The sequence below is a fragment of the Marinobacter sp. ES-1 genome (genome assembly GCF_000475255.1).
GTDB lineage: Bacteria > Pseudomonadota > Gammaproteobacteria > Pseudomonadales > Oleiphilaceae > Marinobacter > Marinobacter vinifirmus.
Genome location: NZ_AXBV01000070.1, coordinates 1 through 57,375, shown reverse-complemented (window position 1 = coordinate 57,375; position 57,375 = coordinate 1). Strand labels below are relative to the sequence as shown.

Genomic DNA, 57,375 nt, shown 5'->3' with positions numbered 1-57,375 from the left:
CGGCGCGGCGGGCGGGACTGGCTGGCTGGCTGGCCTTGAAGGCGCCGGCGCACGGCCGACCGGGGCATTCTTCATGCCCGGCAACACGCCTTCGGAAATCAGTGTCTGGTTACATTTCTGGTAGAACTGCTCCAGCTTGTCTGCCAGCAAGCGCTCGAACAGTTTCAGGACAACCAGCTTGGCCCGGATATCGATATCCAGGTCTGAACAGGCTTCAGCGATACCGCCGCAAATAACCTCGGCGCTCAGGGGAATCTGGTCATCGGCCAGCTCCAGCTCGGGAACCAGGTGCCGTACCCGGGCCGCAAGCATGCGAACCTGCTCCTGGTGGCGGTTACGCAGGCGATTGGTCAGGCTTTCAACGGCTACCTGCTCTTCAAGCTCAGAGTGTTCTACCAGGCTCAGGGTCTCCTGGTTAACCTCTTCCAGGGAGCCGCCGGAACGCACCGGCTTGAACCGGCCCAGCTCGTTAAAGGCCTGGCTGACGTACTGCAATACGGAAAGCGACATTGCCCGGCGGCGCAGCCGGAGCTCCCGCATGGCATCAAAATAGGCGGACTGATCTTTGTTGGAACCGGCACGATCGGCCAGGGAGAACAGGCTGTCGTCCGCCTGCTCGAAAAAGCTGGCGAGTACGGATTTCAGTTCTTGACCCGCAGTGTCACGCAACCTGACCAATGCAGCAGGCAACGTAAACCGGCCCGCCGGCCTGTGGCCAGCTAATCGGACAACCTTGCTATCGTGCGCCATGGACTTGCTCCGGGATCGAATCTGCGTGACAAACTTATATTACTCCGCAGCTCTATGATACGGCCAGTTGCCGTCACCTTGTGTCAGTTTTTGTCACCATTTGTTTCCGACACAAGACGTTGAAATTCATGGTGGCATTTTGTGAATTGCCGGGGTAGCAGTAGAATTGCCCCGCAGCCGTTAATTCCACCCCACTGACCAGCGGAAAAACACCATGATTGCCCCCGAACTGCTCCGACAGGCCCGTATTGAATCCGTAGCCCACAGCCTCCGGGAAGACATCGGGGACGGCGACATCACCGCCATGCTGATTCCGGCAGACAAAACCGCCCGCGGCCGGGTCATCACCCGCGAGAACGCCAGACTGGCCGGTGTGGAGTGGGTCAACGAAGTCTTCCGGCAGGTAGACCCCGGCGTAGAGCTGGAGTGGCTGTTCAGCGACGGCGACGATGTGCCGGCCGATGCTGTACTGTTTCGCATGCAGGGCCCTGCCCGCTCGCTACTGACGGCTGAGCGGTCTGCCCTGAACTGGCTGCAGACACTCTCTGCCGTCGCCACCCAGTGCGCCGGCTACGCGGCCAGGGTTGCCCATACCAAGGTACGCTTGCTGGATACCCGAAAGACCCTGCCCGGCCTGCGGCTGGCGCAAAAATACGCGGTGACCTGTGGCGACTGTGACAACCACCGGATCGGCCTGTGGGACGCTTTCCTGATCAAGGAAAACCACATCGCGGCCTGTGGCTCTATCGCCCGGGCTGTTGCTGAAGCACACCGCATTGCGCCAGGCAAACCGGTTGAGGTGGAAACCGAGAATATGGACGAGCTCACCCAGGCCCTCGACGCCGGTGCCGACATCATCATGCTGGACGAGTTTTCACTGGAGGATATGGTTGAGGCAGTCAAGCTGACGGCAGGCCGCGCCAGGCTGGAAGCGTCCGGCGGCATTAACGAGCAAACCCTGGTGCCAATTGCCGAGACCGGAGTGGACTACATTTCGATCGGTGCCCTGACCAAAGACGTCAAGGCCATCGATCTGTCGATGCGGCTGGAATAACCCGGCCCGTTACCCGTGCTCAGGACCGGGTCAGCAACCGGTCCATTTCTTCCAGCGCCTTCACCAGGCCCTGCCCGGATTCCGGACGCCCCCGGAAATGCTCTTCCGCCATGGGCGCAATCCCGGAAGCAGACGGCAGCGGATGATTGTGCTCAACCAGCACTTTCATGCGCTCCAGAAACACAAACTGCAGCCACTGCGGAAACTCCATGGTATCCAGGCAAAATGGCTGGGTGCTCTGAAACGCCTCTTGTGGTGGCGGCTCGGCCTGCCAGACTCCCAGCTGCCGGAGTTCGATCTCTATCTGCAGCAGTCCGTCAGTCAGCAGGTCGAGGTGTTGGTTTTCGTCACTCATGGGTTCTGATCAATCCTGAAGCGGTTCCAGCTCCACCGACTCCCCGTGCAGCACCCTGTAGAGGTCTTCGAACTGACGGGTCAGGCCGTGTTTCGGAGCCATATGAATGAGTGGCTGCCGGCTCTGGTGGGATTCTTTCATCTTCACCGAGCTGGAAAGCCTCACCGGCAATACCGGCAAACCTTCCTCCAGCAGCTCTTTAACCAGCTGTCGCGGCAAGCTGGCCCGGGGCTGGAACTGGTTGGCAATGATACCTTCAACCACCAGTTCTTCGTTATGATCTTCCTGCAACTCCCGGATTTCGTTGAGAATGTTATAAAGCGCCTGGCGGGAGAAATCGTCGCAATCAAACGGAATCAGGCAACGCTGGGCCGCAATCAGCGCCGAACGGGTATAGAAATTCAGGGCCGGGGCTGTGTCGATGTAGATTTCATCGAACGACTCGCTGAGTTTTTTCAGATACTCCCGCAACTTGTAGATCTTGTGCTTGGCTTCAAGCTTGCGCTCGAGAAAATCCAGTTCCGGACTGGACGGCAGCACAAACAGGTTATCAAACGGCGTGGCATGCACAAACTCGTCCGGGCGCCGGTTGAACATGCTGAACGCCACGGTTTGCTCCATCAGGTCTGCCACGGTATCCCGCAGTTCAGATGCAGGCTTGCCGAGCAGGTAGTGGCTGGAGTTGCCCTGTGGGTCCAGGTCTACCACCAGCGTGCGCTTGCCCCGGGCCGCACTGATGGCCGCCAGGTTACAGGTGATGCTTGACTTGCCCACACCACCTTTCTGATTGAATACAACCCGTCTCATGTCGTCTCTCCAGTAAACACTTGTAGTTATTGGTTGTGACTACCAGCCCATTACGGTTTTAACAAAGGGGATGGTGAGCCGGCGCTGGGCCTGCAGCGAGTTCTCATCGAGCGAATCCAGGATGGCCAGCAGCTCGCCCAGCCTTCGTGGTGCCCGGCGCATGATAAAGCCGGCGACTTCGTCGGTCATCACCATGCCTCGCTGTTCCGCCCGGGCCATCAGGATGCGCATGCGGTCTTCATCCCGGTACACGCCCAGCTGCACCAGCAGGCCGTGGGCCAGCCGGGAACCGAGATCGGCCAGGCCAAAGGGCAACGAGGCGGGCACTTCCGACATCGACACCACCAACAAACCACGCCGATCCAGGATCCGGTTATACAGATGGAACACTGCCTCTTCCCAGCGAGGATCGCCCGCCAGCTTGTCCAGGTCATCCAGACAGACTACATGACGGGTCTCCAACCCGGATAATGCATCCGGGCCAAATGGCAACAACTCTTCGATGCTGATACACACAGCACTCTGGCCAAGCTGCTCTACCCTGTGGCAGACCGCCTCTAACAGATGGCTTTTGCCGGTATCGGAATCGCCACAGATCACCATCACCGGCAGGTCGTGGTTTTGCTCACACAGGGTTTCCAGCCTGCGGGCGGCATCGCGGTTACGGTCGCCGTGGAAATTGTCAAAGCGGGCATCGTCACGCAGCCGGACACCTAGGGCCATCTGGGAGGCAGTAGTCATGATCGCTTCATCCTTAAGGCCCGCAAACTCCATACAATCACATAGTGGCATCCGCTGAATATGGCAGAACCCGCCACCAGCCAGACCCCCGCATCAATCACCCAGGGCTGCATCGGCCAGCCCGCCAGCAGGATGATAATGGCCAGGGCCACCAGGATCTGCACCAGCGTGTTGATTTTGCCGGGCACACTCGGCGCCATTTCGAACCGGCCAATGCCGTAATGAAACGCCAATGCCCCGCCAACAATCGCAATATCCCGCGCCAGAACCAGCACAAACAACCACACCGGCAGGATACCGGTGATGGTAAGCATCAGGTAGGTGGTGATCAGTAGCGCCTTGTCGGCCAGGGGGTCAGCGATAGCGCCTACCCGGGTGCGCCAGTTGAAATAGCGGGCAAGAAAGCCATCAACGCCATCGCTGATGGCGGCCACGAGGAAAATCAGCAATGACAACCGGTAGTTGCCATCCAGCAGCGCGCCTGCAAACGGAATGATCAACACCATCCGCATGAAAGTCAGGGCATTGGGAATCCAGCGCCACTGTGTTGATTTCACCCGGCTGCCTCCGTCAATTTATCAGCCGTCTTCACCACTGCTGACAACCGGGGACGGCTGCCAGCGATAGTTAAGCACCTGATAGAGGGATTCAAAGGCCTGTTCGGCATCCTGCTCATCGGCGGGCTGCGTCTGTTCGGACTCACCTTCAACCGGTACAAAGCGCGGATCAAGCGCAATGTACTCTTTCAGCTGCTCCAGCTCGCCGGTAAACGCAATCCGCGCGGTCAGCCGTTCGCCGCGAATGCGGGCAGCGCTCACCGAGACTACCGGTGTCAGGCCTTCAAGCACCTTGTTGATCCGCCCGTAGTCCGCCAGTGTGGATACTCCGTCGAACACCACATCCACCTTGGGCGAGTCCCCGATTTCACCGGCTGAAACCGCGTAGCGGCTGGCGTACTGTTCGGCCCAGTAATCGACCACGGCCTGGGCCAGGTCATCCGGATTACCGGCAGATACCGAACGCTCGGCAGCGTCCATACCCATGCCGTCCACAACCCAGCCGGCGCGCCACTGGCCGCCGGAGCGGCTCACCCGGACCAGGGCAAGGACGTCATAGGAGACATCTTCAGATGCCTTCTGGATGCGCCCGATAAATTGCCCCCAAAGATCAGACAGCAAAGCCCGGTCACTACCCTGGTTCTCGGACGGAAATTCGATCGGCAAGCCCCGAACACCAGCCGCCTGCCGGAACGCCTCACGCCACTCGGCACCGGCGCCGGAGCGGGTCAGCAAACTGCGACTACCGCGATCCTCTACCGCCACCCAGGCCAGGGTCAGTGGGCGGTTAGCACCCCAGACCGGCGCGCCAATCGAGGCCAGGGCCCGGTTAACGCCAACTGCACCAAAACTCATCAGCAACCGTGACTGGCCAGCCTCGCTGCCAACCTGGTAGGCCTGCAGCAGGCTTTCCGCCTCGGACAACACCTGATCAATGCCTTCACGCTGCAATACATCCCGACTACCGGACACCCGCACCATTACCTGGCGCAGACCATCGGCATAGCCCTGCTGCAACGCGGCGGCAGAACCGCCCTGCACCGGAACGTCGGCGTTGTACAGCCCGGATACAGAGACTGCCGCGGCCGGAGTGGCCAGGGCCAGCAATGCAGACAACACTGGCCAAAGCAGCCAAGGCCTGGAATTTTTCCGTCGTGATTCAGTCATGTAACACCCTGCCGTTCCCATGAATGGCGCACAGGATACACCATCACCTTTGACTAGAGTAGCAAGCCCCTGTTGCAGGTTCGCAATATAAGGCAGGCAATTCCCGAGACTAAGCGGGAATTCCATTTGGAGCCCCCGTGCGCACCTGTTAAAATCCGCCGCTTGACCCACAGGCCAACGGTTAACATTCCATGAGCGAACAGAAGCCCTCCCTTACCTATCGTGACGCCGGCGTTGATATCGATGCCGGCAACGAACTGGTCAACCGCATCAAGAATACCGCAGCCAGGACCCGTCGTCCTGAGGTGCTCGGCGGTCTTGGCGGTTTTGGTGCGATGGTATCCATCCCGGCAGGTTACAAGGAGCCGGTACTGGTATCCGGCACCGATGGCGTGGGCACCAAGCTTCGCCTTGCCATGCAGCTGCAAAAGCACGACAGCATCGGTATCGACCTGGTGGCGATGTGCGTGAACGACCTGGTCGTTGGCGGTGCCGAGCCCCTGTTCTTCCTGGATTACTACGCCACCGGCAAGCTGAATGTCGACATTGCAGCCCAGGTAGTAGAAGGCATCGGTAAAGGCTGCGAGCTTTCCGGCTGTGCCCTGGTAGGCGGTGAAACTGCCGAAATGCCGGGCATGTACGAAGGCGACGACTACGACCTGGCCGGCTTCTGCGTAGGCGTGGCCGAGCGCAGCGACATCATCGACGGCAGCCGTGTACAGCCAGGCGATGTGCTGCTGGCCCTGGGCTCCTCCGGCCCGCATTCCAACGGCTACTCGCTGATCCGCAAGATCATCGAAGTCAGCAACGCGGACCTCAGCCAGCCCATGGGTGACAGCACCCTGGCCGATGCGCTGATGGCCCCGACCCGCATTTACGTGAAAAACCTGCTGCAACTGATCCGCGAAGTCGATGTGCGCGCACTGTGCCACATCACCGGTGGCGGCCTGCCGGAAAACATTCCCCGGGTACTGCCGGCGGGCACCGTTGCCGCCATCGATACCCGCAGCTGGGAACTGCCCCCGGTGTTCCAGTGGCTGCAGGACGCAGGCGGCGTGGCCGCTGAAGAAATGTACCGCACCTTCAACTGTGGTATTGGCATGATCGTGTGTGTACCGGCTGACCAGAAAGACCTGGCCATCGATACCCTCAATGCCATGGGCGAGAAGGTCTGGCAGGTTGGCGTTATGGAAGCCGCCGATGCCAGTGATGCCGAGCCGAAAGTGCGCTACGCACCGGAGCTGCTGAAGGCATGATGGCAGACCCAGCACCGCTACCAACCATTGTTGTTCTGGCTTCAGGCAGCGGCACCAACCTTCAGGCCCTGATAGACGCCAGCCGTGAACGGGATTTCCCCGGCGAAATCATCGCCGTTGGCTGCAACCGCCCCGGTGCCTTCGCGCTGGAGCGGGCAGCCCAGGCAAACATCAAAACCTTCGTGGTGGACCACAAGCAGTATGGCTCCCGCGAGGAGTTTGATGGCGCCCTGATGGCCGAGCTGCGCCGCCTGAACCCGGACGTGATCGTACTGGCCGGCTTCATGCGCATCCTGACCGCCGACTTTGTGCGGGCATTCCGGGGCCGGATGCTGAACATCCACCCTTCCCTGCTGCCAGCCTATACCGGCCTGAATACCCACCAGCGGGTGCTCGATGCCGGCGACAAGGTACACGGCGTATCCATTCACTTCGTTACCGAAGAACTCGATGGTGGCCCGGTAATCGCACAGGCCGAAGTCGCGGTTCAATCGGACGACGACGCAGAATCACTGGCCGAGCGGGTACAGCAGCAGGAACATGTGCTTTACCCCATTGTGGTGCGCTGGTTCTGCGAAGGCCGCATTCAGCTGACCGCCGACGGCGTCCAGTTTGACGGCAAACTTCTGCAACACCCCATGCGGCTGACAGCCAGCTGAACAGTTTGTCATCCTCCTGAGCACCGGGAACAGCTAGACTGTCGCAAGCATAGACAGAGAAAGAGGCAACCGGATGCAAAGAAACCCAGACGTCACCAGAACTTCCGCCCTGCTGGCCGGGCTTTTGTCCGGCCTGTTTGCGCTATCCGCCAGCGCTGCCGACGCCAGCCCTGAGCTTACCCCGTACGAAGCCAGCTACACCGCTTCCATGTCGAAGGGTGTCAGCCTGAACGGCGAAGGCGTGCGCACGCTGACCGACCAGGGCAACAACGTCTGGCTGTACCGCACAGACGTTGACTCCTTCATTGCCGATATCGACGAATCACTGATCTTCAAGTGGCAGGACGGCCAGGTCATTCCCCTGCGCTATCGCTACCGGTTGTCAGGATTTCTGATCAAAGATCGCGAACAAGCCATCGATTTCGACTGGCAGAAAGGTATGGCCAGGGGTTCTTATCGGGGCGAGTCGTTCAACGTCGAACTGAGGGAAGGCACCCTGGACCCGCTGGGCTACCAGCTGCAGCTGCACCAGGATCTGAAAGCAGGCAAACGGAACGTCACCTACCATGTACTCGACAAGGGTGACTACGATGAAGACCGGTTCTCGGTGATTGATGAAGACAGCCTGAGCGACCGAGGCCGCACCATGAACACCCTGAAAGCGGAAAAAGTTCGCGGCGAGAATGCCCGGCGCCAGACCCTGATGTGGTTTGATCCGGCCCAGGACTACTTGCTGGTCCGGCTGCTACAGGTAGAGCCGGACGGCAGCGAATACGAACTGAAGCTTAGAGACGCCCGGGTTCAGGACTGACCTGCCCGGCCGAACTCCTGCCATACCGCTTTGACCTCATCCGCGATGATACGCAGGCCTTCCGCGACCTGCGCATCATCCTGGGAGTAGGTAACCCGCAAGCATTCGTGACGATGCTTCCAGTCGTCATGCGGCAGGCCCGGGAAGAAATAGTGCCCGGACACCACCAGCACACCCCGCTCTTTCAGGCGCTGATACAGCTCCAGGCTGGAAATCGGCAAATCCGGAAACCATAGCCACAGGAACATGGCACCTTCCGGTTTGTGGATGTACCAACGGCAGCTGTCTTCGCCCATCGCGTCACGGAACGCTGCCACGGCCTTTTCCATTTTCGCCTTATAGAAGGGGCACACCACATCCCGGCTGAGGGACAGGATTTCGCCAGACCGAACCAGTGGCTCCGCCAGCATGGCGCCAAAGCTGCCAGTGGCCAGGTTCATGATGGCATTGATGCCGGACAACGCCTTGATGATGGGCTCTGCGGCAATCACGATACCGGTGCGGGCAGCCGGCAAGCCGAGCTTGGACAGGCTCAGGCACAGAATGATCTGCTCGTTCCAGGTGGGCTGCGCATCCACAAACAGCAGGCTCGGGAACGGCGTACCGTAGGCGCCATCGACAATCAGCGGAATATCCTGCTGCCGGGCCATTTCTTCGAGCCGGGCCAGCTCTTCATCGGTGATGACATTACCAGTGGGATTTGTGGGCCGGGAGACACAGATCGCACCGGTTTCACCCGTAACCTCCACCGCATCAAAATCCACCCGGTATTTGAATTCGTGGGCATCGGTAAATGAAATGTCCGGCTGCACGGCCCGGAACAAGTCTGCATCAATGCCCGCATCGGCATAGCCGATGTATTCCGGCGCCAGTGGCAGCAGGATGTGCTTGCGCTGGCCCTCGCCATATTCACCGCCAAACATGTTGAACAACATGAAGAAGGCGGCCTGGCTGCCGTTGGTCAGGGCGATGTTTTCCGGCTTCAGGCCCCAGTTGTATTCCTTGTTCAGCAACTCCGCCAGCGAGGCAATGAACTGCTTCTCACCCTGAGGGGGATCGTAGATACCCACCAGCCGGCGCACCTGCCCTTCGTCTGCCGCCATACCCGCCAGGATTTCCTGCACCCGCTCCTGAATCTCCGGGATGTGCCCGGGATTACCACCACCCATCATGATCATTCCCTCGCCGGAGGCCATGGCATTGCCAAGGTCATCCATCAGGGAAGTGATACCGGCGTCGGCGGTAAATTTACGACCAAAAGCAGAGAGTTTCATGGCAGTTATCCGTTCAACAGGCAATTCAACAGGTAGCTAACAAGTTTAATCTGAGCCGGAACGGCTCAGCTATCGAGGGAAATACCGAGATTGCTGACGCCGTCGTTGGCGGCCTCGGCCTTGAGTTCGGCAATGAAGTCTTCCCGGGGCGTGCGCTGGCGCTTGAGGGCGAGCACGGTGTCACGCTGGAACAGCTTGTCTTCTTTGAGCAGGGGATGGTGCTCGAACATGCGGATCAGTTCATCGTCATCCATGCCCTCACCTTCGGACATTTCGACGAAGTCCATCACGGTCTTGGTGGCCAGCTGCGATGCTTCGGTTGCCCGGTGCTTGTTGGGGTTCAGGCGGTTGAGCAGGGCCTGCTCCAGCAACTGGCAGAAGTCGAAGGCCGGGTATACGCCGTAGGCATCGTACTCGTCGACATTCGGGCTAAGGGTTTCAAGCTTGCTCAGCAGCTGGGGGATGGCCGCTTCGGAGGCGTCTTTTTGCAGCATGCCCCAGGCAAGGTCGAGCAGCTGGCGCATTTTACCGCCGCTTTTCATACCTACTGCGTCTGCAAACAGTGCGTAGTTAGGGAAGGCCCGTTCGGCCAGGGTCAGCAGGAAGGCGCATTCGCGCCAGCCCTGCAGTTGTGAGACGGCTTTAAGAAACTGGTTGGCGTTCATGTCCTGGGCAGGGTCACGCCGGTCTGGCCAAGGTACTTGCCGCCGCGGTCTTTGTAGCTGGTTTCACAGATTTCGTCGGATTCGAAGAACAGCATCTGGGCCACACCTTCGTTGGCGTAGATTTTCGCCGGCAGGTTGGTGGTGTTGGAGAACTCCAGGGTCACCTGGCCTTCCCACTCCGGCTCCAGCGGGGTGACGTTCACGATGATGCCGCAGCGGGCGTAAGTGCTTTTGCCGAGGCAGATGGTGAGTACGCTTCTGGGGATGCGGAAGTATTCCACGGTACGCGCCAGGGCGAAGCTGTTCGGGGGGATGATGCAGACGTCGCCGGTGTAGTTGACGAAGCTGTTTTCATCGAAGTTTTTGGGGTCTACGGTGGCGCTGTGGACGTTGGTGAAGATTTTGAATTCGTTGCTGCAACGTACGTCGTAGCCGTAGCTTGAGGTGCCGTAGGAGATGACGCGGCCTTTTTCGTTTTCCCGAACTTGTCCGGCTTCGAAGGGTTCGATCATGCCGTGTTGTTCGGACATCCGGCGGATCCACTTGTCGGATTTGATGCTCATGGTGAATTCTCGTTTCCAGCTGGGAAAAATTGGGGAGTAGTTTACCTTGTCCCTTGGTGCCTGTCGAAGTGTTGGAATCTGGTTCTCGTAGCCTTCCCCCTTTGGTGCCCGGCAGGAGCAGGGATAGCTTTCCAAAAAACGCTACAAGCTCATCCCTGAGCGCTTCACTCCGGCCATCCGTGGCCTCCGAGATTTTTGGAAAGCTATCCCTGCCCCTGCCTTTCAAATCCCGGAGAAACCGCTGCTAACTGCTCATTCTTCAGGGCTCAAATACAGAAACACTGGAGATAGTCCCACCAAGATTACGCTCCCGGGTAGACAGCTCAGCACCCACCCTTCTCGCAATATCCAGATATCTTCTGGCGACTTCGGAATCCGGCTCAGCAACAACCGTGGGCGAGCCGCTGTCGGTTTGTTCGCGGATGGTCATGTGCAGGGGCAACTGGCCCAGCAAGGTGGTGTCGTATTCTTCCGCGATGCGTGCGCCGCCTTCGCAGCCGAACAGGTGTTCTTCGTGGCCGCAGTTGCTGCAGATGTGGACGCTCATGTTTTCGACGACGCCGATCACCGGGATGTCGATTTTGCGGAACATTTCGATGCCTTTTTTGCCGTCCAGCAGGGCGATGTCTTGCGGGGTGGTGACGATGACGGCGCCGGTTACCGGGACTTTCTGGCCGAGGGTGAGCTGGATGTCGCCGGTGCCCGGGGGCATGTCGACGATGAGGTAGTCGAGTTCATCCCACAGGGTTTGCTGGAGCAATTGCATAACGGCGCCGCTGACCATGGGGCCGCGCCAGGCCATGGGGGTTTTGTCGGTGGTGACGAAGGCCATGGAGTTGGCTTGCAGGCCGTGGGCTTTGATGGGTACGAAGTATTTGTTCTCTCGTACGTCCGGGCGCTGGCCTTCGGGGACGCCGAGCATCATGCCGATGCTGGGGCCGTAGATGTCGGCGTCGAGGATGCCCACTCTTGCGCCTTCGGCTTGCAGGGCCAGGGCGAGGTTGACCGCTGTGGTAGATTTGCCCACGCCTCCCTTGCCGGAGGCTACCGCGATGATGTTTTTCACGCCCGGCACGGCCGGGAGGTCTTTGTTGATTTTGCAGGCGTGGATTTTCTGGCCCACGTGGACTTCGGCGCTTTCAACGCCGGCGACAAATTCCAGGGCATTGGCGACGATCTGTTTCAGGCCGCCGGCGATGCCTTTTGAAGGGTATGGCAACTCGACCATCAGGGTGACTTTGCCCTGTTCGTCTGCGCTCAGGCTTTTTACCGCGCCCAGTTCGTAGAGGTCTTTGTTCAGGTACGGGTCCCGGTATTCTTTTACGGCGGCCTCAAGGGCCTGTTGGGATATCTGGGTCATCGGGTTCTCCGGAATAAGCACATAAGCTTGATTGCAGGTGAAAAATGATGGCTTGGAAGGTATCATCTGTGGCCGTTTCTGACCATACGGGGTCTTCACCTGGAGCAAGCGGTTGCCGATGCTCCTGGGCCCTGTTTGTCTTTCCAACCCGTATCAACATAAGGTTCGGACATCACCATGACGCAAGCGAGCAAGCAACAGCGCGATATTCTGGTTACCAGCGCCCTGCCCTACGCCAACGGGCCCATTCACCTGGGGCACCTGCTGGAATACATTCAGACCGACATCTGGGTGCGCTACCAGAACATGCGGGGCCACAACTGCTACTACGTTTGCGCCGACGATGCCCACGGTACCGCCATCATGCTGCGGGCCGAGCGTGAGGGCATTACCCCCGAAGAGTTGATTGACCGGATTCGCCAGGAGCATCAGGAAGATTTTGCCGGCTTCCACATCCGCTTCGACAATTACTACTCCACACACTCGGAGGAGAACCAGTATTTCTCCGAGTACATTTACCGCCAGATCCAGGAAAACGGGAATATTGCCACCCGCAAGATTACCCAGTTCTTCGATCCTGAAAAGGAAATGTTCCTGGCGGACCGGTTCATCAAGGGCACCTGCCCCAAGTGCAAGACAGATGACCAGTACGGCGATAACTGTGAGGCCTGTGGTGCCACCTATACCCCGGCGGAGCTGATCAACCCGCGCTCTGCGGTCTCCGGCGCTACGCCGGTGGAGAAGGAATCCGAGCACTATTTCTTCAAGCTGCCGGAGTTCCACGACTTCCTGAGCAAGTGGACCCGCAGTGGTGCCCTGCAGCCGCAGGTGGCCAACAAGCTGGCCGAGTGGCTGGATGCCGGCCTGCAGGAGTGGGACATCAGCCGTGATGCGCCTTATTTCGGCTTCGAGATTCCCGATGCCCCGGGCAAGTATTTCTATGTCTGGCTGGACGCGCCTATCGGTTACCTCGCCAGTTTCAAGAACCTGTGTAACCGCGAAGGCATCGATTTCGAGCATTTCTGGAAGAAAGATTCCACCGCCGAGGTGTACCACTTCATCGGCAAGGACATCATCAACTTCCACGCCCTGTTCTGGCCATCCATGCTGCACGATGCCGGTTTCCGTACCCCGACCGCTGTCTGGGCCCACGGCTTCGTGACGGTAAACGGCAAGAAGATGTCCAAGTCCCGCGGTACCTTCATCATGGCCCGCACCTACCTGGATCACCTGGATCCGGAATACCTGCGTTACTACTTCGCCGCCAAGCTGACCGGTGGCGTGGATGACATGGACCTGAACCTGGAAGACTTTGCCGCACGGGTGAACTCGGACCTGGTCGGCAAGGTGGTGAACATCGCCAGCCGCAGCGCCGGTTTCATTACCAAGCGCTTTGACGGCAAGCTAGGCAAGGTCACCGAGCAGGACAAACTGAAAGAGTTTATCGATGCCGGTGAGCAGATCGCCGAGTTCTACGAAGCCCGCGAATTCGGCCGCGCCATGCGCCGGATCATGGAGCTGGCAGACATTGCGAACCAGTATGTGAACGATGAGCAGCCCTGGGTAATTGCCAAGCAGGAAGGCCAGGACGACAACCTGCAGGCCATCTGCACCAACGCCCTGAATATGTTCCGCCTGCTGATGACTTACCTGGCACCGGTGCTGCCGAAGACCGCAGATGCCGCGCAGTCGTTCCTGAACTCCCGCCTGGACTGGAACAACCGCGCCGCCCTGCTGGAAAACCACGGTATCGACAAGTTCAAGCCGCTGATGAACCGGGTGGACATGGCCCAGATCGAGAAAATGCTGGACGCTTCGAAAGAAGAAATGCCGGCAGCCGTCGGTCAGCCCGCAGCGGCGCCGGCCGCAGACCTGGAACCTGTGGCTGAGGAAATCGAATTCCCCGACTTTGCCAAGGTGGACCTGCGGGTCGCCAAGATCGTCAAAGCCGAGCATGTTGAAGGCGCAGACAAGCTTCTTCGCCTGACACTTGATATAGGCCATGGCGAACGCAACGTGTTTGCTGGTATCAAGTCCGCCTACAAACCGGAAGACCTGGAAGGCCGTATGACCGTGATGGTGGCCAACCTGAAACCCCGGAAAATGAAGTTCGGCATGTCTGAAGGTATGGTTCTGGCCGCAGGCCCGGGTGGCAAGGAGATTTTCATCCTGTCCCCGGATTCCGGCGCCACACCCGGCATGCGGGTAATGTAAGCAGCAAGGCTGAGACGCTCCGATGACAGAGTATTTGCTGATACTGGTCAGCACCATTCTGGTGAACAACTTCGTGCTGGTGCAGTTTCTGGGACTGTGCCCCTTCATGGGGGTTTCCGGGAAACTGGAAACCGCCATGGGTATGTCGCTGGCCACCACGTTTGTGCTGACCCTGTCTTCGGTGTGCAGTTACCTGGCCTATACCTATCTGCTGGCACCGCTGGACCTGGCTTTCCTGAAAACCATCACCTTCATCCTGGTGATTGCGGTGGTGGTTCAGTTCACCGAAATGGTGGTGCGCAAAACCAGCCCCTTGCTGTACCGGGTACTCGGTATTTTTCTGCCGCTGATTACCACCAACTGCGCGGTTCTGGGCGTAGCCCTGCTTAACCTGAATAAAAACAACAACTTCGTTGAATCCGTACTGTACGGCTTTGGCGCAGCGGCCGGTTTCTCCCTGGTGCTGGTGCTGTTTGCGGCCATGCGCGAGCGGATTGCCGTGTCTGATGTACCGGTTGCCTTTCGTGGCGCCGCCATTGGTATGATTACCGCAGGTCTCATGTCGCTGGCGTTTCTGGGCTTTACCGGCCTGGTTACGGTCTGACGGAGCAGTTGTTTTATGTGGACAAGCTTTCTGATTGCCGTTGTGGTTCTGCTGGCACTGGCGCTGGTCTTTGGCGGGTTGCTGGGGTTTGCCGCTGAGCGGTTCAGGGTTGAAGGCAATCCGCTGGTAGACCAGATCGATTCACTTCTGCCGCAGACCCAGTGCGGCCAGTGCGGCTTCCCCGGTTGCCGCCCCTACGCCGAGGCCATCGCCCACGGCGAAGCCATCAACAAGTGCCCGCCAGGCGGTGAAAGCACCATCAAGGCCCTGGCAGACCTGCTGGACGTAGAGCCCCAGCCCCTGGACGCCGAACACGGCATTGAACAGGCCAAGCGTGTCGCAGTCATTCGTGAAGATGAATGCATCGGCTGCACCAAGTGTATCCAGGCCTGCCCGGTAGACGCCATTCTCGGCGCCGCCAAGCATATGCACACCGTCATCGAAAGCGAATGCACCGGTTGCGACCTGTGCGTAGAGCCCTGCCCCGTTGACTGCATCGACATGGTCACCCTGGAGCCGGATATCCGCACCTGGACCTGGACACCACCGAAGCCCAACCTGATTGCCACGGACCGCCAGGGAGCCAGCACCTGATGACTCAGCTGTGGAATTTCGCCGGTGGCATTCATCCGCCGGAAAACAAGCACAAGTCCACCACCCGCCCCATTCAGCAAGCAGGCATTCCTGAGCGCCTGGTTCTGCCCCTGCAGCAGCACATCGGGGAGCCTGCAGAAGTGGTCGTCAACGTTGGCGACCGGGTACTCAAAGGCCACGTTTTGGCCGATGTTACTTCAGGCATGGGCGTACCGGTACACGCCCCTACCTCCGGCACCATTGAAGCCGTCGAGCAGCTGCCGGTGCCACACCCATCTGGTATGGCCGACTGGTGCGTGGTTCTGAAGCCTGATGGCGAAGACCGGTGGACAGAGCTGTCCCCGATTTCCGACTACAAGCTGATGGACCGGGAACAGGTTCTGCAGATCATCCGAAATGCCGGCATTGCCGGTATGGGTGGCGCAGGCTTCCCCACCGACATCAAGCTGCGTCCGCCAAGGGACCGCAAGGTTGAAACCCTCATCCTGAACGGTGCCGAATGCGAGCCCTACATCACCGCCGACGACATGACCATGCGCGAGCATGCCGCCGAAGTGGTGTCCGGCATGCAGGTAATGGCCTGGATTCTTCGCCCTGCCCGCTGCGTGATCGGCATTGAAGACAACAAACCTGACGCCATTGCCGCCATGCAGGCAGCGGTTCAGGGCACACAAATCGAAATTGCGGTGATCCCCACCAAGTATCCTTCCGGTGGTGAAAAGCAACTGATCGAAATCCTGACCGGCCTGGAAGTACCCAGTGGCGGCATTCCTGCAGATGTCGGCGTGATGTGCCAGAACATCGGTACCTCGCTGGCTGTCTCCAGGGCGGTTTTTGAAGGCAAACCCCTGATTTCCCGCGTGGTCACCCTGACCGGTGAAGCACTGCAACAGCCCGGCAACGTAGAAGCGCTGATCGGCACACCCATAAGTTATCTGCTGGCACAGGCCGGGCTGCGGCCGGAACAGCTCAACCGCCTGGTGCTGGGCGGGCCCATGATGGGCTACACCCTGCACTCAGATGACGTGCCGGTAGTAAAAACGTCCAACTGCGTGATTGCAGCAACTGCCGGGGAACTTCCAGCTCCACCTCCGGAACAACCCTGTATCCGCTGCGGCCAGTGTGCGCTGGCTTGCCCCATGGAGTTGTTGCCACAACAACTGTTCTGGTACGCCAAGGCCGCCGAGTTCGAGAAAGCCGAGCACCTGAACCTGTTCGATTGTATCGAGTGCGGCGCCTGCTCCTACGTGTGCCCGAGTTCAATCCCGCTGGTGCAGTATTACCGGTACGCCAAGGGCGAAATCCGCCAGCAGCGTGCGGAGCAGCTGAAATCCGACCATGCCCGGGAGCGTTTCGAAGCCCGCCAGGCCCGCCTTGAGCGGGAGCAGCAAGAGAAGGAACAGCGCCGCAAGGAACGGGCCAAGGCCGCCGCTGAAGCCCAGGCAAAGAAACAGGCTGAAGCAGAACAGGCGGCACAGCAGGGCGAAGCCGTGGACGACCGTGCTGCCAAGGCCGCCCTGGTGCAGCAGGCGCTGGAGCGGAAAAAGGCGAAGGCAGCCAAAACCGCAGAAGCGGCTGCAGCTACGCCTGCACCGTCTCAAGAGACTGCATCACCCGACACTACAGGGGAAGACCAGGCGCTGCCGGATATCGAGGCACTGGAGAAGCAGCTTATGCAGGCTCAGGGCAAGCTCGATACCATGCAAGGCATGCTGGAAGAAGCGCGGGCCCAGCAGGCCGACAACGTGGACAAACTGGAGCGGGCCGTGGCCAAGAACCACGACCGGGTACAGCGAGCCGAACAGGCCCTGGCTGATGCCCGAAACGTTCTCGCTGAGCAAACCGGCTCCGCGGCATCCGAATAACCCATTGCAGGCTTATTGTTCATGGCATTAGTTCAACAGTCGTCACCCCATGCCCACAACGCCCGCCCTACGTCACGGGTCATGCTCTGGGTCATTCTTGCCGCCCTGCCAGGCCTGCTGGCCGAGACCCTGTTTTTCGGCTGGGGTAACCTGATCAATGTGGTGTGGTGTATCGCACTGGCACTGGCGACCGAAGCCGCCATTCTGAAACTCCGCAGTAAGCCGGTGGCGTTTTTCCTGAAAGACAATACCGCGGCGGTAACCGGCTTGCTGCTGGGCCTGTCCCTGCCGCAGTTTGCTCCCTGGTGGGTCTCCGGCATTGCGGTGATTACCGCCATCGTGGTGGCCAAGCAGCTATACGGCGGGCTCGGCTCCAACCCGTTCAATCCGGCCATGGTCGGCTATGCCCTGGTGCTTATTTCCTTCCCGGTGGCCATGACCACCAACTGGGCACAGGCGGCGACCCTTTGGGGCGGTGCTCCCGGATTCGGCGAAACACTCAGCAGCATTTTCTCCGCCAGTCAGACAACGGTCGACGGCTGGACCATGGCCACTCCGCTGGATGAGTACAAGCACAAGATTGCCAGCCACACCGCCACTGAAGTGCTGCAGCACCCGACATTTGGTGAGCAAATAGCTGCAGGCTGGGAATGGGTCAACCTGGCCTTCCTGGCTGGTGGCCTGCTGCTGATCGGCCTGAAGATCATCACCTGGCATATTCCCGTGGCGTTTCTGGCGGGTATCGCCCTGATGAGTTTGGCCTTTGGCAGCAACCCGGACCAATACGCGCCCCTGCAACTGCACCTGCTGGCCGGCGGCACCATGCTGGGTGCCTTCTTTATCGCAACCGACCCGGTATCGGCGGCAACCAGCCACCAGGGCAAGCTGATTTATGGCGCCGGCATCGGGGTGCTCATCTACCTGATTCGCAGTTGGGGTAACTACCCGGACGCCGTCGCCTTCAGCGTACTGCTGATGAATTTTGCCGTTCCGTTTATCGATCATTACACGCCGCCCAGAACCTACGGCCACCACAAGCCCCGGCGCGGCCTGCCGGGCAGGAACGGAGGCTGACCATGAGCACACTGACCACCTCCATCCGTCGCAGCGCTATCGGCCTTGGCCTGTTTGCCGTACTGACCGGAGGCACCATTGCGCTGACCCAGGGCCTCACCAAAGACCGGATTGCCGAGCAGGCCGCCCGGGCCGAGGCAAAAGCCCTGTTCGAGATTATTCCGGAGAGCCGCCACAACAACGACCTGCTGAACAGCGCAGTTGCCCTGCCGGCTGACGAGAGAGCCCCGGAAGCCGGGCCGGTACTGGCATGGGTAGCCCGGCAGGATGGCCGCCCGGTGGGCCTGATCTTTCCGGCAGTGGCTCCCGATGGCTATTCCGGTAACATCCACCTGCTGGTGGGCGTGGACCTGGACGGCACGGTACTGGGCGTTCGGGTAACCAGCCACCGGGAAACACCGGGGCTGGGCGATCGTATCGAAACCCGAAAATCAGACTGGGTTTATGATTTCAATGGCCGCTCCCTGAACAATCCCAAGCCCCGGGAGTGGAACGTAAAGAAGAACGGTGGCGTATTTGACCAGTTCACAGGAGCCACCATCACGCCGCGCGCGGTGGTGAAAGCCGTCCAGAAAACGCTGGTGTATTTCCGCAAACACCGGGCCGATATCCGCGAGGCCATTGCCGCCCATCCGCTGTCTGAGGAGCACTCCTGACATGGCTACCAAAACCAACAGAGATATCATCAAAGACGGGCTGTGGCACAACAACCCGGCGCTGGTTCAGGTGTTAGGCCTGTGCCCCCTGCTGGCGGTGACCAGTACCGTGGTCAACGCCATCGGTCTGGGCATTGCCACCCTGCTGGTGCTGGTTGGTTCCAACCTGTCCGTCTCGGTGATCCGGAACTTTGTCAGTGAGTCCGTCCGGTTGCCGGCCTTCGTGATGATCATCGCCTCGTTTGTGACCTGTGCAGAACTGCTGATGCAGGCTTTCACTTACGAACTGTACGAAATTCTCGGCATCTTCATCCCGCTGATCGTTACCAACTGCGCCATTCTCGGCCGCGCCGATGCCTTTGCCTCCAAGAACCCACCGCTGCCGGCCATCCTGGATGGTGCCATGATGGGCCTCGGCTTCCTGGCGGTCCTGGTTGTGCTCGGCGGTATGCGGGAACTGCTCGGCCAGGGCACCCTGTTTGCCGACATGCACCTGCTGCTGGGGCCCATGGCAGCCGATTGGGTAGTACGGCCCTTCGACCAGTATCCGGATATGCTGTTTATGGTGCTGCCGCCCGGCGCTTTCGTAGGCCTTGGCCTGCTGATCGCGTTGAAGAACGGCATCGACAATTACCTGAGCGAACGCCGGAAAGCGGCAGAGCCGGTGGCCGCCACCGCAGGCAGCAAACGGGTCCGGGTAACCGGCAACATTTCCTGAAGCTGATTTCGTCTTCCTATGAACAAACAGAAACGCATCGAGATATTTACCCGCCTGCGGGACGCCAACCCCAACCCGACCACGGAGCTTAACTACAGCAATCCGTTCGAGTTGCTGATTGCCGTGATCCTGTCGGCGCAGGCCACCGATGTGGGTGTCAACAAAGCCACCGACAAGCTGTTCCCGATAGCCAACACCCCGGAAGCTATCTATGCGTTGGGCGTGGACGGTCTGAAGGAGTACATCAAGACCATCGGTCTGTTTAACAGCAAGGCCGAGAACGTCATCAAAACCTGCAAGATCCTGATGGAACAGCACGGCAGTGTGGTGCCGGATAACCGCGAGGCCCTGGAAGCCCTGCCCGGAGTCGGCCGAAAAACCGCCAACGTGGTACTGAATACCGCTTTCCGTCAGCCCGCCATGGCGGTAGATACCCACATTTTCCGGGTGTCCAACCGTACCGGCATTGCGCCTGGCAAGAACGTACTGGAGGTGGAAAAGCGGCTGATGCGACTGGTGCCCAGGGAATTCCTGATGGACGCCCATCACTGGCTGATACTGCACGGCCGCTACACCTGTACCGCCCGCAAGCCCAAATGTGGTGCCTGTATTATCGAAGACCTTTGCGAATTCAAGCAAAAGCGGGACTACCAGTAACCAATACTCGCGTCCCTTCAGGCACAAAAAAGCCGGCATTCGCCGGCTTTTTCATCACTCTTCCCAGAAACTCAGTTCTGGCCGAGCATTTTGTTTTTCAGGTCTTTCTGGGCAGGCTTATCAGACAGCCAGATACCAAACAGGGCTTTCTTGAACTCCAGGTCACCTACGGTGTCTTTCTGCTCGCCGTTCTTCAGCACGTGCACACCTTCTCCCGGCGCATAGACCAGGTCAAAGACGTCGCCTTCCTTGATTTCTTCCTGGAACACGGACATGAACTGGTCGACATCAGACTGGATGGCTGACAGGTCACCGTCGGTGGATGACTTGAAGCCGTCCATGGTGGCTTCGGTCATGCGCTCGCTGGTGATCATGCCGGAGGTGATATGCAGGGTGATTGCCTGGGGCTCGTCGGCGTTAATAACTGCCTGCCCGTCACTGACTTTCTCGGCAACGTACAAGCCACCAACGTACAGATCCATGAACCACTTGGAGCGGGTACCTGCACCGTTCAGTTGCAGTTCCTGGCCCATGGCGGAATAGGTGTCCGGAACATCCACACCGCTTACGGTCAGGGCGTGGGCAGGGGTGGCCAGGGCGCCGGCGAGAATCAGAGATGCAAAACCTGCTGTAAGAGTCTTCTTCATAGTCCTTTCCTTCCTTAAGATCGTTATTATTGAATGCTTCATTCGCACCGGGTCGACACCCGAATTCCGCCCGGTGGCCCATTCTAACAACGAAGTTCCGGTGGCATTTACCACCTGGTTCTCATTTGATGCCACATTAAACAAAAAAGCCGGCCATGTGACCATGACCGACTTGCCTGTGTAGTGCGTCAGATGTGTTAGTTAAACAGCAGATTACCTGACAGACCGTCCTTCTCCAGGATTTCCCGCAAGCGACGCAGGGCTTCTACCTGAATCTGCCGTACCCGTTCGCGGGTCAGGCCAATCTCCTGCCCCACCTCTTCCAGGGTACTGATGGGATAACCCCGCAAACCGAAACGGCGAGACAACACTTCCTGTTGCTTGTCACTCAGCTGGTCTATCCACTTTTCCAGGCTGGAGCAGATATCGTCATCCTGCAGCACATCGGCGGGATCAGACGCACCTTCATCGGCCACGGTGTCCATCAGGGACTTGTCACTCCCCACACCGATAGGCGTATCCATGGAGGCCACCCGTTCGTTCAGCCCCAGCATACGCTTTACGTCTGCGACCGGCTTATCCACCATCCGGGCAATCTCTTCCGCCGTTGGCTCATGGTCCAGCTTCTGGGTGAGCTCCCGGGCCGCACGCAGGTACAGGTTCAGTTCCTTGACCACGTGAATCGGCAAACGGATGGTGCGGGTCTGGTTCATGATCGCCCGCTCGATGGTCTGGCGGATCCACCAGGTGGCGTAGGTAGAGAACCGGAAGCCCCGCTCCGGGTCGAACTTCTCGACCGCACGAATCAGGCCCAGGTTACCTTCTTCGATCAGATCCAACAGAGTGAGCCCGCGGTTCACGTAACGCCGGGCAATCTTGACCACCAGCCGAAGGTTGCTTTCAATCATGCGCTTGCGACCAGCCTCTTCGCCCTTACGGGCCAGGCGCGCAAAGTACACTTCTTCTTCAGGTGTCAGTAAGGGAGAGAAACCGATTTCGTTAAGGTATAACTGGGTGGCATCCAGCTGCTTTGCGCTGGTGAAGTATTTGCCCTGGGCCGGAATATCCTCTTCGGTTTCCGCCACCGGGTCTTCAGCCGTGGCCTTATCAGGCTTGTCCTCGGCCAAGATATGATCGTCTGCGTCGTCCATCTCTGCAACGCGATCAATGATGATGTCTTCTTGCTCTGCTGACATTACGTTACCCCGCCTCTCAATAATCCTGTTTTCGCCCGATACTTCTTGTTATTGCGGGCTTTCAATGTTGGTTTTCTTCAGGACAGTTGCTTGTTGGCTGGCAATCACCGTTGCCATTCTTGTTCTTGTCTTGTGCGGTATCAGTCAGGACGTCGGGTAATCAACGAGGGAACTTCCGGCTCCCCTGATTTATCGTCTGGGCAGGTATCGGGACGGGTCTACCGGATTGCCATTCTTGCGAATCTCGAAGTGCAACATCGGCTTGTCTGTCCCTGTACTTCCCAGCTCGGCGATTACCTGTCCGGCTTTAACATCCTCCCCTTCCTGCACCAGAATCTTGCGGTTGTGTGCGTAGGCGCTCAGATAATGTTCGTTGTGATTCACAATAATCAGGTTACCGTAACCAAGCAACCCGCTTCCCGCGTAAACCACATTTCCATTAGCTGCAGCCTTCACAGCATCCCCGGGTTTTCCGGCAATATCAATACCTTTATTGACTTTTCCAGATGTGGAATATGTTGCAATAACAGTGCCACCGTGCGGCCAGTGCCATCGCACATTGGCCACCGTCTGACTGCTGCCGGAAGCCGAACCGGCCGGGCGGGTAGTTCGGGTGGAAGGAGGCGTTGTCGCCTTCGGGCGCTGGGTTACCGCCTTGGGGCGCGGGGCGGGAGCAGTGCTGCGCGGGGCAGATGCCGTTCTGGTGCTTTCGGGAATCCGGCCTTTCTTGTCCAGTCGCAGCACCTGGCCCACCTGCAGGTTCCAGGGCGGCGCCAGGCCATTGGCATTGCCCAGCTCGCGGTAGTCCCGGCCATAACGCCATGCAATCCGGTACAGGTTCTCGCCCTTCTTGACCACATGGGTACCCCAGTAAACCGGGGGGTTGTACAGATTGTCCTGATAGATGGCGTTCGTGTTACAGCCGGATAGGGGCAACAGGAGGGCGAGCAGGAGCAAGGCGGCTGCTCGCGTCAGGCGACCGGGGCGCCTGCAACACGGGGTTCCTGTCAGGGCCGAAGCCCTGACACGGAATGCTGCTTGATGGCGCCCGCTAAAGAGAGTCACGTATAAAAAATGCCTGATTATGATAAAACCGTATAAGAAACCATCCGTCCAGGATGCAACTTCTCATGTTTCAGGACTAACTTGTTAATATATTGCACAATTCACAATCGAATCCAAGTTACCCGGCACACAGGATTGTTACCTTCTGAAACAATCAAATTGTGCGCCAGGTAACACTTTTCCCGGTTTACTAACCGGCCTTACCCTGCCTTTGAGCAGAGAAACGTCCTGCATACTCCAGGGCCAGCACCAGCACCAACCCAGCCAGGGCCATCATCACTGCAACGACAACCTGCGGATCCTGCCCGGTTAAAGCGGCCCAGCTGTCCGGTGTAACCGGGGCCTGGCTCAAGGGTACCTCCTGGCCTTTGCTATTGGTGCGCCAGCTCAGGGTTTGCTGCCAGGGCCATACCTTGCTCAGGGCACCGATCATAAAACCGGTCAGCAGCGCCAGCACCGTGTCGTGGAAATGCCGGAATGCCAGGGTGGTCAGCCGGGCCACAGACAACAGCCCGGTCAGACAACCCAGCAGGAACAGCCCCAGGTGGGCCACCTCGAATGACTTTATGGCGGCCAGTACCGGCGAGTACATACCGATAATCACCAGCAAAAAACTGCCGGATATGCCGGGCAGGATCATCGCACAGATGGCCAGGGCCCCGGCTCCGAAAAATGCCAGCTGTGAGGGTGCCACTTCACTGGCCGGCAGCGTGGTTACCCACCAGGCAAACACAATTCCAGCACAGAGAGGCAGCAGCAGGAACGGCGAAAAACGACGGACCTGGCGCCCCACGTGCCATACCGAGGCAACGATCAGGCCGAAGAAAAAGCTCCAGATCAGGATCGGATGGCTGTCCAGCAGCCAGGTAATCAGCGAAGCCAGGCTGGCCACACTGGCAACCACACCAGCCAGCAGGGTCACCAGGAAAGTGCCGTCAATGGCTTGCCAGAAGCCGCGGATGTCACCTTTCAGAAACTGGCGCACGAACGCGACCGGGGCCGCACTGATGGCCTCCAGCAACCGGAAGTAAATGCCGGTAATAAACGCGATGGTGCCCCCGGAAACCCCCGGAACAATATCCGCCGCGCCCATCGCCATGCCCCTTAAAAACACAGCCACCGGATGGTGGCTGCGATTCACCGATGAGTCCGGGCTATGCTCCATTAACGAACCACTCCGCCAAGCAGGGGCACAAACCGCACCGGTTCCAGCTCGCGGCGCTCGAAACTGTCGCCCCTTCGGATGATCTCGACCAACACCTGATTCTCCTCTCCTACCGGTGCGATCAGCACACCACCATCGGCCAGCTGATCCAGTAATTCCCGGGGCACCTCTACCGGCGCCGCCGTCACAATAATGCCCTCAAACGGACCTTTTTCAGGCCAGCCCATGCCACCGTCGGCATGTTTGAGCATCGCATTACGAATGTTCAGTTGCCGCAAACGCTCCCTGGCCCGATCCTGCAGCGGCTTGATACGCTCCACGCTGAAGATTTCACGGAACGCCTGGGACAACACCGCGGTCTGGTAACCGGACCCGGTTCCCAATTCCAGCACACGCTCCGGTTCGTGGGCCAGTAACAATTCCGTCATCCGGGCGACGATATAGGGTTGCGACAGGGTCTGCCCGTAACCGATGGGCAATGACGTGTCTTCGTAGGCACGGTGTGACAGTGCCTCGTCCAGAAAGATATGCCGGGGAACCTGGCCGATAATCTCCAGCACCCGGTCCGACTCGATACCCGCTTCCCGCAATCGCTGCACCAGGCGCAAACGGGTGCGCCGCGAGGTCATGCCGATGCCTTCAAGCGGGGCATTCATTGCGACACCTCCCCGAAGTCCTCAAGGTCATCGACCCAGTCTTGCAGTCGGGTCATTGCCTCGTGTCGGGTCATGTCGATGTGTACGGGGGTGACCGAAACAAAGCCGTTCTGAACCGCGTGGAAATCCGTGCCCGGGCCGGCATCGCCACCGCCACCGGCGGCACCGATCCAGTAACGGCGCTTGCCTCTCGGGCAGGTTACCGGCACAACACCCTCGGCCCGGTCACGATGCCCAAGCCGGGTCACCTGGATACCAGCCAGCTCACTCCAGGGCAGGTCCGGTACATTCACATTGAGAATCGAGCGGGGGCCCAGGGCCAGGTATCGCTTGTGTTCCAGCAGCAGCCGAACCACCCGCGCGGCGGTTTCATAATGGAAGTGGCCGTTATTAACCAGGGACACTGCAATAGCGGGCAGGCCAAGGTGACGGCCTTCTGTAGCCGCGGCCACCGTGCCGGAATAGATAATGTCGTCGCCCAGGTTGGCGTGGGTATTGATACCGGAAACCACCCGGTCAAACGGCTTGTCGAAAAGACCGTTAACGGCCAGGTGAACGCAGTCGGTGGGTGTGCCATCTACCGACCAGAAGCCACTGGGGTGCTTTTCTACCGTCAGGGGCCGGCTCAGGGTCAGGGAATTGCTGGCCCCGCTGTGATCACGGTCCGGGGCAACTACGGCAAGTTCGCCCAGCCCCTGCAACCCTTCGAACAGGGCCATCAGGCCAGGCGAATGCACGCCATCATCATTCGACAACAGAATACGCACAGTGTTCTCCGCTAGCTTTCTTAGTATTTATTATCCCGGCTGAGGCTCATGTCCTGCAGCTCGAATACATCGGCCAGTACCGTGGTGGCGTACTGGCCCGGTGGCAAGGCGAACTGTAACCGCAGGGTATTATCGTCCTGCCATTGCCACTGAAACTTGTCCGGGCGCGTAACCAGCGCCCGGCGCTCGGGCTTCATACGGGTACTCAGAAACAGTCGTTCGAATTCCGGATGGCCCGCCACTACGGAACGCTCAAGCTGCTCCTGCTCACCGGTCGCCGTAGTGCCGCCATCACCCCACAAGGGGCCTGTCGGGCTGCCATGGGCCTCCGGTTCGCCGGCCATGGCCTCAAACCAGTTCCCGGCCTCTACCCTTGCGGCCAGCACCTCGTTGAACAGCCACGAACGTGCCGCCGAAAAGTACAATACGTTTTTCGAACCACTTCCGCCACCACGATGACGACCGCCTTTCTTCCGGTTCAGACGGGAAACATCAAGATTCACCGCCCGCTCCAGGTTGCCGCCCTGAAAACCGAAGCGCTGGGGCCCGAAATAATTCGGCGCACCCCGCTCCGCAAGCAACGCCAACGCAGCCTCCATTGCCGGCCTGTCGCCCTGAACCTCGCGCAACACCAGCTCGAACCCGTTGGCCTGGTGTTCGCCCCGGCGCAGCTTGCGGGCGTGGCGACGCCAGTTCAGAACCCGCCAGCGCTCGCCAATAGCACTGAGCAATTCCGCATCAGAGGCTTCCCGCCCCGGGCAGTAAAGACTGAACCACTGCGACGTTACCGCATGACGATCCTTCAACCCGCAAAAGCCCACTTCGAAAGCCTTGCAGCCAGCCAGCTGGGCCAGCTCCCGGGCCACGAACTCGGTATTGTCCCCGGACTTTTCCAGCCGCACACAGAGATGCTCACCGGCACCTTCGGCACCACCGGCCAGGCCTTCGACCTCCGGCCACAAAGACTCGGTTACCCGGAAATCTTCAGGGGACACCTTCAACCGGGCAGAACCCACCCGCTGCCCGGAAGAAACCGGCCACTCCAGCCGCCAACGTGGCTCTACCGAAGCATCCGTCACAGGCTGACCGCCTCAAGCAGGCACACCGCCTGGCAAGCAATCCCCTCACTCCGGCCGGTGAACCCCAGCTTTTCGGTGGTGGTGGCCTTAACACTGACCCGATTAACCGGCACCCCCAGGTCCTCGGAAATATTCATTCGCATCGCCTCCACATGAGGTGCCATCTTCGGCGCCTGGGCAATAATCGTGGTATCCACATTCACCACAGCAAAGCCTTCCTCCAATACCCGCTGCATCACCCGACGCAACAGATCCCGGCTATCGGCCCCCGCCCACTCGTCGCTGGTGTCCGGAAAAAAATGCCCGATGTCACCCAGCGCCACCGCACCGAGCAGGGCATCCGCCAGTGCATGCAACAGCACATCGCCATCCGAATGGGCTTTCAGGCCATGACTATGGGGAATTTCAACACCACCCAGAATGACAGAACTGCCCTCACCAAAGGCATGGACATCAAAGCCCTGACCAATGCGCATCATCGTCTCCGAGAAAAACAGAAATAAACAAGAGGCGGGAAAACCCTACAGCCGACCCAGAATAAACTCGGCCAGCGCAAGGTCCGACGGCACCGTAACCTTCAAGTTATCCGGCCGCCCTTCCACCAGAACAGGCATCTTACCGGAAAACTCCATCGCAGAGGACTCATCGGTAACCCCGTGACCACTTTCCAGACAGGATTCAAGAGCGGCCCTGAGCGCACCAAACCGAAACATCTGCGGCGTCAACGCCCGCCACAACCGACTCCGATCCACCGTCTGCGCCACCTCTGGCGGAATGCCGTCATCCACCAGCTTCAAAGTATCCGCCACCGGCGCCGCCAGCAGTCCGCCAACCGGGTGCTCAGAAAGGGTATCAATCAGATTGGAAAGATCATCGGCATGCAAACAAGGCCGCGCCGCATCGTGCACCAGCACCCAATCCGACTCATCCGCCTGCTCCGCCAGCGCATGCAACGCCGAAAGCACCGAATCCGCCCGTTCCTTGCCACCAGTACAGGTCTGGATACGATCGTTTCTGGAGGATTCACTATCCGGCCACCAGTGATCCGCCGGGTTCAACGGCACCATGCAGCCCTTGAACGGCGCGTTATCCAGTAAACGGGAGAGGGTAATATCTAGGATAAAGCGGTTATTGATCTTGAGGTACTGCTTGGGACATTCAGCTTTCATGCGCTGGCCGATGCCGGCGGCAGGAACAACAAGCCAAAGAGATGGTTTATACATGATCGCACGCACAATGTTTGGAGAAGTGACGGGGGTGTCCTTTCCGGGAATGTCTGTGGCCAGGGATGGCCACAGTCAAGCGCACATGGATGTGCTTGTAGCGTTTCCCGGAAAGGACACCCCCGGCGCTTCTAACTCCAGAACTAATTCTCGACGACCAGAAAGAATGTCTCGTCTTCGCGAATTAGCCCGAGATTCATGCGGGCACGCTCTTCCACCGCCCCCTGCTCGTTACGAAGATTCCGCACCTCCGCATAAAGCCGGTCATTACGCCCCGCCAACCCGGCATTCTCCGCCCGCTGCTCAGCAATCGCCTTCTCCAACGACCAAACCTGCGCAAAGCTACCCTCCCCGACCCACAGGCGAACCTGCAGCAGGAGAATCAGCACTACCAGAATGGCCCAAAGCGTTTTCATGCCAAATCAGCTCAGAAAATAACCAGATTTATCGAAAGAGTCGAAGGTCAAGTATAGACCTTATAGTAGATTAGCAACAAATTCTTGTAAGTCACTGTACAAAAAGGCCATCGTGTCCGAATTTTCATCCGGAACGCGATGGCCTTAACATTTTGTTACTTACCAGCGCGCGCTGGCAGACTCAAAAATGTCGCGGGTCTTAACCCTGACCCTTGATCTCGCTCAGGCCACGGTAAGGTGCCTTACCTTCCAGCGCCTCTTCAATACGCAGCAGCTGGTTGTACTTGGCAACCCGGTCTGAGCGGCACAGAGAACCGGTCTTGATCTGGCCGGCACAGGTCGCAACCGCCAGGTCAGCAATGGTGGTGTCTTCCGTTTCACCGGAACGGTGAGAAATCACCGCCGTGTAGCCGGCGTCCTGAGCCATCTTGATGGCATCCAGAGTTTCAGACAGGCTACCGATCTGGTTGAACTTGATCAGGATGGAGTTACCAACGCCCTTCTCGATGCCCTGCTTCAGGATCTTGGTGTTGGTGACAAACAGATCATCACCAACCAGCTGCACCTTGCTGCCCAGCTTGTCAGTCAGGATCTTCCAGCCATCCCAATCGCTTTCGTCCATGCCATCCTCGATGGACACAATCGGATAACGCTCACACAGGCCTGCCAGGTAATCGGCGAAGCCTTCGGAATCAAAGCTCTTGCCTTCACCAGACAGCTGATACTGACCGTCTTTGTAGAACTCGGAAGAGGCACAATCCAGCGCCAGGGTTACGTCTTTGCCCAGTTCATAGCCAGCGTCTTCAACAGCTTGCTTGATCGCAGCCAGGGCCGCTTCATTGGACGGCAGGTTCGGCGCAAAACCACCCTCGTCGCCCACCGCTGTGTTCAGGCCCTGAGACTTCAACACTTTCTTCAAGCTGTGGAAGATCTCGGCGCCGACACGCAGAGCCTCTGCAAAGCTCTTCACAGCAACCGGCTGAACCATGAACTCCTGGATGTCCACGTTGTTATCCGCGTGCTCACCACCGTTCAGAATGTTCATCATCGGTACCGGCATGGAGAATTCGCCGGGAGTGCCGTTGATGTCAGCAATGTGCGCATACAGCGGCTTCTTCAGAGAAACAGCAGCCGCCTTGGCCGCTGCAAGGGAGACTGCCAGAATGGCGTTGGCGCCCAGGTTGGCCTTGTTCTCGGTGCCGTCCAGATCCAGCATAATCTGGTCCAGACCACGCTGATCCGCAGAATCTTTACCGACCAATGCATCACGAATCTTGCTGTTTACCGCATCAACCGCTTTCAGGACGCCCTTACCCAGATAACGAGAAGCATCACCATCACGCAGTTCCAATGCCTCACGGGAACCGGTGGAAGCACCAGAAGGCGCACAAGCGGTACCAATGGTGCCGTCTTCCAGAATAACATCGGCTTCAACGGTAGGGTTGCCGCGGGAATCCAGAACCTCACGGGCTTTGATGTTGGCAATCTTGGTCATTCCAGTGAATCTCCGTTTGTTCAATATCTTAAAGGTTATAAATTAGTTAGATCGAGAGCGGGCGGGGATGGCTTTATGAAACTGTGCGGAGCCATGGATGGCGGAGCCCAAGCGTCACATGGACGTGCCGCAAGGAGCGTGTTTCATAAAGCCATCCCCCACCTGCTCGTACTCCCGAACAGGACTAAAACGAACACCGCCAATCAGGCGGTGTCGATAGGTTTAAAACTTTTTACCAGGTCATCCACAGCTTTCACCCGCTGCAGGAACGGCTCCAGCTGGCTCAGGCGCAGGGCGCAGGGGCCGTCACACATAGCCTTGTCCGGGTCAGGATGGGCTTCCAGGAACAAACCTGCCAGGCCCTGGGACATACCAGCCAGCGCCAGGTCGGTCACCTGGGCGCGTCGGCCACCGGCCGAGTCGGCACGGCCACCAGGCATCTGCAGGGAGTGGGTGACGTCAAAGAACACCGGCACGTTCATCTGCTTCATGATGCCGAAGCCCAGCATGTCGACCACCAGGTTGTTGTAGCCGAAGCTGCTGCCGCGCTCGCACAGGATAACCTGGTCGTTGCCGGCTTCTTCGCACTTGGTGATGATGTGCTTCATTTCCTGGGGAGCCAAGAACTGGGCTTTCTTGATGTTGATGACCGCACCGGTCTTGGCCATGGCCACCACCAGGTCGGTCTGACGGCTCAGGAATGCCGGCAACTGGATGATGTCGCAGACTTCAGCTGCAGGCGCCGCCTGCTCCGGTTCGTGCACGTCAGAGATGATGGGCACGCCGAATTTGCTTTTGATGTCTGCCAGGATCTGCAGCCCCTTCTCGAGGCCGGGGCCCCGGAAGGAGTTGATGGACGAGCGGTTGGCCTTGTCGAAGGAGGCTTTGAACACGTAAGGGATGCCGAGCCTGTTGCAGACATCCACGTACTTTTCGGCCACTTCAAACGCCAGTTCCCTGGACTCGAGTACGTTCATGCCGCCGAACAGCACAAAGGGCTTGTCGTTGGCGATTTCGATTCCCGAGACGTTCAGGTTGCTGCGGGCCATGCTCAGGATCCCTTTTTGTTGGCCAGTGCTGCCTCAACAAAGCCCTTGAACAGCGGGTGGCCGTCGCGGGGTGTCGAGGTGAATTCCGGGTGGAACTGGCACGCCACGAACCACGGATGTTCCGGCGCTTCCACCACTTCAACCAGTTTGCCGTCAGCGGAGCGGCCGGAGATGATCAGGCCAGCCTCTTCCAGTTTTGGCAGGAAGTGGTTGTTGACTTCGTAACGGTGGCGATGACGTTCGCGAATGGTTTTCTTGCCGTAGCAGGCGGCGATGCTGGAGCCGTCCGTCAGTACGCAATCCTGGGCGCCAAGGCGCATGGTGCCGCCAAGGTCAGACGCTTCGGTGCGTGCTTCGGTAGCACCACTGGCGTCGAGCCACTCGGTAATCAGGCCGACGACCGGCTCCGGGGTGTGCTCACGGAACTCGGTGCTATGGGCGTCTTTCAGGCCGGCCACGTTACGGGCGTATTCGATAACCGCCACCTGCATACCCAGACAGATGCCCAGATACGGAACCTTGTTCTCACGGGCATACTGAACCGTGCGGATCTTGCCTTCCACGCCACGCTCACCAAAGCCACCGGGCACCAGGATTGCATCAGCAGATTCCAGCACGGCGGTGCCGTCACGCTCGATGTCTTCGGAATCGATATAGTTGATGTTCACCTTGGTGCGGGTCTTGATGCCGGCGTGCAGCAGGGACTCGATCAGGGATTTGTAGGCGTCCAGCAGCTCCATGTACTTACCGACCATGGCGATGGTGACTTCCTGCTGCGGATTCATCAGGGATTCCACAACAGCGTCCCACTCGCCCAGGTCTGCTTCACGGGCATCCAGGCCGAAGCGCTCGATAACCAGCTGGTCCAGTCCGTATTCGTGCAGCATGCGCGGAATGGCGTAGATGGACTTGGCATCCTGCATCGGGATGACCGCACGCTCTTCCACGTTGGTGAACAGGGCAATCTTGCGACGGGAGCTGGCATCCACTTCGTGCTCGGAGCGGCACAGCAGAATGTCTGGCTGCAGGCCGATGGAGCGCATTTCTTTCACGGAATGCTGGGTCGGCTTGGTTTTGATCTCGCCGGCGGTGGCAATGTAGGGCACCAGGGTCAGGTGCATGAACAGGGCACGCTGAGAGCCTACTTCCACCTTCAGCTGGCGACAGGCTTCGAGGAACGGCAGGGATTCGATATCGCCCACTGTGCCGCCGACTTCAATCAGTGCCACGTCGGCACCGGCTGCGCCTTCAACCACACGGCGCTTGATTTCGTCGGTGATGTGCGGGATCACCTGCACAGTACCGCCAAGATAATCGCCACGACGCTCTTTGCGGATAACTTCTTCGTACACCCGGCCGGTGGTGAAGTTATTGCGCTTGCTCATGGGGGTACGAATAAAGCGTTCGTAGTGGCCCAGGTCAAGGTCGGTTTCCGCGCCGTCTTCGGTGACAAAAACCTCACCGTGCTGGAACGGGCTCATGGTGCCGGGGTCCACGTTGATGTACGGGTCCAGCTTGAGAATAGTGACCTTCAGGCCGCGTGCCTCGAGGATGGCTGCCAGTGAGGCAGACGCAATACCTTTGCCTAATGAGGACACGACACCGCCGGTGACGAAAATATAACGCGTCATGCAGATTCCGTGATTATCTGGTTCGGTGAAGGAGGGAGATTGTTCATCTCAAGATGGGACGCCAGACTACCAGAAAGCCCCTCTGTACTCAATCACAATCCCTCTCCACAATCAGCCGCCAGCCGGTGGCAGGGGCGCCTCCCGAGTATTGTTCAGAACACCACAAATCGCCAATCCCGATCAGCTCTTCACCCTCGCTGGTTTGCCGCCAAACCAGCGGTAATACTGAGCGCTCCCAGGGTGGAACGGACTGTTCCTGCAGCCAGGTTTTCAAAGCACGGGAGGGCTTACCCGGGGCCAGCCGGACACGCTCACCGCCCTGCCTCGTAGATACCCTTATTGGCGGCGGCGTTGTTTGCTGTTCTGCCGGGACAACCGATTCCAGCGACAGCAACCAGCCGGGCCAACGCACTGGCGACCCGGGGGAAAGCGCTACTGGCTCTGGCGCGGGAAGATTATCCGGCACCAGGTAGATATGCCCCCGGTAACGGCGCAAGCTGAATCCATCGCCCCGGAGCTCCGGCTCCCGATCCTCTCCGGCTTCAAGCAGTTCAGCCAGAACCTGGTCCCAGCCAGCCAAAGCCGGCGGCGGGAAAGCCTCGCGCTGAATCCACCAACGCACCAGGTTGCGGCGCTCGAGGGCACTCAGGGCGGAGAACGGCTCAATCGCGAGGCGGCCGTCATCGGAACAGGTCTGCCACTGAAGCTCCGCCAGGCGTTGATTCAGCTGGTCACTTTCGGCACAGGATCGGGCACTGTGGGCAACCCGTTTCAACAAACCGGGCCAACGGTCCTTCAGGCCAGGCAGAACACTGTGGCGCAGGTAATTGCGGTCGAACTGCGGGCTCTGGTTGCTGGGGTCTTCCACCCAGCGTACACCAAGTTTCGTCGCCACCTGCTCCAGCCTGTCGCGACTGACCCCGAGCCAGGGCCGGTACAGGGTGCCCTTGCCTAACGGCCGCGTTTTCGGCATTCCGGCCAGCCCGCTGACACCGGAGCCCCGCAACAGCCGGAAAAGGACCGTTTCTGCCTGGTCATCGGCGTGGTGGGCCATCAATAACATGTCGCCCGGGTTCAGGGTGTTGTGAAACACCTCATAACGGGCTGTACGGGCCGCATCTTCCAGGCCGCCAGCACCCCTGGCACCAACCGGGACATCCACCCGCGCAACGGACAATTCAACACCCAGCTGCTCGCAGACATCCCGGCAGAATTGCTCGGTCTGCTGATGATTGGGCTGGAGCTGATGATTGATGTGCAGGGCAGTAACAGAGGGGTGGCAGGCAGAGGCAGCCTGCAATAACAGCGTGGAATCCAGGCCGCCGCTGAAGGCCACCCAGAGACGGGAGTATTCGGGAAGTTGACTGACCGGCCCGAGCAGGTCGCCGGGCCAGCCAGAAGCCCGGGCGGTGTTACCGCCCGCCTTCATACTTGGTTAAGCGCTCGTAACGGCGGCTTACCAGCTCGTCCAGGGGTAAACGGCTCAGCTCGTCAATGCCCTGACCCAGGGTCGTTTTCAGGGTCTCGGCCATTTTTTCCGGATTGCGGTGGGCACCACCGAGGGGCTCCGCAATCACGTTATCCGCAACACCCAGCTCTTTCAGGCGCTGGGCAGTTACACCCATAGCTTCCGCAGCCTGGGAGGCATACTCCGCACTCTTCCACAAAATCGACGCGCAACCCTCAGGGGAGATAACCGCGTAGGTTGAGTACTGAAGCATGTTCAGCTGGTCGCACACGCCAATGGCCAGTGCACCACCGGAGCCACCCTCACCGATTACGGTGGAGATAACGGGGGTTTTCAGGCGCGACATCACCGCCAGGTTAAAGGCGATAGCTTCACTCTGGCCACGCTCCTCGGCGCCGATACCGGGATAGGCGCCCGGGGTATCGATAAAGGTCAGGATCGGCATCTTGAAGCGCTCGGCCATTTCCATCAGGCGCAGGGCCTTACGGTAGCCTTCCGGGCGCGGCATGCCGAAGTTGCGCTTGACCTTGTCACGCACTTCGCGGCCTTTCTGGTGACCAATCACCATCACGGGTTTGTTGTCCAGGCGAGCGGTGCCGCCAATGATGGACAAATCATCCGCATAGCGACGGTCGCCGTGCAGTTCGTCAAAATCTTCAAAAATCAGGTCGATATAGTCCTGGGTGTAGGGGCGGCGCGGATGGCGGGCCAGGCGGGCTACGTCCCAGGGCTTGAGGTCTGAAAAGATGGTTTCCGTCAGGCTGACGCTTTTCTTCTTCAGACGACTGATTTCATCAGTGATATTGATGTCGGTGTCGTTACCCACCATGCGAAGCTCTTCAATCTTGGCTTCCAGGTCGGCGATCGGCTGTTCGAAATCCAGGTAATTAGGGTTCATGATGTTCCATCATTTGCTTGCCAGGTGGGCGGTCAACCCACCATAACCAGAATTTGGGACAAAGATAGCAGCGCAAAACGCTCAACTAAAGCGGACATTGGTCTTAATCATAGACCAACTCCACCGACTTCTCTCCCACCAGGTGTTTCAACTCGAACAACAGGTTGTCATCGGGCTGCACCCGCCAGGACGGCCCCAGCTCAATCCGGGTGCTGGCCTCGGCACTGCTGTATTCGATCCACACCGGGCTGCCTTCGTTACGGAACTGCCGCAGCGTGTCGTCGAGTTTGTCCAGCAGGCCGTTCTGCAGCTGTTCAGCATGCAGGGCCAGCCGGATACCCCGGCTGAACTGCTGCCGGGCGGTGGCCACGTCCATCACCGAGCTGACCCGCATTTTCATCTGTCCGGAATAATCATCGTGGCTGACCTGCCCTTCCACCACAATCACCTGGTCCGACTGCAGCAATTCGCGGTTTTCGAAGAATGCTTCCGAGAACAGCGTGGCCTCAATGCGGGCGCTGCGGTCATCCAGGGTGATAAAGCACATGGTGGAGCCGGTACGGGTTTTCATGGTGCGCTGGGCCACCACCAGCCCGGCCACCCGCTGGGGCGACTTGTTGGGCTTGAGGTCAGCAATGGAATTACGGACAAAGCGCCGCACTTCCCGCTCGTATTCGTCGAACGGGTGGCCGGTAAGGTAAATACCCAGGGTGTCTTTCTCACCCTTGAGCCGTTCTTTCTCCGGCCACTCGCGCACGTTGGCCACATCTGCGTAGGGATCACCGTCTTCGCCGCCGCCTTCGAGCATTTCGCCGAACATATCCACCATGCCAGCGGCATCGTTACGGGATTGCTGGTCGGCTTGCTGTATGGCCTTCTCGATGCTCGCCATCAGCTGGGCACGGCCCGCGCCCAACTTGTCCATCGCACCGGAGCGGATCAGGGCTTCCATGGCCCGCTTGTTCACCTTTTTCAGGTCGATGCGACGGCAGAAATCGAAGATATCCTGGAACGGGCCGTCTTTCGCCGCCTCAACAATACTTTCGATAGGACCCTCACCCAGGCCCTTGATCGCGCCCAGGCCGTAAACAATCTGGCCATCGTCATTCACCGTGAAGGTGTAGGCAGAACGGCTGACGTCCGGTACCAGCAGGTCCAGCTTCATGTTCCGGCACTCTTCCACCAGCGTGACCACCTTGTCGGTGTTCTGCATATCGGCGGTAAGTACCGCAGCCATGAACTCGGCCGGGTAGTGGGTTTTCAGCCACAGGGTCTGGTAGGACACCAGCGCGTACGCTGCGGAGTGCGATTTGTTGAAGCCGTAGCCGGCGAACTTTTCTACCAGGTCGAAGATATTCTCGGCCAGGGTCTTGTCGATGCCGTTGTTTTCGCAACCGTCCAGGAAGATGGCCTTCTGTTTCTCCATCTCCTCAGGTTTTTTCTTACCCATGGCCCTGCGCAGCATGTCTGCACCACCCAGCGTATAGCCGGCCATCACCTGGGCAATCTGCATGACCTGCTCCTGGTACAGGATGACCCCGTAAGTGGGCTCCAATACCGGCTTCAGGCCTTGATACTGATAATCCGGGTGCGGGTAAGACATCGGCTGGCGACCATGCTTACGGTCGATAAAGTCGTCTACCATGCCGGACTGCAGCGGCCCCGGGCGGAACAGGGCCACCAGGGCGATCATGTCTTCCAGGGAGTCCGGCTGCAGGCGTCGGATCAGGTCTTTCATGCCGCGGGATTCCAGCTGGAACACCGCGGTGGTCTCGGCCTTTTTCAGCAGGTCGAACGAGGGCTTGTCATCCAGCGGAATGGTGCTGATGTCCAGGTCAACAAGCCCGCGCTCTTGCCGGCGCGGGTTGATCATGCCCAGGGCCCACTTGATGATGGTCAGGGTCCGCAGACCCAGGAAGTCGAACTTCACCAGCCCGGCGTCTTCCACATCCCCTTTATCGAACTGGGTGACCAGGCTTCCGCCCTCATCGTCGCAATACAGCGGCGAGAAATCCGTAATCTTGGTGGGCGCGATCACCACACCCCCTGCGTGTTTACCGGCGTTCCGGCACACGCCTTCAAGCTTCAGGGCCATTTCCCAGATTTCCTGGGCTTCTTCATCCTGCTCCAGGAATTCCTTGAGCTGGGGCTCCTGTTCGATGGCCTTGTTGAGGGTCATGCCCACTTCAAAGGGAATCAGCTTGGAGAGCTTGTCTGCCAGGCCGTAGGATTTGCCCTGCACCCGGGCAACGTCCCGCACCACCGCCTTGGCGGCCATGGTACCGAAGGTGATGATTTGGGAAACCGCTTCCCGGCCGTATTTCTGGGCGGTGTATTCGATGACCCGGTCCCGGCCTTCCATACAGAAGTCGACGTCGAAGTCGGGCATGGATACCCGTTCCGGGTTCAGGAACCGCTCGAACAGCAGGTCGTATTCCAGCGGATCCAGATCCGTAATCAGCAGCACATAGGCCACCAGGGAGCCAGCACCGGACCCCCGGCCCGGGCCCACCGGCACGCCGTTGTTCTTGGCCCACTTGATGAAGTCCATAACGATCAGGAAGTAACCCGGGAAGCCCATCTGGATGATGATATCCAGCTCGAACTTCAGGCGCTTGGCGTATTCTTCGCGCTTCTGGTCGTATTCCGGGTCATCCTTGCTCAGGGTTTTCGCGAGGCGCATCTCCAGACCTTCTTCCGACACCTTTCGGAAGTAGTCGTCCATGGTCATGCCATCCGGGATCGGATAGTTGGGCAGGAAGTACTCGCCCATGCGCACTTTCACGGAACAGCGTTTGGCGATTTCTACGGTGTTCTCGACGGCCTCGGGAATGTCCGAGAACAGCTCGATCATTTCCTCGGCGCTACGCAGGTATTGCTGGTCGCTGAAGCGGCGGTCCCGTCTGGGGTCATCCAGGGTCCGGCTTTCACCAATACAGACACGGGCCTCGTGGGCTTCGAAATCGTCCGCCTGCAGGAAGTGCACATCATTGGTAGCCACCACCGGCAGGCCCAGTTCAGCTGCCAGTTCCACGCTCATATGCAGGCAGTCTTCATCGCCGGCCCGGCCGGTACGCTGCAGCTCCAGGTAATAGCTGTCCGGGTACAGGTTCATCCAGTATTCGGCTCGCTCACGGGCCAGTTCCGGCTTGCCCGCCAGCAAAGCCTTGCCCACATCCCCCATCTTGGCACCGGACAGGGCAATCAGCCCCGCCGGCCGGGCTTCCAGCCATTCCTTGCGGATAATCGGCTTGCCGTAGCGCTGGCCTTCGGTATAGCCGAGGGAGATGATTTCGGTGAGGTTGAGGTAACCGTCGTTGTTGCGGGCCAGCAGGGTCAGGCGGAACGGGTTTTCCGGCTCATCCGGGTTTTCCAGCCACAGGTCCGCACCGATGATCGGCTTGACGCCGGCGCCCATGGCGGCCTTGTAGAAGCGCACCAGGGAGCACATATTGGATTGTTCGGTCAGGCCGACGGCGGGCATGCCCAGCTCCGCCACGCGGCCGATCAGCGGCTTGACCCGAACCAGGCCATCCACCATGGAATATTCGGAATGTACACGCAGGTGAACGAAAGTGTTTGCCATGGTCAGTTGCCAATCAGTGTGCGGATGTCTTCTTCGGTTTGTGGCCCGAACCGGGTTTCGACCAGGTTGCCGGAGGGGTCGACAATGAACGTGGCGGGCAAGCCCACGGGCATTTTCCAGCCGAATTCCGGGCCCGGGTCCTGGCCCAGCATAAGGAACTCGATGCCCATTTCCTCTCCCAACTGCTCCAGGGCCGTGCCGGTAACGCCATCAAAATTCACACCCAGTACCGAGATGTCCGGCGCCTTGTCCAGCTCGTTCAGTTCGGGAATTTCTTCCAGGCAAGGCTTACACCATTCTGCCCAGTAGTTCACCAATACCCAGCGGCCACGGAAGTCATCCCAGTTCATAGCTGTACCATCGGCACGCTGCAGCTCGGTTTTTTCACAACCGGTGATGGTCGCTGCCGCTAAAACCAGCGTAATTAAAGCCAGAAAACGCCTGAACGGCCGAGGGTACTGCAAGGGATATCCTCCTGTTAGACTACCGCCCTTCGAAAGGACAGCAACCATTACTGTAAACCGGGCATGACCATGACAGAACCAACCCGCATTTTCCATAACCCACGGTGCTCCAAATCACGGCAGACCCTTGAGCTGATTCAGCAAAAGGGCATCGAACCGGAGATTATACGCTACCTGGAGACGCCTCCGACAGAGCAGGAACTGTTACATATCCTTGACCTGCTGGGCTGCGAGCCCCGCCAGCTGATGCGTACTAAAGAAAGCGAATACAAGGAACAGGGCCTGGATAACCCGGAGCTGAGCCGTGAACAGCTGGTAAAAGCCATGGTCGCAACACCGAAACTGATCGAACGGCCGATTGTACTGGCCAACGGCAAGGCCGCCATTGGCCGGCCGCCGGAAAGCGTACTCGAGATTCTCTGAAGCATTACCCAGGAGCCAGGCATGAGCGATACCAGCCCGTACATTCTTGTTCTGTATTACAGCCGGAACGGCCAGACGGCCGACATGGCCACCCAGATTGGCCGGGGCGTGGCCCGGGTAAGCGGGATGGAAGCGAAGATCCGCACCGTTCCGCCGGTGTCGCCAGACACCACTGCCAGCCTGCCCCCGGTTCCGGATACCGGCGCCCCCTATGCAACCCGGGAAGAACTGGCCAACTGTGCCGGCCTGGCACTGGGTAGCCCTACCCGCTTCGGAAATATGGCGGCACCGCTCAAGCACTTCCTGGACGGCACCGGAGACCTGTGGCTGAACGGCAAGCTCGCCGGCAAGCCTGGCGGTGCGTTCACCTCCACCGGCAGCCTGCATGGCGGCCAGGAAACCACCCTGCTCACCATGATGCTACCTCTGCTGCACCACGGCATGGTGCTGTGCGGCCTGCCCTACTCGGAGAGCGCCCTGAATGAAACCAGCACCGGCGGCACCCCCTACGGGCCTTCACACTGGGCCGGCACCGGCGCCCAGCAGGGTTTGAGCGAACACGAGAAAGCCCTGTGCCAGGCCTTTGGCGAGCGGCTGGCGCGGCTGGCCGTGAAACTGGCTGACTGATTCGAAATCCACCACCCGGAACCTTCTATGCTCCACAACGACAAAGCAAAAACCACGGCACGCCTGACCATCGCCCTGTACATCTCGGTGCTGGCCGGCTTGCTGCTGACGACCTTCTACCCGGCACCCGTGGAAGGCGTCTCGATTTCCCTGATGCTGACGGTCAAACTCCTGCCGCTGCTGGCGTTTGCCGTGCCGGTTTTCCGCGGTCATAACCGGGGCTATATCTGGATGGCCTTTGTACTGATTTTCTACTTTACCCAGGCGGTGGTTTCGGCCTGGCTGAGCGAAGGTGCTGCCGGGCCAGTGATCATGACCATTCTCACCTTCCTGCTGTTCACCGTGGCCATGGTGCACCTGAAAGTGAACCGGCCTGTGGCGGCGGGCTAACGCCGGCTATAGCCAGTGCGGGCTGTCAGGCACCCGGCCTCAGCCCGCATTGTTCCAGCAGTTGCTGCCAGTGGCGTGTGTGGCGCATCATTGCGCCATCAAGCTGATGCCAGAGGCTGCCTTCCTCACCAGCCTGCAGGTGCCGGCGAGCCCAGCCGCCAAAGGCTTCCGGTATTTGCGCTTCCTGCTTCGCCGCCAGCTCTGCGAAGCCCGCAATCAAGGTATCGGCCGCCCGGCTGACATCACTCATGTAGGGCTGAACCTCACCGATATACACACTGAAGAAAAAACTGTGAACGATGTCGGACTGGTTGTTCGGTTTCCCGTTAAGGCATAGCGGCCGTTCTGCCAGCCTGGCCTGAAGCACTTCGGTGCCGGTATCCAGCGTGGCAATCAGCAAGCGGGCACTGTTAACCAGTTGCCCGGCCCGGTATTCGGCCTGCCAGCGCTGATGGATGGCGCCCAGGTTATCCAGGGAAACGTCAAGCTGCGGCCGCAACAAGGCTGTCACCGTCTCGCTCAATTGTTCCAGGTCCCGCAGCAGATCGGAAACCGGAAGCTGGCCTTCACCCGCCGGGTAAAAACCTTTACTCAGGGTAAACAGGTTCTCGATTTCTTCGGTGCCCCAGGTGGCGTTCCAGACAGCCCGGGGTAACGAATCCCGCTTGCTCTCGATCGCTTCAGCCAGGGTTTCCCCAAGCTCTTCATCATCCATCTCCGGCAGGCAGTCTTCCGCGGCGCGGATAAAACGTACCTCGTATCGCAGGCGGTTTACCGGCTGCATCACCCTGCCCATGACCGAGTTCTTCTCACCCACCACATACTGCAGCTCACAACCATACAGCGACAGGAATTCGAGCATGCCGATATCCAGTTCCGGCATGTCCAGCACGCGGTCACGGCGGCGGGGTAATTGCGATGCCGGCGGCAACTCTTCAGGCAGGGAAACAACGGGGGCTTCAAGTACCCGGGCCAGGCGCTCCAGGTACTCGGTCATCATCGGCTTGGCTTCGGAGAACGGGTTACATCCAGCGAGAAACAGGGCACAGATACCCGGAACCAGCCATTGCAGCCTTAACAGTCCGGGCATAAATCGACCTCCTAGCGTTTACGCAGCAGCGCGTCTACCTCCGCAAAGTCCCGGGCCACGAAGCGACCGGTGTCCGGCAATTCACCCTCACGTACCAGCCAGGCGGTTTTCATACCCGCCTGCTCGGCCGCCTCAAGTTCGGCCTCAACATCCGAGAGAAACAGCACAGAACCCGGCTCGACACCCAGCTCGTCCAGGATGTTACGGTACGACTGCGCTTCTTTCTTGCCACCTACGCCGGTATCAAAATACCCGGAGAAAAACGGTGTAAAGTCGCCTTCACTGCTGTGACCAAAAATCAGCTTCTGGGCCTTCACCGAGCCAGAGGAATATACGAACAGTCTCAGCCCCCGATCATGCCAGCGCTGCAGGTAGTCCGCCGCATCCGGGTAGATATCGCCCTTCAGCTCGCCGCTGTGATAGCCCTGCTCCCAGACCATGCCCTGCAAGGCCTTGAGGGAACCTTCCTTGCGGTCCTCGCTGATCCAGCCTTGGAGCACTTCGATAAGGGCTTCCACGTCCTTGCTGTCGACACCGCTTTTCTGCGCCACAATCGCCAGCTGCTCTGCAACCGCCGGCGTGGTGTGGTGATGGGCCCGCACAAACGCCGGCAGGTGTTCACTGGCGTAGGGGAACAGCACCTCGTGTACAAAGGAGATAGAGCTGGTGGTGCCTTCGATGTCGGTCAGAATCACCCGGATCATCAGGCCACCCCCGCCAGCGCTTCATACCTGGGCAGGGTGGAGGCAATCTCCTCACCGGTGAAGCTGGCCACCCAGCCTTCCGGATTAGAGAACAGGCGAATACAGGTAAATTCCGGCTCCGGGCCCATATCAAACCAGTGGCGGGTGCCATCCGGCACGCTGATCAGGTCATTCTTTTCGCACATCAGGGCATACACCTGATCACCAAAATGCAGGTAGAACAGCCCCTGCCCGCGCACAAAGAAACGCACTTCGTCTTCGCTGTGGGTGTGTTCGTCGAGGAACTTCTGGCGGAAGGCGTCTTTATCCGGGTGGTCCGCGGTCAGGCTGACCACATCGGCGGTCTGGAAACCGCATTCCTGCTTCAGGCTGGCGACCTCATCCGCGTAGGCTTCCAGAATCTGTTCCTGGGTGGCCGAAGCCGGCAGCTCCCGGGTTGGCCATTGCTCAAAGCGCACACCCTGGCTGGCCAGCGTATCGCGAATCACCTGCGGGTCGGTGGTTACGGTGTGTGCCGCTTGCGGCTGGTTCTGCTGGAAAATGCTCAGGGTGGTCATGGGCGGACTCTCATGGTTTCAAGTTCACATTCAAACAGGAATTCAAAGGCTTCCACATGGCGCAGGCAATCCGCCATGGTAGCACCCCAGGTATACAGGCCATGGCCACGAATCAGGTAACCCGGTTGTTCCGGCTGAGCCCGGAACCATTCGGCGGTCTGTTCCGCCAGGGCCGGGATGTCCTGGGTGTTGTCGAACACCGGTATCGATAACCGGCCCTCATGGCTGTTTACGCCGGCAAAGGCTTTTTGCAGTTCATAGCCTTCCAGCTCCAGAGATTTGCCCGGCGGGATCAGGCGGCTAAGCACGGTGGCCTTCACCGAGTGGGTGTGCAGCACTGCACCCGCATCCGGAAACACCTGGTACAACACCGTGTGCAGCAGGGTTTCTGCCGAGGACTTGCAGTTACTCTGGACCGGGTTGCCGTTCAGGTCTACCACCATGACATCACCGGCAGCGAGCTGGCCTTTATGGCGACCGGACACGGTAATAGCAACGTGGTCGCTGTCGATGCGGGCAGAATAGTTGCTGCTGGTGGCCGGCGACCAGCCCCGGTCATACAGGAAGCGCCCGGCATCCACTATGGACTGGGCAGCAATAGCGTATCGGGTCACATCAAACACTGGGATTCTCCGTCTATTACACCAAACCGCTTGATCATACGGTCAGCGGTAACCGGCGCTGGCGCTTACCGGTCAGTGCAAACAGCGCATTGCCCAGGGCGGGAATCACCGGCGGCACACCCGGCTCGCCCACGCCGGTGGGGGCTTCATCGCTGTCGACAATATCCACCACAACCTCAGGCACCTGGTGCATCTGCAATAGCCGATAATCGTGGAAGTTGCTCTGCTGGACTTCACCCTTGTTAAAGGTGATTTCGCCAAACAACGCCGCCGTCAGGCCAAACAGGATACCTCCGGAAATCTGGTCTTCCACGATGCGCGGATTCACCACCTGGCCACAATCCACGCTGGCGGTCACCTTGTAAACACGGATCTCGCCGTTCTCGATACCGGCTTCCACCACCTGGGCCACGTAGGTGCCAAAACTCTGGAACAGCGCTATGCCGCGCGCCCTGCCTTCGGGGAGCGGCGTGCCCCACTGCGCCAGTTCCGCCGCCCGTTCCAGAACCCTGGCGTGGCGCGGCTCCTTGGCCAACAGTTTTCGACGGAATTCCAGGGGATCCCGCCCGGCCTCGTGGGCCAGCTCGTCCATAAAGGTTTCAACAGCAAACCCATTGTGGGAGTAGCCTACTGAGCGCCACCAGGTAATGGGCACGCCGGGGTCGGTATGGGTGTGTCGCACGCTGACATTCGGAACCTGATAGGGATAGCCGATAGCGCCTTCTATGGCAGACACATCTTTTGGTGTGGCCAGGCCCTCAACCATCAAACCCACTTTGCCGAGGGTGTTGTAGAGAAATTTTGGTGCCCAGGGGTACTGTGCCGGCGCAGCATTGCGCACGTACCAGTCCAGAACCTGCGGGCCGACAATCTGGTGATCCCAGCCGGTGAGATCAGCACCGTCCAGGCTGGCAGTCATACGGTGCAGCATGGCCGGGCGCCAGAACCCGTGGCGCATGTCTTCTTCCCGGGACCAGATCAGTTTGACCGGCACCTTCAGCTCATAGGCAACCGCAGCGGCTTCCTCGATGTAATCCTGGGTCAGCCGGCGACCGAATCCGCCACCCAGGAAGGTGGTGTGCACAGTCACGTCATCCGGTGAAAGGTCTGAATTCCGGCAGGCTGCAATGCGCCCGAGATCCGGTGCCTGCGTTGGTGCCCAGATCTCCATGCCGCCATCGTGGTACCAGGCGGTGGCATTCATGGGTTCCATCGGCGCATGGGCCAGGTATGGCTGTTCGTACTCGGCTTCCACCACGCGCCCGGCTTTGCTGATGGCCTCATCCACATCGCCTTCAGAGCGTTCCTGCTCGCCGGGGTCTTCACTGGCGGCTTTGCGATAGCCCTCGAACACCTCATCAACCGTGGTATCCAGGGCCTCGGAGAAATCCCACTCCACGCGCACAGCCTGCTGTGCTTTCCGGGCTTTCCAGTAACTGCCGGCCACCACGGCGACACCGCGTTCAGTGATAAACGCCGCCTGCACGCCAGCCATGGCCAGGATCTCATCGCGGTTAAACGATTGGGCACGGCCTCCGTAGCGAGGGCTGCGGGTCATCACCGCGTACACCATGCCCGGCAGCTCGACATCAATGCCGTAAACCGCGGTGCCCGTGGCCTTGGCCCGGGTATCCAGCTTGCCGGCCTGCTTGCCGATGTACTTCCACTGCGAACGGGGTTTGAGGGGCACATCTCCCCGAATCACTTCTTTATCCGCCAGCTCAACCAGCTGGCCATAACGCAGGGAATCCACCCCGTTGGGATGAAGCACCCGGCCGTTGTCGGTACGGCAGTTATCGGCATCCACGCCCCAAACCCGGGCGGCGGCCATAACCAGCATCAACCTGGCAGACGCTCCCGCCTCCCGCAGGGGCTGCCAGCTACTCGCCACACTGGTACTGCCGCCGGTCAGCTGCAGGCCGATAAACGGGTTACGGTATTCCGGCGCTACCGGCGCGAACTTCACCTGAATCCGGGCCGGATCCACATCCAGTTCTTCCGCAATCAGGGTCGTCAGGCCGGTGTAGGTGCCCTGACCCATTTCAACCCGGGCCAGGGTGAAGGCAATTTCGTCTTGCTTGTTGAGCTCCAGCCAGACATCCGGCGTCCATTCACCGGTTTCCGGCTCGAAGCCGGTTTGTACCGAGGCACACCCCGGGAGCGACAAGGCCAGTACCAGACTGCCGGAGGCACCGGTGCTGACTTTCATAAAATCACGGCGGTTCATGGTCATATCAGGCGCCCTCCTGCCCGGGCTGATAATGGCCAACACCACCGGCCACCGATTCCACCGCGGCCACAATGCGGGCGTAGGTGCCGCAGCGGCACAGGTTGCCGGTCATGGCGGCCACGATGTCGTCCCGGGAGGGTGAAGGGTTATTTGCCAGCAGGTGGGCAGCGGTCATGATCTGGCCAGACTGGCAATAGCCGCACTGGGGAACGCCCTCGCTGATCCAGGCCTGCTGCAGGGGATGCAGGTTGCCGTCCTCTGACAGCCCTTCGATGGTGGTAATCTCGGCACCATCTACCAGCTCAATGGCGGTGGAGCAGGAACGGGCCGGCTGGCCATTCACGTGCACAGTGCAGGCGCCACACAGGCCGGCACCACAACCAAACTTGGTACCCTTCAGGCCCAGTTCATCCCGGATGACCCACAAAAGGGGCGTATCCGGATCTACATCCACCGTGTGCCGGTTTCCATTCACTGTCAGGCTGAACGCCATGAGCCGTTCCTCTAGTTTTTGTGTCGTGGTTTGAAACAAGCCCGCGGGCTTACTTGACCACTTCCTTACCGTCTTTATTCACCCAGATCTTGCGCTCGCCGGAATCTACCTGGCCATTGGTGTTCCAGACTTCCCGGTCCTGGGTTGCCTCATCCACCTTGCCGTTGTCGTTCCAGATCACCCGGTCTTTACAGCCGGTCAGGGCAAAAAAGCTTGCTAACATCAACACTGCTACAGAACGCTTGGTCATGTTACTCTCCTCGTTTGTCACACTGTTCAGGCACCCTAGCGGCTGCCGTGTACTTCCCGGTTATGCTGTTTGTCCCGCTCGCTTTTGCGCACCATCACGTAAACGGCCCCGGTGCCACCGTGGTGCTTCTGGGCCGAGTGGAACGCCAGCACACTGTCCAACTCCGGCAGCCACTTGGCCAGGTAACTCTTCAGCTGGGCGATCCCGTCCGGATTACGCTCCCCTTTGCCATGCAGGATAATCACCGAGCGCAGGCCATAGCGCACGCAATCGTTAATAAAAGCGAACACTTCCCGCCGGGCCTCTTCTACGGTCATCCGGTGCAGGTCCAGCCGGGCTTCAATGGGATACTGGCCCAGCCGCAACTTGCGGAACACCCCATGCTGAATGCCCGGACGCATCCAGCTCAGTACATCGTGGGCCGTCAACGGCTCCACCATGTCTGAGGTCAGCGGGTTCAGGTCGCGCACCGGGGTCTCTACCGCAGCCTGCTGGCGTGCCAGGTGGCCAGGCGTCAGTTCCCGTGGAACCGCCACTTCCGCTTTGTTGGGTTTACGGATCCGCCGGACATCCTTCATCTCTTCGAGGAAGGCCAGGCGTTCGTCTTTACTGGTCATGACACTAACTGCTTCCGGATTGACAAGTATCAGAACTCTACCACTGCCCGGGGCTACCATAAAGCAGACAACCGACAAGGTTTGCGACGAAAATCGTAAGGTACAACAACGACCTGCTGCACTACACTGCAGAAGGACAACAATAACGAATGAGCGCCGGTAACCCGCCGCGCCACCAGGACCAGGACGAACTCCGCTATGGCCGCAGCAAACCAGGACACCACCCGCCCCCAGAATACCCGCGCGATTATGTCGTTCCTGCGGGAACACGCACCCTTTTCAAGCATGGACGACACCCACCTGGCACACTTCGCCGAACATGCCACCCTCAGCTTCTACGCGGACGGTGATGTGGTGCTGTCGCCGGAAGACGGTCAGGCCAAGCAATTCTATGTAGTCAAGCAAGGCCGGATCCGGGGCGAGCGCCAGCACAAAACCGAAGAGCGCACCGAAACCACCTTCGAAATCAGCCAGGGCGAATGCTTCCCCCTGGCCGCTCTGGTGGGCGAGCGGCCGACCCGCACCCTGCACCGGGCGGCCGGGGATACCTTCTGCCTGAGCATCGAGAAGAAAGATTTCGTAACCCTGATTTCTGAAAGCGAGCCGTTCCGGGATTTCTGCCTGCGCGGGGTCAGCAGCCTGCTGGAGCAGGTCAACCAGCGCCTGCAATCCAAGGCCATGGCCTCCATCGGCTCCAGTAACAGCCTGGACACCCCGCTGGAACGCTATGCCTTGCGCAATCCAATCGTCTGCTCCCCGGACCTGCCGGTGCGCAAAGCCGTGGCCCGGATGCACGAAAACAACGTGGGCAGCATCATCATTACCGATGACGGCCGCCACCCCACCGGCATCTTTACCCTGCGCGACCTGCGCACCATGGTTGCCGAACAAAAGGGGCCACTGGACACACCCATCAGCCAGGTAATGACGTCGAATCCCTGCTGCCTGCCGTCAACCGCCGATGCCTTCGAGGCAGCCATGCTGATGGCGGAACATCACTTTGCCCATTTGTGCGTGGTGGACGAAGAACAGCGACTCATCGGTGTGGTCTCCGAGCGGGACCTGTTCTCCCTCCAGCGGGTAGACCTGGTCAACCTTGCCCGCACCATCGGCACCGCTACCCACCTCCGCACCTTGGTGGCCCTGCGCACCGACGTTTCCAGGCTGGTGGATGCCATGCTGGCCCATGGCGCGGACTCCGGCCAGGTGGTCAAGATCATCACCACCCTGAATGATGTCACCGTGCGAAGGGTGCTGGAACTGAACCTGAAAAAGAACGATCCGGGCATTCCGTTCACCTGGCTCACCTTCGGCAGCGAAGGCCGGCAGGAGCAGACCCTGCTGACCGACCAGGACAACGGCATCCTGTTCGAGACTCCGGAAGGCATGACCCCGGAACAGGTTCGTGAAAAGCTGCTGCCCTTCGCCCGCAAGGTCAATGATGAGCTGGCTGAGTGCGGCTTCACCCTGTGCAAGGGCAACATCATGGCCAGCAACCCGAAACTGTGCCTGAGCATCGGCGAATGGGACGACTGGTTTATACGCTTTATCGATGCATCGACCCCGCAGAACCTGGTCTATTCGTCGATTTTCCTGGATATGCGCGCCGTCTTCGGCCCGTCGGAGCCGCTGCACCGGTTACTGGAAAACGTACTGGCCCGCATCCGCAAGAACGCCCTGTTCCAGAAAATGCTGGCCGGCAACGCCTTGCAGCGCAAACCGCCGCTGACCATGTTCCGCAACTTCCGTTACCTGAACGACGAGAAAAAACACTCCCTGGACCTGAAACGCCAGGGGCTGGCGCCGTTTGTGGAATCCGTCAGGGTCTTCGCCCTTGCCCACGGTGTTGAAACTGCCAACACACTGGAACGGATTGATGCACTGGCCCGCAAAGATGTGTTCGACGCCAAGGATGCCAATGCCTGGAAAGAAGCCTACAGCCTGATTCAGGCCATCCGCATGCGCGCCCACCAGGAAATGCTCGATAAAGGTGAAGAGCTGACCAACTACATAGATCCGGATGACCTGAACCCGCTGGACAGACGGATACTGCGGGAATCCTTCCGCCAGGCCCAGCGGCTGCAGCAAAAACTGGAAATCACCTACCAACTATAGGCCGGCAACCATGCTCGAACAGATCAAACAATGGCTGGCCCAGCGCCGCGGCGGCATTACCGGTGACCACGACACTGACAGCCTGCCGGCCCCGAAAACGGCCAGCGACCAGCTGCTGGCTCGTTCCCGGCTGATCGTGCTGGACCTGGAAACCACCGGGCTCAACTTCTCGAAAGACGAAGTCATCGCCATTGGCGCGGTGGCCATCGAAAGCGGCGTCATCCACCTGAATGACCAGTTTGACCTGATCCTGCGCCGTCCGGAGCTGGATATCAGCGAAACCGTGCTGATTCACGGCATCGGGCCAGAAGCCCTGACCCAGGGCCATGAGACCGAAGATGCCCTGCTGCACCTGCTGGAGTGGATGAACGGCGATCCCATCCTGGCCTACCACTCGGCGTTCGACCAGAAATTCCTCGAGAAGACCCTGAAAGCCCAACTGGGTTACACATCCCAGCACCTGTGGATGGATGTGGCAGAGCTGTTACCGGCGTTTTTCCCCCACGCCGAGACCAAGGGGCGCGGGCTGGATAACTGGGCCGACTACTTCAATCTTCAAATTAGTGAACGGCATCACGCTGCGGCAGATGCGATGGTAACGGCCGAATTGACCCTTGCAGCGCTCAATATGGCTCAGAAGAAAGACGTAAAAACTCTGAAAGAACTGGTCGATAAACTGCATTATCAACGCCGTTTACAGCAGATGCACCGACTTTGATTTAGCCCGGCTTATCGTTGATGTCCTTGATCAAATGCAAGGCAAGTTACTGAGACTTAGACTATTTGCCAATATCCTCAAACGCATTGACCGGTAAAGTCGGAGATGACAACAAGTCGGAGAAGTATTACATGAATAATAAATTCTCTTTCCGCACCACCCCAGCAAAAACCCAGCAAAGCTCTACAACAACAATACAGGAGTGATTTTGTATGTCAGGTCATAGCTACGACGCTGAGAACTACTGGAAGGCGAACCTACGCCTTATCTTTGGCAGTCTGATCATATGGGGCCTGTGCTCCTATGGTTTTGCCATCCTGCTACGCCCCATGCTGGCCGGCATTGAAGTCGGCGGGACCGACCTCGGTTTCTGGTTTGCCCAGCAAGGCTCGATTCTTACCTTCATTGTTCTGATTTTCTTCTACGCCTGGCGCATGAACAAAATCGACGAACAATTCGGCGTACACGAGGAGTAAGAACCAATGAGCCAATTTGCAATTAACCTATTGTTTGTAGGGGGCTCGTTCCTCCTCTATATCGGCATCGCCATCTGGGCGAAGGCCGGTAGCACCAGCGACTTCTACGTTGCCGGTGGCGGTGTTCACCCGGTAACCAACGGTATGGCTATCGGTGCCGACTGGATGTCTGCGGCATCCTTCATCTCCATGGCGGGCCTGATTGCCGCCGGCGGTTACGCCAACTCCACCTTCCTGATGGGCTGGACCGGCGGTTACGTGCTGCTGGCCATGCTGCTGGCCCCGTACCTGCGGAAGTTCGGCAAGTTCACGGTACCCGAGTTCATCGGTGACCGTTACTACAGCCCCAACGCCCGCCTGGTCGCTGTTATCTGCCTGATCGTAGCATCTGTCACCTACGTTATCGGCCAGATGGCTGGCGCCGGTGTTGCGTTCTCCCGCTTCCTCGAAGTTGAAGCGACCAACGGCCTGATCATCGCAGCCGTGGTTGTATTCATCTACGCGGTACTCGGCGGTATGAAAGGCATCACCTACACCCAGGTAGCCCAGTACTGCGTTCTGATCGTTGCCTACACCATTCCGGCGGTGTTCATCTCCCTGCAACTGACCGGCAACCCGATTCCGGGCCTGGGCATGTTCTCTACCCACACCGAATCCGGCATGCCGCTGCTGGCCAAGCTGAACCAGGTTGTTACCGACCTTGGCTTCCGCGAGTACACCGCAGATGTGGACAACAAACTGAACATGGTTCTGTTTACCCTGTCCCTGATGATCGGTACCGCGGGTCTGCCCCACGTAATCATCCGCTTCTTCACGGTTCCCAAGGTTGCTGACGCGCGCTGGTCCGGCGGCTGGGCCCTGGTCTTCATCGCCCTGCTGTACCTGACTGCGCCGGCTGTCGCGTCCATGGCTCGTCTGAACCTGATGACCACCATCTATCCGGAAGGCACTGCTGCCCAGCCAATCGAGTACGATCAGCGTCCGGGCTGGATTGCCACCTGGGAAGAGACCGGTCTGATCACCTACGAGGACAAGAACAACGACGGCCGTATCCAGCTGTATAACGACAAGAACGCTGACTTCGCCGCTACCGCTTCCGAGCGTGGCTGGGAAGGCAACGAGATGGTTGTTAACAACGACATCCTGGTACTGGCCAACCCTGAAATCGCCAACCTGCCGGGCTGGGTAATCGGCCTGATCGCCGCAGGTGGTCTGGCAGCCGCCCTGTCGACTGCAGCGGGTCTGTTGCTGGCAATCTCCTCGGCGGTGAGTCACGACCTGATCAAAGGCCGACTCAACCCGAACATCAGTGAGAAAGGCGAACTGATGGCGGCCCGTATCTCCATGGCGGTTGCCATTGTGGTTGCTACCTGGCTGGGCGCCAACCCTCCGGGCTTCGCAGCCCAGGTGGTAGCGCTGGCATTCGGTATCGCGGCAGCCTCCCTGTTCCCGGCGCTGATGATGGGTATCTTCTCCAAGCGTGTGAACAACGTGGGCGCAACCCTGGGTATGCTGTCCGGTCTGATCTTCACCCTGGTGTATATCTTCATCTACAAAGGCTGGTTCTTCATCCCGGGCACCAACAACCTGGCAGACACGCCTGAAAACTGGGTACTGGGTATCTCCCCGCTGTCCATCGGTGCCATTGGTGCTGTGGTCAACTTTGCGGTAGCCTTCGCAGTATCCAAAGTGACTGCTGAACCGCCCGTTGAGATCCAGGAACTGGTTGAAAGCGTCCGTTACCCGCGCGGTGCCGGATCTGCCCAAGACCATTAAACTGCAAGACAGCCTGAATCATTGCCTGCAATGACAGGTTGATACCGAACGGGCTTCCTCTGTGAGGGAGCCCGTTCTTTTTTGAGGATACCGATTTATGTTCTGGACTTTTGTTGCCACTGTATTCTGCGGACTGGGTGCTGCCGGTATTGCCCTGGGCATTCGTGCCGCCACCGCCAAGCGCGCGCCGAAATGGATTATCCCGGTGTTTGCCGGTGCCGGTATGCTCGGCTACCTGATCTACGGCGAATACACCTGGTATGACCACAAGCGCTCACTGCTGCCGGAACAGGCCGTTGTGGTAAACACCGAACAGGAAAAGATCTTCTTCCGTCCGTGGACCTTTGTTTTCCCGTACGTAACCGCGTTTTCCACGGTGGATGTCGCCAGCATCAGCAAAGATACCCCGGATTCCAATATCGTCCGGTTTACCCTTTACCGCTTCTCCCAGACCGTTACCGATGCCGTTTCGCACCGGGTTCACCTGATTAACTGCCAGAGCCGTGAGCTGGTACCGCTGGGTTCCGACGGCAGCCCCAGGGTCGACAATATGAAACTGCTGAACCTTCAGGACCCCCTGTACACAACTGTTTGCGGGGCCTGAATAACCAAGACCGGATAGCAACCCAACATGATTAGCGCCTGGCTGCTTGTACTGATTTCGATCTCCTACATCTCCCTGCTGTTCCTGATTGCCTGGGCGGGTGACCGCCACCCCGGGCTTTACCGGAACAGGTTGGCGCGAACCCATGTTTACGGTCTTTCCCTGGCGGTTTACTTCACCTCCTGGACCTTCTACGGCGCTGTCGGCCGCGCCACCCAGGAAGGCTTTGGCTTCCTCCCCATCTATCTGGGGCCCCTGCTGGTTTTCGTGTTCTTTGCGCCCCTGTTACGACGAATCATCTACATCAGCAAGCGCAACAACAGCACCTCGATTGCCGACTTCATCGCTTCCCGTTATGGCAAATCACAACTGCTGGCAGCGATGGTGGCAATCTTCGCGCTGATCGGCAGCGTGCCTTACATCGCCCTGCAACTGAAAGCCATTGCCCTCGGCTTCAACGTACTGTCCAGCACCGGCGATACCTATCAGGAGATCAGTACTGCGGCCTGGAACGATTCGGCCTGGTACATCACCCTTGCCCTGGCCGTGTTCACCGTGCTGTTCGGCACCCGCCACCTGGAGTCTACGGAACACCACCGTGGCATGATCCAGGCGGTGGCCTTCGAATCCCTTATCAAGCTGATCGCCTTTGTCGCCGTCGGCCTGTTCGTCGGTTACGGGCTGTTCAACGGTTTCGGTGACCTGTTTCAGAAGGCCGCCGAGGCGGACCTGATTGGCACCCTGACCACCGACGCTATAGAGGCACCGGCATTCCTCACTCAAACCCTGGTGGCCATGCTGGCGATTATCTGCCTGCCACGACAGTTCCACGTTATGGTGGTTGAGAACACGGACCACCGGGATTTCGAGGTTGCACGCTGGGCCATGCCCATCTACCTGGTGATTGCCAGCGCCTTTGTGATCCCCATCGCCGCCGGCGGCTTGCTGCACGCAGACATGGCCGGAAGTGACCCGGACATCGTTATCCTTCAGCTCCCGATCATGGCTGGCGAGCAATGGCTGGCGATACTGGCGTTTCTTGGCGGTGGCTCTGCTGCGGCCGCCATGGTGATTGTCTGCTCGGTGGCCATCGCCACCATGGTCAGCAACGAGATCATCATGCCCGGGCTGTTGCGTTTCTTCCGTCCGCGCATGAACCGGCGGACAGATCTCAGCTTCCTGCTCTTGTCCATACGCCGGGCCGCGATCTTTGTGGTGTTGCTGACCGCCTATGGCTTCTACCGGATGGCCGGGGCCGATTACAGCCTCACCGCCTTCGGACTGCTCTCGTTTGCCGCTGCTGCCCAGTTCGGCCCGGCCCTGGTTGGCGGCATTCTGTGGCGCCGGGGTAACTACACCGGCGCAGTCTGGGGCCTTGGCCTCGGTTTCCTGATGTGGTGCTACACCCTGCTCCTGCCTGCACTGGCTGCTACCGGCTGGATATCCGCCGGGTTCATCGAGAACGGCCTTTTCGGCTGGCACTGGACCCGTCCAACCGCCCTGTTTGGCTCTGAACTGGACCAGACCAGCCATGGCATTCTGTGGAGCCTGGGGGTTAACACAGCGATCTACATCTTCCTGTCGCTGGTCACCCGGCAACGTATTCGCGAAAAGATACAAATTGCCGCGTTCTTCCATGAGGCCCAACCAAAAGCGGAAAGCGCCCAGCACCAGAGCTGGCAGGGCGAAATTCTGACCTCGGACCTGCAAGCCCTTACCGACCGCTTTATGGGCGAGGAACGCTCGGAAAGCATCTTCCGGAACTACGAGCGGCGTAACGCCATTCGCCTGTATCCGCACCGGCCTGCCTCATCGCACCTGATGAAGTACATCGAGCGGCAGCTTGCCTCGGTCATCGGTGCCTCGACCGCCCGCGTCGTATTGGAGTCCACCCTGACCGGTCGCGATATGCAGATCGAAGATGTGGTCAGCATCGTTGATGAAGCCTCCCAGGCCATGACCTTCAGCCGGGAGTTGCTGCAATCCGCCATCGAGAACATCAGTCTCGGGGTGTCTGTGGTGAATCACCAGCAACAGCTGGTAGTCTGGAACCACCGCTATCTGGAGTTGTTCCATTACCCGAAAGGGTTTGTCCGGGTAGGCCGGCCTGTCGAAGACCTGATGCGTTACAACCTGACCAACGCCAACCTGTCGGCCCGGCGTATCGACGAGATCATAGACGACCGCTGCAGCGCCATGCGCGATGGCAAGCCCATGTCCTACGAACGTCAACGTCCGGATGGCACAGTGGTCAGGGTAGACGGCAGCCCTATACCCGGCGGTGGTTACGTGACCACCTTCCAGGACATCACTGCCATGCGGCGCACCGAACAGGCGCTGAAAGAAACCAACATCTACCTGGAGCAACGGGTTCGGGAACGGACCCAGGAATTGCAGGTAATCAACGAGCAGATGCTCAAGGCCAAGTCCGTGGCGGAACAGGCTAACCAGAGCAAGACCCGCTTCCTTGCCTCAGCCAGCCATGACCTCCTGCAGCCCCTGAACGCTGCCCGGCTGTTTACCTCGGCCCTGTCAGGCAAGATCACCGATGGCGAACCGAAACAGCTGGTCGAGCATATCGACAGCTCACTCGGGGCCGCAGAAGAAATCATCAGCACCCTGCTGGATATTTCCAAGCTGGATGCCGGCGCCCTGGAACCGGATATTACGGTGTTCCCGGTTAACGACCTCCTGAAGCATCTGGCTACCGAGTTCTCCGCCATTGCCAAGGACCAGGAACTGGAACTGCACGTGGTGCCCAGCTCGGCCTGGGTACGCTCAGATGCCAAGCTGTTGCGGCGGGTAGTCCAGAATTTCCTGTCCAATGCCATCCGCTATACCGCAAGTGGCAAGATCCTTATGGGCTGTCGGCGCATGAAGGGCTTCCTGCGTATTGAAGTCTGGGATACCGGCCCCGGGATGTCCGAAGAGCAACTCGCTCACATCTTCGAGGAATTCAGGCGCTTCCAGCACGGCCGGGACAAGAAGGGGCTGGGCCTCGGACTGGCCATCGTCGACCGTATCAGCGGCATGCTGGACCACCCGGTAACCGTGCACTCAACCCAGGGCAAAGGCAGTACTTTTGCTGTCACCGTGCCCAGGGCTCCGGCAGAGCAGGTCCATGCCAGTGCCAGCAAGGCAGGCAGCAACTCCAGAAGGGTGTCCAGTCTGGGCGGCCTGAAGGTGCTGTGCATCGATAACGATGCGGCGATCCTTCAGGGAATGGTCGCACTACTGAGCAACTGGCAGTGCGAGGTAACCGCCGCGGAAAGCCTGGAAAGCGCCCTGAACAAGCTCGAAGGCCATAAACCGGATATCATCCTGGCGGATTACCAGCTGGATGATAACCGTAACGGGCTGGATGCCATGGACGGCATCAGAGAAGTTCTGGGAGCCGGCATCCCGGGCATCCTGATCACCGGCTACATGGCGCCGGAGGTACGTGAAGATGCGATCAGCCGGGGCTACCAGGTGCTTTACAAGCCGGTTAAGCCGGCGGCATTGCGGGCACTGGTGAACAAGCAGCTCAAACAGAAGCGCTGACACTACACAAGGGAAAAATCAAAAGGGTGTCTCAAATATGACACCCAGGCCCGTTAGTCCACTGTATATTTTCTGATCTGCTTATATAGTTTCCTCTGAAACCATAAACGGTTAACCACAGAGGGACAGGGAATGCCACGGGGCCACGCGCTTATCATCGAGGACTCTTCAACAGCGCGCATCATTCTTGCGCGCCTGCTCGAGCGTGCGGACGTTTCCAGCAAAGCCGTGGCCACAGCCGAAGAGGCCTTTCCGGTTCTTCAATCCGATCACTTTGATTTCATCTTCCTCGATCATATGCTGCCAGGCATGAACGGCTTCCAGGCCCTTGAAAAGCTGAAAAGCCTACCGGATACCCGTGATATCCCGGTATTCATGTACACCTCACAGAACGCCGGAAAATACATCGAAGAGGCCCGGGCGCTCGGTGCGGCCGGGGTTATCCGCAAACAGGTGGACCGTGAGCAGCTGATGCGAACCCTGGACCTGATCCTCTCAGACATCCCGGAGCCGGAGCACAGTGAAGCGCTCAGGCTGGCTGTGGAGAACGTCGGACAACCTGTTACCGAAGCTCCGGAACAGGCACAGAGGAAGATCAGCGGACGAATGTCCACCCTGGAGGTGGCTTACGAAGAACTGGAAGAGCAACTCAGGGAACTCAAACAGCAGCAGGAAGAAAAGCACATCCATCAGGCAGAGCAAAGCAGGCGCCTGAGAAAGAACATACGATGGCTGTCCGCCGCCGTGGTAACGCTGGTAATCGCCCTGGCCTGGATAACCAGCTGGCAAGCAGGGCAACTTCAGGCCCACGCAGAACGAACCAGTGACCGCTTTGCGCTGATGCAAAGCATTATGGGTGGTCTGATAGAGCTGATCAGTAAATAGCTCGGCAAGGAACACCTTCTATTATTTTCCCGGGCCTGAAATGAAAAA

At 59.1% G+C, this 57,375-nt stretch carries 57 protein-coding genes (1 of these 57 only partly in view); 22 read left to right on the top strand and 35 right to left on the bottom strand.

Translation table 11 applies throughout. From position 1 onward, the window contains the following. Positions 1-750, bottom strand: the start of a protein-coding gene (locus Q668_RS13240) for a DUF1631 domain-containing protein (RefSeq protein ID WP_036219979.1). The gene continues 1,515 nt to the left of window position 1, outside the view; 750 of the gene's 2,265 nt are visible here — the first part of the coding sequence; the start codon lies at positions 748-750; its stop codon lies off the left edge, out of view. Between the two features lie 214 nt (positions 751-964). Between Q668_RS13240 and nadC the strand changes: the two genes are divergently transcribed. Continuing rightward, complete coding sequence (nadC, locus tag Q668_RS13235) at positions 965-1,804, top strand: carboxylating nicotinate-nucleotide diphosphorylase (protein ID WP_022990098.1); 840 nt, start codon at positions 965-967, stop codon at positions 1,802-1,804. Between the two features lie 19 nt (positions 1,805-1,823). Here the strand turns inward: nadC and Q668_RS13230 are convergent, their stop codons facing one another. The 5 genes from Q668_RS13230 to Q668_RS13210 are packed head-to-tail and all read right to left on the bottom strand — an operon-like array spanning position 1,824 to position 5,431. Further along, positions 1,824-2,159, bottom strand: a complete 336-nt coding sequence (locus Q668_RS13230) for a YqcC family protein (RefSeq protein WP_022990097.1) — start codon at positions 2,157-2,159, stop codon at positions 1,824-1,826. Between the two features lie 9 nt (positions 2,160-2,168). Further along, positions 2,169-2,966, bottom strand: a complete 798-nt coding sequence (locus tag Q668_RS13225) for a ParA family protein (protein ID WP_022990096.1) — start codon at positions 2,964-2,966, stop codon at positions 2,169-2,171. 39 nt (positions 2,967-3,005) lie between these two features. Then, complete coding sequence (hda, locus tag Q668_RS13220; RefSeq protein ID WP_022990095.1) at positions 3,006-3,707, bottom strand: DnaA regulatory inactivator Hda; 702 nt, start codon at positions 3,705-3,707, stop codon at positions 3,006-3,008. Further along, positions 3,704-4,264: a CDP-alcohol phosphatidyltransferase family protein gene (locus Q668_RS13215; RefSeq protein WP_022990094.1), complete on the bottom strand. Its 561-nt coding sequence runs from the start codon at positions 4,262-4,264 to the stop codon at positions 3,704-3,706. The genes hda and Q668_RS13215 overlap by 4 nt, the downstream gene beginning before the upstream one ends. Before the next feature lie 21 nt (positions 4,265-4,285). Next, positions 4,286-5,431 (bottom strand): DUF2066 domain-containing protein, encoded by a 1,146-nt coding sequence (locus Q668_RS13210; protein WP_036219976.1) that lies wholly within the window; start codon positions 5,429-5,431, stop codon positions 4,286-4,288. A 191-nt stretch (positions 5,432-5,622) separates the two neighbouring features. Here Q668_RS13210 and purM point away from each other — a divergent pair, with 191 nt between their 5' ends. The 3 genes from purM to Q668_RS13195 all read left to right on the top strand — a co-directional run bounded on the left by purM (position 5,623) and on the right by Q668_RS13195 (position 8,157). After that, positions 5,623-6,687 carry a phosphoribosylformylglycinamidine cyclo-ligase gene (purM, locus tag Q668_RS13205; protein ID WP_022990092.1) on the top strand — a complete coding sequence of 355 codons (1,065 nt, stop codon included), beginning with the start codon at positions 5,623-5,625 and terminating at the stop codon, positions 6,685-6,687. Further along, the gene (gene purN, locus Q668_RS13200; protein ID WP_022990091.1) at positions 6,684-7,346 is read left to right on the top strand and encodes a phosphoribosylglycinamide formyltransferase; all 663 of its coding nucleotides are present in this window, start codon (positions 6,684-6,686) and stop codon (positions 7,344-7,346) included. The genes purM and purN overlap by 4 nt, the downstream gene beginning before the upstream one ends. A 73-nt stretch (positions 7,347-7,419) precedes the next feature. Further along, complete coding sequence (locus Q668_RS13195; RefSeq protein WP_022990090.1) at positions 7,420-8,157, top strand: DUF3108 domain-containing protein; 738 nt, start codon at positions 7,420-7,422, stop codon at positions 8,155-8,157. On the opposite strand, the gene Q668_RS13190 is transcribed toward Q668_RS13195, so the two are convergent. The 4 genes from Q668_RS13190 to apbC all read right to left on the bottom strand — a co-directional run bounded on the left by Q668_RS13190 (position 8,148) and on the right by apbC (position 12,019). Continuing rightward, a complete protein-coding gene (locus Q668_RS13190; RefSeq protein WP_022990089.1) occupies positions 8,148-9,431 on the bottom strand; it encodes a valine--pyruvate transaminase in 1,284 nt (427 codons plus the stop codon). The two genes, Q668_RS13195 and Q668_RS13190, sit on opposite strands and share 10 nt — an antisense overlap. Positions 9,432-9,496: 65 nt before the next feature. After that, entirely contained in the window at positions 9,497-10,096 is a 600-nt protein-coding gene (locus tag Q668_RS13185; RefSeq protein WP_022990088.1) for a YjaG family protein, read from the bottom strand. Continuing rightward, positions 10,093-10,659, bottom strand: a complete 567-nt coding sequence (dcd, locus tag Q668_RS13180) for a dCTP deaminase (RefSeq protein ID WP_022990087.1) — start codon at positions 10,657-10,659, stop codon at positions 10,093-10,095. The genes Q668_RS13185 and dcd overlap by 4 nt, the downstream gene beginning before the upstream one ends. Before the next feature lie 259 nt (positions 10,660-10,918). Further along, on the bottom strand, positions 10,919-12,019 hold the full coding sequence (gene apbC / locus Q668_RS13175) for an iron-sulfur cluster carrier protein ApbC (protein ID WP_022990086.1): 1,101 nt from the start codon (positions 12,017-12,019) through the stop codon (positions 10,919-10,921). 177 nt (positions 12,020-12,196) lie between these two features. On the opposite strand from apbC, the gene metG reads away from it, so the two are divergent. Genes metG through nth form a run of 8 tightly spaced genes read left to right on the top strand, consistent with a single transcriptional unit; the run spans position 12,197 to position 20,401 of the window. After that, a complete protein-coding gene (metG, locus tag Q668_RS13170; RefSeq protein WP_022990085.1) occupies positions 12,197-14,233 on the top strand; it encodes a methionine--tRNA ligase in 2,037 nt (678 codons plus the stop codon). A 22-nt stretch (positions 14,234-14,255) separates the two neighbouring features. Continuing rightward, complete coding sequence (gene rsxA / locus Q668_RS13165; protein WP_022990084.1) at positions 14,256-14,837, top strand: electron transport complex subunit RsxA; 582 nt, start codon at positions 14,256-14,258, stop codon at positions 14,835-14,837. Positions 14,838-14,852: 15 nt separating this feature from the next. Then, positions 14,853-15,431 carry an electron transport complex subunit RsxB gene (gene rsxB / locus Q668_RS13160; protein ID WP_022990083.1) on the top strand — a complete coding sequence of 193 codons (579 nt, stop codon included), beginning with the start codon at positions 14,853-14,855 and terminating at the stop codon, positions 15,429-15,431. Beyond that, positions 15,431-17,296, top strand: a complete 1,866-nt coding sequence (gene rsxC, locus Q668_RS13155; protein WP_022990082.1) for an electron transport complex subunit RsxC — start codon at positions 15,431-15,433, stop codon at positions 17,294-17,296. The genes rsxB and rsxC overlap by 1 nt, the downstream gene beginning before the upstream one ends. 21 nt (positions 17,297-17,317) lie before the next feature. Beyond that, positions 17,318-18,370 (top strand): electron transport complex subunit RsxD, encoded by a 1,053-nt coding sequence (rsxD, locus tag Q668_RS13150; protein WP_036219974.1) that lies wholly within the window; start codon positions 17,318-17,320, stop codon positions 18,368-18,370. Positions 18,371-18,372: 2 nt separating this feature from the next. Next, positions 18,373-19,026, top strand: a complete 654-nt coding sequence (rsxG, locus tag Q668_RS13145) for an electron transport complex subunit RsxG (RefSeq protein ID WP_022990080.1) — start codon at positions 18,373-18,375, stop codon at positions 19,024-19,026. A 1-nt stretch (position 19,027) separates the two neighbouring features. Then, a complete protein-coding gene (locus Q668_RS13140; RefSeq protein ID WP_022990079.1) occupies positions 19,028-19,744 on the top strand; it encodes an electron transport complex subunit E in 717 nt (238 codons plus the stop codon). Between the two features lie 18 nt (positions 19,745-19,762). After that, positions 19,763-20,401, top strand: a complete 639-nt coding sequence (gene nth, locus Q668_RS13135) for an endonuclease III (protein ID WP_022990078.1) — start codon at positions 19,763-19,765, stop codon at positions 20,399-20,401. Between the two features lie 71 nt (positions 20,402-20,472). On the opposite strand, the gene Q668_RS13130 is transcribed toward nth, so the two are convergent. The 17 genes from Q668_RS13130 to Q668_RS13050 form a co-directional block, all read right to left on the bottom strand. Then, positions 20,473-21,048: a chalcone isomerase family protein gene (locus Q668_RS13130; protein ID WP_022990077.1), complete on the bottom strand. Its 576-nt coding sequence runs from the start codon at positions 21,046-21,048 to the stop codon at positions 20,473-20,475. A gap of 197 nt (positions 21,049-21,245) precedes the next feature. Further along, positions 21,246-22,244: an RNA polymerase sigma factor RpoS gene (rpoS, locus tag Q668_RS13125; protein ID WP_022990075.1), complete on the bottom strand. Its 999-nt coding sequence runs from the start codon at positions 22,242-22,244 to the stop codon at positions 21,246-21,248. Between the two features lie 189 nt (positions 22,245-22,433). After that, complete coding sequence (locus tag Q668_RS13120) at positions 22,434-23,201, bottom strand: peptidoglycan DD-metalloendopeptidase family protein (RefSeq protein ID WP_022990074.1); 768 nt, start codon at positions 23,199-23,201, stop codon at positions 22,434-22,436. 298 nt (positions 23,202-23,499) lie between these two features. Next, positions 23,500-24,474, bottom strand: coding sequence for a DUF368 domain-containing protein (locus Q668_RS13115; RefSeq protein ID WP_036219973.1), 975 nt, complete (start codon positions 24,472-24,474; stop codon positions 23,500-23,502). Then, positions 24,474-25,130, bottom strand: coding sequence for a protein-L-isoaspartate(D-aspartate) O-methyltransferase (locus Q668_RS13110; protein WP_022990072.1), 657 nt, complete (start codon positions 25,128-25,130; stop codon positions 24,474-24,476). Before Q668_RS13110 ends, Q668_RS13115 begins: the two co-directional genes overlap by 1 nt. Then, the gene (gene surE, locus Q668_RS13105; protein WP_022990071.1) at positions 25,127-25,897 is read right to left on the bottom strand and encodes a 5'/3'-nucleotidase SurE; all 771 of its coding nucleotides are present in this window, start codon (positions 25,895-25,897) and stop codon (positions 25,127-25,129) included. Before surE ends, Q668_RS13110 begins: the two co-directional genes overlap by 4 nt. 20 nt (positions 25,898-25,917) lie before the next feature. Beyond that, positions 25,918-26,976, bottom strand: a complete 1,059-nt coding sequence (truD, locus tag Q668_RS13100; RefSeq protein ID WP_022990070.1) for a tRNA pseudouridine(13) synthase TruD — start codon at positions 26,974-26,976, stop codon at positions 25,918-25,920. After that, the gene (gene ispF / locus Q668_RS13095; protein ID WP_022990069.1) at positions 26,973-27,452 is read right to left on the bottom strand and encodes a 2-C-methyl-D-erythritol 2,4-cyclodiphosphate synthase; all 480 of its coding nucleotides are present in this window, start codon (positions 27,450-27,452) and stop codon (positions 26,973-26,975) included. Before ispF ends, truD begins: the two co-directional genes overlap by 4 nt. A 45-nt stretch (positions 27,453-27,497) precedes the next feature. Then, complete coding sequence (ispD, locus tag Q668_RS13090) at positions 27,498-28,199, bottom strand: 2-C-methyl-D-erythritol 4-phosphate cytidylyltransferase (protein WP_036219982.1); 702 nt, start codon at positions 28,197-28,199, stop codon at positions 27,498-27,500. 143 nt (positions 28,200-28,342) lie between these two features. After that, complete coding sequence (locus tag Q668_RS13085) at positions 28,343-28,615, bottom strand: septum formation initiator family protein (protein WP_022990067.1); 273 nt, start codon at positions 28,613-28,615, stop codon at positions 28,343-28,345. Between the two features lie 199 nt (positions 28,616-28,814). After that, positions 28,815-30,110 (bottom strand): phosphopyruvate hydratase, encoded by a 1,296-nt coding sequence (eno, locus tag Q668_RS13080; RefSeq protein ID WP_022990066.1) that lies wholly within the window; start codon positions 30,108-30,110, stop codon positions 28,815-28,817. Positions 30,111-30,313: 203 nt separating this feature from the next. After that, positions 30,314-31,159, bottom strand: coding sequence for a 3-deoxy-8-phosphooctulonate synthase (gene kdsA / locus Q668_RS13075; protein ID WP_022990065.1), 846 nt, complete (start codon positions 31,157-31,159; stop codon positions 30,314-30,316). 2 nt (positions 31,160-31,161) lie between these two features. Next, complete coding sequence (locus tag Q668_RS13070) at positions 31,162-32,790, bottom strand: CTP synthase (RefSeq protein WP_022990064.1); 1,629 nt, start codon at positions 32,788-32,790, stop codon at positions 31,162-31,164. Between the two features lie 88 nt (positions 32,791-32,878). After that, complete coding sequence (gene tilS / locus Q668_RS13065) at positions 32,879-34,219, bottom strand: tRNA lysidine(34) synthetase TilS (protein WP_022990063.1); 1,341 nt, start codon at positions 34,217-34,219, stop codon at positions 32,879-32,881. After that, positions 34,203-35,156 carry an acetyl-CoA carboxylase carboxyl transferase subunit alpha gene (accA, locus tag Q668_RS13060; RefSeq protein ID WP_022990062.1) on the bottom strand — a complete coding sequence of 318 codons (954 nt, stop codon included), beginning with the start codon at positions 35,154-35,156 and terminating at the stop codon, positions 34,203-34,205. The genes tilS and accA overlap by 17 nt, the downstream gene beginning before the upstream one ends. 103 nt (positions 35,157-35,259) lie before the next feature. Further along, positions 35,260-38,742, bottom strand: coding sequence for a DNA polymerase III subunit alpha (gene dnaE / locus Q668_RS13055; protein WP_022990061.1), 3,483 nt, complete (start codon positions 38,740-38,742; stop codon positions 35,260-35,262). Between the two features lie 2 nt (positions 38,743-38,744). After that, positions 38,745-39,206 (bottom strand): TlpA family protein disulfide reductase, encoded by a 462-nt coding sequence (locus Q668_RS13050; RefSeq protein ID WP_022990060.1) that lies wholly within the window; start codon positions 39,204-39,206, stop codon positions 38,745-38,747. A gap of 69 nt (positions 39,207-39,275) precedes the next feature. Here Q668_RS13050 and arsC point away from each other — a divergent pair, with 69 nt between their 5' ends. From arsC to Q668_RS13035, 3 genes are read left to right on the top strand one after another with little or no spacing between them, the layout of a single operon-like run. Continuing rightward, positions 39,276-39,629 carry an arsenate reductase (glutaredoxin) gene (arsC, locus tag Q668_RS13045; RefSeq protein WP_036219981.1) on the top strand — a complete coding sequence of 118 codons (354 nt, stop codon included), beginning with the start codon at positions 39,276-39,278 and terminating at the stop codon, positions 39,627-39,629. Positions 39,630-39,650: 21 nt separating this feature from the next. Further along, positions 39,651-40,256, top strand: coding sequence for an NAD(P)H:quinone oxidoreductase (wrbA, locus tag Q668_RS13040; RefSeq protein WP_022990058.1), 606 nt, complete (start codon positions 39,651-39,653; stop codon positions 40,254-40,256). Positions 40,257-40,283: 27 nt separating this feature from the next. Beyond that, positions 40,284-40,646, top strand: a complete 363-nt coding sequence (locus Q668_RS13035; protein WP_022990057.1) for a DUF2069 domain-containing protein — start codon at positions 40,284-40,286, stop codon at positions 40,644-40,646. A 25-nt stretch (positions 40,647-40,671) separates the two neighbouring features. Here the strand turns inward: Q668_RS13035 and Q668_RS13030 are convergent, their stop codons facing one another. Genes Q668_RS13030 through smrA form a run of 8 tightly spaced genes read right to left on the bottom strand, consistent with a single transcriptional unit; the run spans position 40,672 to position 47,210 of the window. Next, positions 40,672-41,736: a DUF3080 domain-containing protein gene (locus tag Q668_RS13030; RefSeq protein WP_022990056.1), complete on the bottom strand. Its 1,065-nt coding sequence runs from the start codon at positions 41,734-41,736 to the stop codon at positions 40,672-40,674. A gap of 11 nt (positions 41,737-41,747) precedes the next feature. Then, complete coding sequence (gene mtnC, locus Q668_RS13025; protein WP_022990055.1) at positions 41,748-42,440, bottom strand: acireductone synthase; 693 nt, start codon at positions 42,438-42,440, stop codon at positions 41,748-41,750. Continuing rightward, positions 42,440-42,997, bottom strand: coding sequence for a 1,2-dihydroxy-3-keto-5-methylthiopentene dioxygenase (locus tag Q668_RS13020; protein ID WP_022990054.1), 558 nt, complete (start codon positions 42,995-42,997; stop codon positions 42,440-42,442). The genes mtnC and Q668_RS13020 overlap by 1 nt, the downstream gene beginning before the upstream one ends. Beyond that, complete coding sequence (locus Q668_RS13015; protein WP_022990053.1) at positions 42,994-43,620, bottom strand: methylthioribulose 1-phosphate dehydratase; 627 nt, start codon at positions 43,618-43,620, stop codon at positions 42,994-42,996. The genes Q668_RS13020 and Q668_RS13015 overlap by 4 nt, the downstream gene beginning before the upstream one ends. 34 nt (positions 43,621-43,654) lie before the next feature. After that, positions 43,655-45,853 carry a xanthine dehydrogenase family protein molybdopterin-binding subunit gene (locus Q668_RS13010; RefSeq protein WP_022990052.1) on the bottom strand — a complete coding sequence of 733 codons (2,199 nt, stop codon included), beginning with the start codon at positions 45,851-45,853 and terminating at the stop codon, positions 43,655-43,657. A 1-nt stretch (position 45,854) separates the two neighbouring features. Continuing rightward, on the bottom strand, positions 45,855-46,343 hold the full coding sequence (locus Q668_RS13005; RefSeq protein WP_022990051.1) for a (2Fe-2S)-binding protein: 489 nt from the start codon (positions 46,341-46,343) through the stop codon (positions 45,855-45,857). A 49-nt stretch (positions 46,344-46,392) separates the two neighbouring features. Further along, positions 46,393-46,593, bottom strand: coding sequence for a hypothetical protein (locus tag Q668_RS13000; protein WP_022990050.1), 201 nt, complete (start codon positions 46,591-46,593; stop codon positions 46,393-46,395). A gap of 35 nt (positions 46,594-46,628) precedes the next feature. Next, entirely contained in the window at positions 46,629-47,210 is a 582-nt protein-coding gene (gene smrA, locus Q668_RS12995; protein ID WP_022990049.1) for a DNA endonuclease SmrA, read from the bottom strand. Positions 47,211-47,408: 198 nt separating this feature from the next. Between smrA and Q668_RS12990 the strand changes: the two genes are divergently transcribed. From Q668_RS12990 to Q668_RS12960, 7 genes are all read left to right on the top strand, one after another. Then, positions 47,409-49,325 carry a putative nucleotidyltransferase substrate binding domain-containing protein gene (locus tag Q668_RS12990; RefSeq protein WP_022990048.1) on the top strand — a complete coding sequence of 639 codons (1,917 nt, stop codon included), beginning with the start codon at positions 47,409-47,411 and terminating at the stop codon, positions 49,323-49,325. A 10-nt stretch (positions 49,326-49,335) separates the two neighbouring features. Continuing rightward, on the top strand, positions 49,336-50,043 hold the full coding sequence (locus Q668_RS12985) for a PolC-type DNA polymerase III (RefSeq protein WP_022990047.1): 708 nt from the start codon (positions 49,336-49,338) through the stop codon (positions 50,041-50,043). Between the two features lie 212 nt (positions 50,044-50,255). Continuing rightward, positions 50,256-50,519 carry a DUF4212 domain-containing protein gene (locus tag Q668_RS12980; RefSeq protein ID WP_022990046.1) on the top strand — a complete coding sequence of 88 codons (264 nt, stop codon included), beginning with the start codon at positions 50,256-50,258 and terminating at the stop codon, positions 50,517-50,519. Positions 50,520-50,525: 6 nt separating this feature from the next. Next, entirely contained in the window at positions 50,526-52,295 is a 1,770-nt protein-coding gene (locus tag Q668_RS12975; RefSeq protein ID WP_022990045.1) for a sodium:solute symporter family protein, read from the top strand. Between the two features lie 97 nt (positions 52,296-52,392). Then, entirely contained in the window at positions 52,393-52,899 is a 507-nt protein-coding gene (locus Q668_RS12970) for a hypothetical protein (protein WP_022990044.1), read from the top strand. 27 nt (positions 52,900-52,926) lie between these two features. After that, a complete protein-coding gene (locus Q668_RS12965; protein WP_022990043.1) occupies positions 52,927-56,442 on the top strand; it encodes a PAS domain-containing hybrid sensor histidine kinase/response regulator in 3,516 nt (1,171 codons plus the stop codon). A gap of 132 nt (positions 56,443-56,574) precedes the next feature. Further along, the gene (locus Q668_RS12960) at positions 56,575-57,327 is read left to right on the top strand and encodes a response regulator (RefSeq protein ID WP_022990042.1); all 753 of its coding nucleotides are present in this window, start codon (positions 56,575-56,577) and stop codon (positions 57,325-57,327) included. Positions 57,328-57,375: the final 48 nt, after the last annotated feature.

Coding starts and splice junctions, on each gene's coding strand:
- nadC (WP_022990098.1), top strand. CDS start 965: ATGATTGCCCCCGAACTGCTCCGACAGGCCCGTATTGAATCCGTAGCC.
- Q668_RS13230 (WP_022990097.1), bottom strand. CDS start 2,159: ATGAGTGACGAAAACCAACACCTCGACCTGCTGACTGACGGACTGCTG.
- Q668_RS13225 (WP_022990096.1), bottom strand. CDS start 2,966: ATGAGACGGGTTGTATTCAATCAGAAAGGTGGTGTGGGCAAGTCAAGC.
- hda (WP_022990095.1), bottom strand. CDS start 3,707: ATGACTACTGCCTCCCAGATGGCCCTAGGTGTCCGGCTGCGTGACGAT.
- Q668_RS13210 (WP_036219976.1), bottom strand. CDS start 5,431: ATGACTGAATCACGACGGAAAAATTCCAGGCCTTGGCTGCTTTGGCCA.
- purM (WP_022990092.1), top strand. CDS start 5,623: ATGAGCGAACAGAAGCCCTCCCTTACCTATCGTGACGCCGGCGTTGAT.
- purN (WP_022990091.1), top strand. CDS start 6,684: ATGATGGCAGACCCAGCACCGCTACCAACCATTGTTGTTCTGGCTTCA.
- Q668_RS13195 (WP_022990090.1), top strand. CDS start 7,420: ATGCAAAGAAACCCAGACGTCACCAGAACTTCCGCCCTGCTGGCCGGG.
- Q668_RS13190 (WP_022990089.1), bottom strand. CDS start 9,431: ATGAAACTCTCTGCTTTTGGTCGTAAATTTACCGCCGACGCCGGTATC.
- Q668_RS13185 (WP_022990088.1), bottom strand. CDS start 10,096: ATGAACGCCAACCAGTTTCTTAAAGCCGTCTCACAACTGCAGGGCTGG.
- dcd (WP_022990087.1), bottom strand. CDS start 10,659: ATGAGCATCAAATCCGACAAGTGGATCCGCCGGATGTCCGAACAACAC.
- apbC (WP_022990086.1), bottom strand. CDS start 12,019: ATGACCCAGATATCCCAACAGGCCCTTGAGGCCGCCGTAAAAGAATAC.
- metG (WP_022990085.1), top strand. CDS start 12,197: ATGACGCAAGCGAGCAAGCAACAGCGCGATATTCTGGTTACCAGCGCC.
- rsxA (WP_022990084.1), top strand. CDS start 14,256: ATGACAGAGTATTTGCTGATACTGGTCAGCACCATTCTGGTGAACAAC.
- rsxB (WP_022990083.1), top strand. CDS start 14,853: ATGTGGACAAGCTTTCTGATTGCCGTTGTGGTTCTGCTGGCACTGGCG.
- rsxC (WP_022990082.1), top strand. CDS start 15,431: ATGACTCAGCTGTGGAATTTCGCCGGTGGCATTCATCCGCCGGAAAAC.
- rsxD (WP_036219974.1), top strand. CDS start 17,318: ATGGCATTAGTTCAACAGTCGTCACCCCATGCCCACAACGCCCGCCCT.
- rsxG (WP_022990080.1), top strand. CDS start 18,373: ATGAGCACACTGACCACCTCCATCCGTCGCAGCGCTATCGGCCTTGGC.
- Q668_RS13140 (WP_022990079.1), top strand. CDS start 19,028: ATGGCTACCAAAACCAACAGAGATATCATCAAAGACGGGCTGTGGCAC.
- nth (WP_022990078.1), top strand. CDS start 19,763: ATGAACAAACAGAAACGCATCGAGATATTTACCCGCCTGCGGGACGCC.
- Q668_RS13130 (WP_022990077.1), bottom strand. CDS start 21,048: ATGAAGAAGACTCTTACAGCAGGTTTTGCATCTCTGATTCTCGCCGGC.
- rpoS (WP_022990075.1), bottom strand. CDS start 22,244: ATGTCAGCAGAGCAAGAAGACATCATCATTGATCGCGTTGCAGAGATG.
- Q668_RS13115 (WP_036219973.1), bottom strand. CDS start 24,474: ATGGAGCATAGCCCGGACTCATCGGTGAATCGCAGCCACCATCCGGTG.
- Q668_RS13110 (WP_022990072.1), bottom strand. CDS start 25,130: ATGAATGCCCCGCTTGAAGGCATCGGCATGACCTCGCGGCGCACCCGT.
- ispF (WP_022990069.1), bottom strand. CDS start 27,452: ATGCGCATTGGTCAGGGCTTTGATGTCCATGCCTTTGGTGAGGGCAGT.
- ispD (WP_036219982.1), bottom strand. CDS start 28,199: ATGTATAAACCATCTCTTTGGCTTGTTGTTCCTGCCGCCGGCATCGGC.
- Q668_RS13085 (WP_022990067.1), bottom strand. CDS start 28,615: ATGAAAACGCTTTGGGCCATTCTGGTAGTGCTGATTCTCCTGCTGCAG.
- eno (WP_022990066.1), bottom strand. CDS start 30,110: ATGACCAAGATTGCCAACATCAAAGCCCGTGAGGTTCTGGATTCCCGC.
- kdsA (WP_022990065.1), bottom strand. CDS start 31,159: ATGGCCCGCAGCAACCTGAACGTCTCGGGAATCGAAATCGCCAACGAC.
- Q668_RS13070 (WP_022990064.1), bottom strand. CDS start 32,790: ATGACGCGTTATATTTTCGTCACCGGCGGTGTCGTGTCCTCATTAGGC.
- tilS (WP_022990063.1), bottom strand. CDS start 34,219: ATGAAGGCGGGCGGTAACACCGCCCGGGCTTCTGGCTGGCCCGGCGAC.
- accA (WP_022990062.1), bottom strand. CDS start 35,156: ATGAACCCTAATTACCTGGATTTCGAACAGCCGATCGCCGACCTGGAA.
- dnaE (WP_022990061.1), bottom strand. CDS start 38,742: ATGGCAAACACTTTCGTTCACCTGCGTGTACATTCCGAATATTCCATG.
- arsC (WP_036219981.1), top strand. CDS start 39,276: ATGACAGAACCAACCCGCATTTTCCATAACCCACGGTGCTCCAAATCA.
- wrbA (WP_022990058.1), top strand. CDS start 39,651: ATGAGCGATACCAGCCCGTACATTCTTGTTCTGTATTACAGCCGGAAC.
- Q668_RS13035 (WP_022990057.1), top strand. CDS start 40,284: ATGCTCCACAACGACAAAGCAAAAACCACGGCACGCCTGACCATCGCC.
- Q668_RS13030 (WP_022990056.1), bottom strand. CDS start 41,736: ATGCCCGGACTGTTAAGGCTGCAATGGCTGGTTCCGGGTATCTGTGCC.
- mtnC (WP_022990055.1), bottom strand. CDS start 42,440: ATGATCCGGGTGATTCTGACCGACATCGAAGGCACCACCAGCTCTATC.
- Q668_RS13020 (WP_022990054.1), bottom strand. CDS start 42,997: ATGACCACCCTGAGCATTTTCCAGCAGAACCAGCCGCAAGCGGCACAC.
- Q668_RS13010 (WP_022990052.1), bottom strand. CDS start 45,853: ATGACCATGAACCGCCGTGATTTTATGAAAGTCAGCACCGGTGCCTCC.
- Q668_RS13005 (WP_022990051.1), bottom strand. CDS start 46,343: ATGGCGTTCAGCCTGACAGTGAATGGAAACCGGCACACGGTGGATGTA.
- Q668_RS13000 (WP_022990050.1), bottom strand. CDS start 46,593: ATGACCAAGCGTTCTGTAGCAGTGTTGATGTTAGCAAGCTTTTTTGCC.
- smrA (WP_022990049.1), bottom strand. CDS start 47,210: ATGACCAGTAAAGACGAACGCCTGGCCTTCCTCGAAGAGATGAAGGAT.
- Q668_RS12990 (WP_022990048.1), top strand. CDS start 47,409: ATGGCCGCAGCAAACCAGGACACCACCCGCCCCCAGAATACCCGCGCG.
- Q668_RS12985 (WP_022990047.1), top strand. CDS start 49,336: ATGCTCGAACAGATCAAACAATGGCTGGCCCAGCGCCGCGGCGGCATT.
- Q668_RS12980 (WP_022990046.1), top strand. CDS start 50,256: ATGTCAGGTCATAGCTACGACGCTGAGAACTACTGGAAGGCGAACCTA.
- Q668_RS12975 (WP_022990045.1), top strand. CDS start 50,526: ATGAGCCAATTTGCAATTAACCTATTGTTTGTAGGGGGCTCGTTCCTC.
- Q668_RS12970 (WP_022990044.1), top strand. CDS start 52,393: ATGTTCTGGACTTTTGTTGCCACTGTATTCTGCGGACTGGGTGCTGCC.
- Q668_RS12965 (WP_022990043.1), top strand. CDS start 52,927: ATGATTAGCGCCTGGCTGCTTGTACTGATTTCGATCTCCTACATCTCC.
- Q668_RS12960 (WP_022990042.1), top strand. CDS start 56,575: ATGCCACGGGGCCACGCGCTTATCATCGAGGACTCTTCAACAGCGCGC.